This is a genomic window from Stackebrandtia sp., from assembly GCF_035643755.1.
Taxonomy (GTDB): Bacteria; Actinomycetota; Actinomycetes; order Mycobacteriales; family Micromonosporaceae; genus Stackebrandtia.
This window is the reverse complement of record NZ_DASQPW010000283.1, coordinates 1-55,506: the sequence shown is the minus strand read 5'-3', so window position 1 is coordinate 55,506 and position 55,506 is coordinate 1. Positions and strand designations below refer to the sequence as shown.

Below are 55,506 nucleotides of genomic sequence, written 5' to 3'. Positions count from 1 at the left end.
GCGTCGACCAGGCGACGGTAGTAGTCCAGGCCGCGCTGGTTGGCGCGGCCGTCGCCGTCGGGATCGACCCGCGACCACGACACCGAGAAGCGATACGCCTTCAGCCCCAGGCGTTTCATCACCGCGACGTCCTCATCGACGCGGGTGTACGCCTCGGTGGCCGACGCCGCGGTGGTGCCGTCCAGCACCCGCCCGGGCTCGTCGACGAAGGTGTCCCAGATGGACCGACCGCGCCCGTCCACGTCGACCGCGCCCTCCACCTGGTATGCCGAGGACGCCGCGCCCCATACGAAATCGGGGCCGAATTCACCGCTCATGCCTTCACCGCGCCTTCCATCAGTCCACCCACGATCTGCCGTCCAAAGGCGGCGAACACCACCACCAGGGGAACGATGGACAGCAGCGTGCCGGTGAAGATCATCGAATAGTCCTGTCCGTGATTGGACTGCGACAGCCCCCGGATCGCCACCTGGACGGTCGGGTTGTCGGGTTGCAGCACCACCAGGGGCCACAGGAACTCGTTCCAGTTCTGCATGAACGTCAGCAGCGCCAGCACCGCGATCCCGGGCCGCACCGCGGGAAGCACCACGCTGAGGTAGATCCGCCAGGTGGACGCGCCGTCCATCCGCGCGGCCTCGATGAGCTCGTTGGGCACCGCCTGCACTGTGTACTGTCGCATCAGGAATATCCCGAACCCGTTGACCAGGAACGGGAGGATCACCGCTTGCATGGTGTTGACCCAGTTCAACTGGACCATGGCGATGTACAGCGGGATGATCCCGATCTGTTGCAGCGGAACCATCATGGTCAACAACACGACGACCAGGAGGCCGGTGCGCCCGGCGAATCGCAGCCGCGCGAACGCGAAACCCGCCAGCGAGGAGATGACGACCACCGCCAGGGTCACGGTGCCCGACACGACGATCGAGTTGCCCAGGCCCGTCAGCAGGTGCGACGACTCGTCGGCCAGGGCGCGGCGCACGTTGGTGCCGAGGTTGCCGCCGGGCAGGAACGGCGGCGGCACCTGACTGGCGGCGGAGGTGTCGCGGCTGGCGATGACGACCATCCAGTACAGCGGCCACACCGACAGCACCAGCGCCACCAGCAGGGCCAGGCGGGTCAGGGGGCTGGCGCTCCACAGTCGAGTGGGGGCATGACGATTCATTTGGTACCTCGCACCCGGTTGACCAGCAGGTAATTCACCAGCGCCACGATCATGATCAGCAGGAACAGCAGCCAGGCCGCCGCGGCGGCCATGCCGTAGTTGTTGCGTTCGCGAAACGCCTGCACGATGTACAGGCTGATGGTCTGGAAGTCGCCGCGCGAGCCGCCGTCGAGGCGCCCGTCGCCGAACATCATGGGTTCGGCGAACAGCATCAGACCGCCCATGGTGGAGATGAAGACGGTGAACACGATGACCGGCTTGAGCTGCGGCACCGTGATGTGCCAGAACTGGCGCCGCGGGGACGCCCCGTCGAGGGCGGCGGCCTCGTAGAGGTCGGAGGGAATGGTCTGCATCGCCGCCAGGTAGATGATCGCGTTGTACCCGGTCCACCGCCAGTCCACCATGGCCGATATAGCCGTCCAGGATGGAAGCTTGCCCGCCGTCCAGTCGATCCGGTCGACGCCGAGTAGCGACAGCAACCAGTTGATCATGCCGTACTGGTGGCTGAACAGCTGCGAGAACACGATCGCCACGGCCACCACGGAGGTGACCATCGGCAGCAGCACGCCCATGCGCAGCGCGAGGCGGCCGCGCATCCGCCTGTTGAGGGCGTTGGCCAGCAGCAGCGCCAGCACCAGCTGCGGGACCGTCGCCATCACGAACATCCCGAGGGTGTTGGTGACGGCTCCCCAGAACCCGTCATCGCCCAGCAGGAATCGATAGTTGTGCAAACCCACGTAGGTCTTGTCGCCGGCGAGTTTCCAGTTGTACAGCGACACCCACAGCGTGAACCCGAGCGGGAACAGCCCGAACAGGGCGAACAGCAGGAAGTACGGGGAGACGAACAGGTACGGGCTGGCCTTGAGGTCGGCGCGGGCGGCGAGGGTGCCGCGCGGCGGGACCTTGGCGGTGGTGGCCATGGGGGTCCTTTCGGGCGGGGATGGCTCGCCGGGCATGCCCGGCGAGCCATTGGCGGCTACTGGGAGGTGTCGACCACCTTTTGGCCCGCCTTGACGAACTTGGGCCACGCCTCGCTCGGGGAGTAGGTGCCCTGCACCATCCCGAACAGGACGTCCTCGACGGCGGCCCGCACCGCCGAATGCAACTCCCCGAAGTAGACGGGCTTGAAGTTGCGCACCGAGTCGCCGATGATCTTGCCGGTGGGCGCGTCGTTGAAGTACTTGTCGCTCAGCTTGGCGACCTTCGGGTCCTTCTGGCCCTTGACGGAACTGGGGAAGGCGCTGATCTTCTCGAAGGCGGTGACCTGGCTGGAGGTGCTCGTCAGGTAGCTGGCGAGCTTGGCGGCCTCTTCCGGGTGCTTGCTTTGCGCGGGAACGCCGAGCCACGAGCCGCCCCAGTTGCCACTGCCTCCGGGAACGGTTGCCACGTCCCACTTTCCGGCGTTGGACTTGCCCGAGGTGTCCTTGATGACGCCCATCATCCAGGCGGGGCAGGCCATCGTGGCGAAGCCGTCGGCCTGCATCGCCTTCTTCCACTCGTCCGACAGGTTCTGGTACTTGCCGATGATCTTCTTGGAGTTCAGCGTCTTGATGTAGTCGAAGGCGGTGCGCACCGCCTTGTTCTTACCGAGCACGTACTTGTCGTGGCGGTCGAAGTAGCTGATCCCGTCGGCCTTGCCCGCCTCCTGGATCATGCGGGTGTTGTACAGCTGGTTGGGACTGTCCACGAACGCCGACTTGACGCCGGAGGCGACGAACTTCTCGCCCGCCTTGGTGAAGCCGTCCCAGTCCTTCCACATGCGACTCACCTTGTCGCGATCGGTGGGCAGACCGGCCTTCTTGAACAGGTCGGTGCGGTAACACATGGCCATGCCGCCGACGTCGGTTCCCAAACCGGCGAGCTTGCCGTCGCCGGTGTGCCCGAGCTCCCACTTCCAGGACGGGTAGTCCTTCTTGCGGGAGTTGAGGCCGTACTGCGACAGATCGGCCCACGCGTCGGACAGCGACATCATCTGGCCGACGCCCTGTTCCTCGATGCCGACCACGTCGCCGGCGCCGCTGCCCGCCTCCAGCCACTGCAGCATCTGGGGGCGGAACTCGTTGTCGTAGTCGTCGGTGACGATCTGGTACTTGACCTTGATTCCCTTGTGGTCCTTCTCGTACTGTTTGACCAGGTTGTCGTAGCCGAAACCCGCGCCGCCGAAGACCTTGACGGTCAGCACGATGTTGCCGTTGGCGTCCAGTCCGTCGTCGCCGTTGCTGCACGCGGCGGTCGCGGTGGCGACCAGCGCCAACACCGCCGCCAGGGCGACCGCACGGGTGCGGCGCAATACTCTTGTCATTTGTCCATCCCTTTCGGACGAATCGCGATCGGCGCGACTCTTCCCTCGCGACTGGGCAGCCGCGGGCCATTTTTGGGAGCGCTCCCATACAACATATGACCAATATCGAGGCGGCGTCAAGTCGCCGGCGGCAGATCTTTACAATTTCGTGATGTCTTGCAGCCAAAGGCTTCCGATCCGCATCGAGCGAGAGACCTCCCCGGAGGTCGCCGAACCCACCGTCGACGAGTTGAACAATCTGGTGAGAGACATCGGGGGCGCCGACAACCACTTCCTGGTGGTGGATCGGGTCCCGCAGCTACCCCGCCGCTTCATCCAGACATATAGAGACGGCGATGGCGCCTTCGACGTGGAGTACCGCGACGGCGCCGAGATGTACGAGACGTCCGTGGCCGATCCCGCCACGGTCGCGGCGCTGATCCTGGCCTGGGCCGCCGAGGAGGCCGACTGGAAGCGTGGCGCCGACTGGACACAGTCCTTTCAGGACTCTGACCAGCTGGTTCCCCCCGTGGACGACGAGGCCGCCGACTACGCCCGCCAGACCGCCCGCCGCTTCATCGACCACGGCTACAGCTCCTACAACGACATCCTCCAGGCCATCATGGACGGCGCGGAGCCCGACGACCCGATCATCAGGCCGCAGGCCGAGGCGATCCTGGAGCCGCTGTGGCTGGAGCGGGTCGCCGAACAGCGCTCCTGGCCCGAGGTCACCGACGCCGATCGCGTCAACGAGGTCTTCGACCAGCTGTGCCACAACGGGATCACCGCCAAGACCAACTTCACCTGCTGCATGAGCTGCGGCACCGCCGAGATCCGCGGCGAGGCCATCGAGGGCGACCGCGGCTACGTGTTCTTCCACCAGCAGGACGCCGAGCACGCCATCGACGGCAGCCTCTACCTCGCCTACGGTGCCTACGCCGACGGCGAGGCGGCGAGCCTGGCGGTGGGCCGCGAGGTGGTCGAGGCGTTCACCGCCGCGGGCATGACGACGCGGTGGGACGGCACTCTCGCACAGCGCATCCAGGTCGTCGAGCTGGACTGGAAGCACCGCCTGCGTTAACTCCCATGTGGCGGTCTCGGGGTCGACGCCGTGGGCGCGCGCGTTGGCGAAGATCGCCGCGCGCACCCACGGCGCCAGACCCGCGGCCATGGAGTTGAAATGCGCGGCGAAGCCGGGGTCGCCGGCGAACATGCGCCCCATGCACGCGTGCATCGAGTGGGTGCAGTCGAAGTAGCGCGACATCAGGGCGCGGTGCCGCTCGGCCAGCGCGTTGGCCGCCTCCGAGCCGGGTTCGACGCCGTCGCGCAGCGCCGCGGCGAGGTCGGCGTCCAGCTGGTGGGTCTCGGCGGCGACCTCCTTCCAGTCGGCGGGGCTCAGGTCGCTGGCCCGCTCCACGTATTGGACCCACTGTGGAGTGTCTCCCCACTTTTCCCCGGCCTCGTCCACCCAGGCGGGATTCCAGTCGTCGCCGAAGATGTCGACCTGCTCGCGCGGCGACAGCCGCATCCCCGTTCGCGACGCCTCCAGCATCCGATCCACCGCTCCCACCATCTTCTCCAGGTGCGTGACCCGCTCGACCAGCTGGGCGCGCTGCCTGCGCAGGTGCTCGCGGGCGTCGACGGCGGGATCGTCCAGGATCCGGCCGATGTCGGCCAGCGAGAACCCCAGCTCCTTGTACACCAGGACGCGGTGGATCCGAGCGATGTCCTCACTGGAGTAGACCCGGTAGCCCGCCCAGGTGCGCCGGCTGGGGCGCACCAGTCCGATGGCGTCCCAGTGGTGCAGGGCCTTGACGCTGACGCCGACCAGGCTGGAGGTCCCGCCGACGGTGAGGTTGTCGTCGTGGCCGCTCATCGCATCAGTCTGGCTCACGCGAGGCGCCCGGCGATGGCGCGGGCGCACTCCGGCGACGCGGTGTCGGTGGTGTCCACCTCCAGGTCGTAGCGCACGCCGCGATGCACGAGCTCGGCCTGGGACGCCGCCATCCCGGCCACCCGATCCCCGCGCGCGGCCTCGCGGCCCGCCGCCACCCGTGGGTCGCAGCGCACCCCCACCCACAGCACGTCCAGGCCGTCGAGCGCGTCCGTCCAGCGCTCCTGCGACCGCGCGCCGCCGAGGAACACCTCGTCGACGATGACGCGGCCGCCCGCGCGCGCCATCGCGGCCACGCCCGCGATCCAGGCCGCCTCCACGTCCCGAAACTCCTGCCCCACCGTGACCTCGCCGTCGGCGGCGACGTCGATGCCCGACGACGAGGAGGTCATCGACGCGGGCATCGCCTCGACCAGCGTGTCGGTGCCCAGCAGCAGCCAGGGCTCGGGCAGCACCGCCTGGAGGCACCGCCCGATGCCCGTCTTTCCCGAGCTGGATCCGCCGTTGAGAACGATCACCCGCGTGGTCATGGCGCCACATTAGGCCCGCTGCGGTGCGTCGGCAACCCGTTTGGCGGCGGATACGCTGATGGCCGCGAAGCCGTCACGCCAACGGGAGGACCCGCAGTGGAGCACGACCGGATTCCCGCCGTCGAGGCGCTGGGGCGCCAGGGCCTGGACTGGCTGCTCGGTCAGGCGCGCGCCTCGCACGGCGGGCTGGCCTGGCCCGCCAGGCCCGGCGACGACGGCGTCGCCTTCTCGCTGTACCAGGGCACCGCGGGAGTGGTGCTGGCGATGCTGGAGGGCCAGCGACACTTCGGCGACGACCGCTACGGCGACGCGGCCCTGCGCGGGGCCCGCGCGGTCGCGGGCGCCATCGACGACGGGGCGGACTCTTCTCTGTACAGTGGACTATCGGGCTTCGCGTTCGTCCTGAACGCCGTCGCCGATGTCTTGGGAGACAATGACAGCCGCGTGGCGGCGACGCGCGCGCTCGCGGTGGTCCGCGAGGAGTTCGACGGCCGGCGCTGGGGCGAGTTCTTCGAGCTGCTGCTCGGCAACGCGGGCATCGCGACCGCCGCGCTGGCGTGCGGCGACGTGGATCTGGCCGTGCGCGCCGTGGAGCCCTATGTGGATGCCGCGGAGCCGACAACCCGTGGCGTGCAATGGGAACCGCGCCAGGACTCCACGTACCGCATGCACCACTTCTCCCACGGGACCCTCGGCGTCGCGTACGCCCTGGCCGCCGTCGGCGACGCCGCGGGCCGCGCCGACCTCACCGAACTGGCGCTGGCGGGTGTCGCCGATGTCCTGCCCCGCAACGAGGACGCGCCCGACGGCTTCCTGGTCCCCCACTCCGACCCGCCCCACCCCAACGACCTCACCCCCCGCTACAGCTACGGCTGGTGCCACGGCCCCGCCGGCGACGCCCAGACCTTCCGCCTGCTCGCCGCCCTCACCAAGGACCCACAGTGGACCGCTCTGGTGGAGTCCTGCTGGCACACCATCGCCGCATCCGGCCTGCCCCAACGACTCGAGCCGGGCTTTTGGGACAACAACGGCCGCTGCTGCGGCACCGCCAGCGTCCTCTCCCTGGCCTGCGATCGCCGGGCCGACACCGCCGCCGACCTCGACTTCGCCCACGTCCTGGCCGCCGATCTGCTCCAACACGCCACAGTCGACGATCGCGGCGCCCGCTGGTCCAATGTCGAACACCGCGCCACCCCCAGCCGCCTCGAACCCCACACGGGCTGGGGACAGGGAAACGCGGGAATCGTCCGCGAGCTGCTGCGCTACGTCCGCGCCGCCACCGACCGCGACCCCCGCCACGCCGCCCCGCTGCCCGACCATCCGTCGGCCGACCGCGCCGCGTGACGGCCCCGGCGCCGCGGGCGTCGGCCATAATTCCCACATGACCGACGAGGGCCCCTGGCATGTACTGATCTTCGAACACACCCAGCGGGGCCGCCTGCTGTCCCAACAGATCCATGTCGGCGACGATCGGACGGCCGCCCGAGAGAAGGCCATGAGCCTCGCCCTGGGCTACGAGCCGACGCGTCCGGTCTGGATCAAGTCACGCGACGTGTTCATGGCATCCGTGGACTCCTGGGTGATCCAGGTCCACGGCGCCACCGTGAGCTCCGACTTCGAGGTCCAGGTGGCGCGCCTGATCGCGCAGCGTGACCGCTGACCGACCGTCCACATACGTCACATCTCGGGAAGGCTTGAAATCGGCGCCATGATGCGTAACATACGGGCCACCTGCTAGCCCGAGGAGTGTCCATGCCCGACGACAAGACTCAGCCGCCCGAATCCACCTCACCGCTGGCCCCGCCCACCAGCACTCGGCGAGCGATTCTCAACACCCTGCGGGGTTCGTCGGGAAACCTCGTGGAGTGGTACGACGTCTACGTCTACACGACCTTCGTCCCGTTCTTCGAGAAGCAGTTCTTCGGTACCGCGGACACGAAGACCCGGATCTACGCCTACGCGATCTTCGCGGTCACGTTCCTGATGCGCCCCGTCGGGTCGTGGTTCTTCGGGCGCTACGCCGACCGCCACGGGCGCCGCAGCGCCCTGTTGTTCAGCGTGTCGGTGATGGCGGCGTGTTCGTTCATCATCGCGATCATGCCGACCTACGACACGCTCGGCATATTCGCCGCGATCGTCCTCATGCTGTGCCGCCTGGTGCAGGGCTTCGCGACCGGCGGCGAGTACGGGACGTCGGCCACCTACATGTCCGAGGCGGCGACCCGCTCCAAGCGCGGATTCTTCTCCTCGTTCCAGTACGTGACGCTGGTCGGCGGCCAGGTGCTGGCCCAGTTGACCCTGCTGATCCTGTTCGCGTTCCTCACCGACGGCGAGCTGAAGGACTGGGCGTGGCGGGTGCCGTTCGCCATCGGCGGCGTCGCCGCGCTGATCGTGTTGTGGCTGCGGCGTTCCATGGACGAGTCCCTGTCCGAGGAGCACCTGGAGGCGACCCGTTCGGGCGCCGACCGCCAGTCGGGTTCGCTGCGGGAACTGTTCACCAAGTACTGGAGCCCGCTGCTGCTGGTCTTCCTGATCACCATGGGCGGCACGCTGGCGTTCTATGTGTACAGTGTCAACGCCCCCGCCATCGTGAAGAGCACGTACGCCGACGAGGCGGTCACGGCGACCTGGGTGAACCTGATCGGACTGATCTTCCTGATGTGCCTGCAACCGGTGGGCGGCTGGATTTCCGACCGCATCGGACGCAAACCGCTGCTGGTGTTCTTCGGCGTCGGAGGCGTGATCTACACGTACTTCCTGCTCACCTACCTGCCCAAGACCACCAATCCCTTCGCCACCTTCGGGTTGCTGGCCGTCGCGTACATCATCCTGACGGGCTACACGTCGATCAACGCGCTGGTGAAGTCCGAGCAGTTCCCGGCCCGGGTGCGGGCGCTGGGGGTCGGCCTCGGGTACGCCGTGGCCAACTCGGTGTTCGGCGGGACCGCCCCGCTGATCTTCGAGGCGATGAAGGCGGACAACATGGTGCCGCAGTTCATCATCTACGTCACCGTCACCATCGCGATCTCGCTGGGCGTGTACATCTTCTGGCTGCGCAACCGCGGCACCACCTATTTGGACACCGAGTCGGGGCACGCCTTCGAGGAGGCCGCGAAGTCCTGACCGGCCCTACATGACGTAGGGATAATCGACCGTCACCGAGAGTGGCCATGCCCTTCATGCACCATGGAAGGCATGGCCCTCGCGACCAGACCGGCGACCATCGCACTCGTGGGTATCGACGGTGCGGGCAAGACCACCCAGGCCGCCCGCCTGACCGACTGGCTGGCCGACCTCGGCCACCCCGTGCGCTATCGCCTGGCCGCCAACGGACGCCGCGTGATGGGCAACACCGCGCGCCGCCTCGGCCGCGCCGACTCGGTCGCGCTGCTGGGTCCCCGGCTGACGATCCGCGCCGAGACCTGGCTGCGGCACGCCAATCTGGCCGCGGTCGGCAATGGCGACATCCTGGTGGCCGACCGCTACGACGTGTGCCAATACGCCAGGACCCGCATGGTGTGCCCGGACCTGGAACCCTGGGTGCGGCGGCGCCTGGGACGCCTGCAACGCCCCGACATCACCATGTACTTCGCGGTGCCACCGGAGGTGGCGCAGCACCGCGTGCAGACCCGCGGCATCGACGATGAGCCCCTGGATCGCCTGCGCGCCTTGGATCGCGCCTACCGATCGCTGCCCGAGGCCGCGGGGTTCACCTATGTCGACGCCAGCGCCCGGGTCGACGCGGTGTCGGACATCGTGCGCGAGGCGGTCCGCGACGCCGTGCCGCACCTGTTCGTCGCCGCCGAATGACCCGGGTCGACCCCTGGCAGCCACTATGGTCGGGGGGAAGCCGACCGCTCACCACGGCAGGGGGTCGCCATGCCACGCTCGAGCCATCACGTCGACGTCTCCCACCCCGACAAGGTGATGTACCCCGACGGGGGCGTCACCAAGCGCGACGTCGTCGACTATTACCGTCGCATCGCGCCGGTCATGTTGCCGCACATCGTCAACCGGCCGGTGACCCGGATCCGGTATCCGAACGGGACGGGCGAGAAGTCCTTCTACGAGAAGAACGCCCCGAAGTCCACGCCCGATTGGGTCCGCACGGAGAACGTCGCCACGCCGGGCTCCACCAAGGGACGCGACTCGCTCGACTACGTCGTGGCCGAGGACGCCGAATCGCTTGCCTGGATGGGAAACCAGGCCGCCCTGGAGCTCCATGTGCCACAGTGGCACTTTCGGGGGCACCGCTCCAGCGACCGCCCCGACCGGCTGATCGCCGACCTCGACCCCGGACGCGGCGCGGGGCTCGACGAGTGCGTCGCCACGGCGCGGCTGCTGCGCGACCGCTTCGCCGCCGACGGACTCGACCCGTACGTCAAGAGCTCCGGCAAGCACGGCATCCACGTGTGCTGCCCGATCGCCGGAACCCAGACCGACGCCACGGTCTCGGCGTACGCCAAGTCCGTGGCGGTCCAACTGTCCACCGAGCACCCGTCGCTGGTGACCGCGCGCATGCCCAAGGCGGAGCGCGAGGGGAAGGTGTTCATCGACTGGAGCCAGAACAACGCCGCCAAGACCACGGTGGCCCCGTACTCGCTGCGGGGCCTGAATCGGGCGACGGTCTCGGCCCCGTTGACCTGGGACGAACTCGACGACCCCCGAATGCTTCCTTTGGGGCCCAATGATGTGCTGGATCGGGTGGAGAAGAGCGGCGACCTGTGGTCGCCGCTGCTGGAGCCGGGTCCGACGGTGCCGAAGGTCGACGGCTGAGCGGAGGGACGGTGCGGTGCGACCAACTGAATGACGCACCGCACCGTCCTTTATCCCCTTACCCAGAAGGTCGCTCGCCCGTCCCACCCCAGAGGACGAGGGCGGCGACCGATCGCGAGGCTTGTGTGCTCATGCGAGCCCGTCCCGTGGCTTCATGGGGTTCTCCATGAGGATCTTGAACTGCTCAAGGTCGCGCTTGAGGCGCAGGTTGATGACCCCGAGCTTGTCGGCGGCGTTCTCCACGAACCCCTCCGGGTCGATGTCGACCTCGGCGGTGATCTGGGTCGCGTGGTCGCCGAGGGGCTTGAATTCCACGCTCCCCGCGTGACGCGGTCCGTCGACCGAGGCCCAGGCGACGCGCCTGTCCAGCTCGACGGACAGCACCCGCGCGTCGAAGTCGCGGGTCACTCCGCCGATGTCGATGGTCCAATGTGTCATTCCGTCGCCGATCATGTCCACGTTGCGCACGCCGTCCATGAATCTCGGCAGCTCCTCGAATCTCGACCACTGCGCGAACGCGTCCGCGGCCGGGACGTTGACCGTGGTGCTTTCGGTGACGTTTCCCATGTCGTGCCTCCAAACCGGTTCCATGTCGAGTGGTCATCGGTATGGGAGGGTTGTACCCCGACACGGCCGGGCTAAACCCGTTCGCGGCACTAAATGTCAGGCCCGTCTTCGTGCCAGCAGCAGGCCCGCGTCGGACCCGATCGGGTCGGCGCGACCTTCGCGCAGCGCCCGGTCGACCTCGTCCGCCGAGCGCCGCGTCGCCGCCTCACACAGCGCGTCGAAGGGCCTCGCTCGTCCGTCGGCCCCCAGCAGGCCGTCGGTGTACATGAGGATCTGATCGCCGCGCCCCAGCCGCGTCTCATTGGACGGATAGGACGCCGAGCGGGACGCGCCCAGCGGCAGTCCCAGCGATCCCGATGCCGGCGGCGCGGCCCGGCCCTCCTGAACCACGACGGGGGCCGACCGCCCCGCCGTGACCCAGGTGACCGTCGGCGATCCGTCATCCAACCGCGCCATCGTCATCGTGGCCGTCCGTTCGGGGGCCAGGGACGCGAACAGGGTGTTGGCCGCCGCCACGCCGTCGCCGGGATCCCATCCCGCCAGGGCGTAGGCGATGGCGGCGTGGCGCAGCAGCAGCATGGCCGCGGTCGGGTCGTCCCCATTCACCTCACCGAGGACGAGGGCGACACCGCCGGGGGGAAGCGCCATGACGTCGTACCAGCAGCGAGCCGCGGCGTTGGACCCGTGGCGGAGGTGTCCGGTGATGTCGAACCCCGCGGTCGTGCCGTGCGCCGACAGGGGCCGCAGCATCTCGGTGGCGATACCGCGCAGCTTGTCCCGCTCGCCGCGCGACGCGGCGGCCGAGACCCGTTCCCGCCGCAATCGGGTGCGCAGCCGATGGAACCGGGTGACGTCCCGGCAGGCGCCGCGGATGAGGCTCACCTCGCCGTCGGCGGTGCGGTCGGCGCGAATCTCCACAATGAAGTACCGGCCCTCGAGGGCGCCGGTGCCCCTGAGCTCCCGGCGCAGCGTGTTTCCCGAGCGCAGACCGTTGGCGTCGGCGAGGAGCGTCGCCTGGTCCTCGGGGTGAATGAGCGCGGCGATCGCGTCGGGCGGGGGCACGCCCTTGGCGGGGTCGAGCCCCGTGATGCGGTACATGCCCGGCGTCCAGTGGCTTTCGGCGGTCTCCAGGTTCAGCGAGAACGCCCCGGTGCCGAACGCCTCCTCGGCCAGCAGAAGCGCCTCGTGGCGCTGGGTGGCCTCGGGCACGACGGTCCAGGTGACGAGCACCCGGTTCCACACCCGACTCGCACGAACGTCCACATGGTACGTTCGCTCGCGGCCGCGGCGCGTCGTCGTCACGGCGACGTCGCCGAGCTGGCGCGGCTTCCCGTCGCTCAGCGTCTCGGCGAACGCGGGAAACAACAGCCGCGATCCCACGTCGGGAAGGGCCGTCAGGAGCCGGGCCGGTCCGCCGGCGGCGGTGGTCGCGACCGTCGACGCGGCCTTGTTGGCGCGCTCGGCGTCGAAGTCCACCACTCGGCCGTCGTCGCCGAACCGCGGCGCCAGCAGGACCGCCGGGGCGCTCAGCGCCGACATGAAGATCGAGGCCAGGCCGACGTCGACCGAGTCCTCGCTCAGCGAGGTTCCCGTGAACGACTCCGGGCGCGCGGCCAGCTCCTCGCACCGTCGCGCCGCCGGGCCCGCCAGCCACAGCAGCTGCGACCTCTTGCTCTCATCCATCTTCACGGGTTCGGGCCAGGTGACCTCCAGGGCGCCGATCACGGCATCGCCACTGGTCAAGGGCATCGCCACCAGTGCCTCATGTGGACGATCGGCCACGACCGGGTACTGCTGGGACATCGCCTCCATGTCGAACAGGAACACCGGTGCCCTCTTTCGCACCGCCGCCACGATCGGAACGTTCTCGATCGGGGGCAGCCGGTCCCACTGGCTCCTGGAGGTGACGGACAAACCGGCGGCGCCCACCAGACGCAGGGCGCCGTCGCCCTCCAGCAGCATGACGATGACGTTCGCGGGCGCGGGCCAGGCCGCCGTGGCCACCGTGATCGAACCCGCCAGTTCGTCGAAGCTGGTCGCCGCGGAGATCCGGGTGCCGATCAGCCGCAGTTCGGTGCGAAGAGCGGTGGGATCGACGGGGAGGGCCGTGACGGCCAAGGAGTCCGCTGTCGACGGAATGTCGGGCGGTTCGTCCGGCGCGACGCCCCGGGCATCGGGCAGCTCGGGCTGTCGCCGCGCCACGATCGCCGCCGCGAGCTCGACGACCTTGACGTTGCTTCGGGTCGACAGCTCCACCAGATGGCCGAACGCCTCCTCGGGATCGGTCGACAGCCGCTCGGCCATCATTCCCTTGGCCTGTTCGATGACGGCGCGGTTGCGCATCGCCTCGCGCAGCCCGTCCCGCTCGGACCGCAGCCGGTCCACCGTGCGCGCCAACGCGTCCATCGATTCCGCCGTGCCGCCGTCCTCGGACATGGATATAGCGCACCAGACATGCCGCCTCTTGTCCAGCCCGCGGCGCCGCCGTTGTACGGTGAAAGATCACGACCGGTTTCGCCGCAGTGGCGGGTCAAGACACGGCCCCGCGGCGCCGGGATCGTCTTCGCGACGCGCATGTCGCGCTGAAGGTGGTCAAACCACGGGCACCGAAGCGAAACTCCTGACGGTGACCGCGCCTGGCGCGGGGTCACGCGTCGTTCGTTGGAAGTGGTGACCATGTCATCAACAACCATGACCGCATCGCACCCGTCCACCACCACCCCTTCCCGGGGAGAGGCCATCGACCGCGAGGTCGTCCCCGTCCTGGAGGAGCTCGTCGAGCTTCCCCGCCGGGATCCCCACCGCCGACGTCTGCGCAATTCCGTCGTGGAAAGCGCCATGCCGCTGGCCGACCGCCTGGCGCGGCGCTTCGAGCACCGCGGCGAACCGCTGGAGGACCTCACCCAGGTGGCGCGCCTGGGCCTCATCAACGCGGTGGACAACTTCAAGACCGGCCGCGGAGCGGGGTTCACGCGTTTCGCCGTCCCCAGCATTCTCGGCGAGATCAAGCGCTACTTCCGGGACAAGGGCTGGATGGTCCGGGTCCCGCGCCGGCTCCAGGAGACCCGTCTGGCCTTCAACGAGTCGTGCTGGCACCTGCCGCAGCGCCTGGGAAGAACCCCCACCGTGGAGGAACACGCCGCGTACCTGGGGCTTCCGGTCGAACAGGTCCGGGCCGGCATCGACTGCGTCAACGCCTACGAGGCGACCTCGCTGCAGATACCGGCGCACCAGGACTCGTCGACACAGCTGGCCGAGGCGCTGGGCGACGACGACCCGGCGATGGCCTCGGCCGAGGCCAGGATGCTACTGCGTCCCCTCATCGAGGAACTGCCCGAGCGCGAACGCCGCATCCTGGTGCTGCGATTCGTCGACGACCTGCGGCAGACCGAGATCGCGCAGCGCGTCGGCCTGTCCCAGATGCACGTCTCGCGCCTGCTGCGGCAGATCCTGACGCGGCTGCGCGCCGGTCTGGACGCATGAAAAACGCCACAGCGGGTACCCCCCGATACAGACACCACGACGAAGAGGAAGGACCACCATGATCGCGAACATTTCCGGCATCATGACCCGCGATCCGATCTGCGTCGACCCGGGCCTGTCGGTGTCGGCGACCGCCTCGATCATGCGCGACAACGACATCGGGGCGGTGGTCGTCACCAACGACGGGCACGTCACGGGAATCGCCACCGACCGGGACCTCGTGACCAGGGGCCTCGCCGAGGGGATCAACCCGGTGGACACGCCGGTGGGAAACCTGACGACGCCCGCCGCGACCTGTCTGGGCGAAGAGTCCTCCACCGCCGACGCCGTGCGCCAGATGCGCGAGGAGGGCATCCGGCGGTTGCCGGTGTGCGACTCCACCGGAAGGCCGGTGGGAATCGTGTCGCTGGGCGACCTGGCCGAATACATGGATCCCGCGTCCGCGCTGGCGGACATCAGCTCCGCGGCGCCCTCGCCCTGAGGGCCGCGGTTCACGAGGTTCCCACCCTCACGCAACCTCCCGCCTCGAGATCTCGAGGCGGGAGGTTGTCGTTCGCGCGGTGTCAGGAGCGGCCCACGGCCCTGGCCAGTTCGTCCTTGTTCATCTTCGACCGGCCCTTGATGTTCCTGCGGCGCGCCTCCTGATACAGCTGGTCGCGGGTGCGGCCCTGCGGGCCGACGCGCCCGCCCGACCGCTGACCGCCGCGACGCCCCGGCGACATGTCCTCCTTGGACAGACGGCTGCCGGAGCGGGCCTCCCCGGTGCGCGCCCGTTCCTTGTTGACCGTGCGGGCGGCGATCTCCTCGGCGCGGTCCTGGCCGGCGCCGCGCTGGCGCTGGCTGTCCTTGATCTTCTTGTACTGCCGTTCGCGTTTGTCGCTCCAGTGTCGAGTTGGCATGTGCGCCTCCTATTCGCGGTGGTTCGGCACCATTTCTCGCATCTTGGTGAGCACGCCTTCCTTCAACACGTCCCAGGCGTTCTCATCACCCTTGATGAGGGCCGCCGTCATCGATTTCACCTGTTCGAAGCTGGCCGCGGGCGGGATCGGCGACTGTGTGAGCCATGGTCCCCTGCCTTTCGGTCGACGCGTTCCCTGGCCCTGTCGTTGCCGATGGCTACCCGTTGGCGCGGGCGTTCAAACACGGTCGCCCGCGTGGCGGCGCCCGCTAGTCCGCCTTCAGCCAGACGGTGGCGTCGGCGGGAAGGAGGTCGCCGACCGGGTCGGTGCTGGCCAACAGGATGCGTTGGCGCGGCGGCAGGGGGATCGGGTCGCGCGACAGGTTCGCCAGGCAGGTCAGGCCGGGTTTACGGGAGAAGCTCAGGACGCCGGGCGGGGACGGGCGCCAGGCCGGCGCGGTGTCGGCGCGGGCCCAGGTGTCGCGTCGCGTCGCCAGCGCCGCCTGGTACAGCCGCAGCATCGAGCCGGGTTGGCGGCGTTCGGTCTCGGCGGTGTGGGCGCGCCAGGCGTCGGGTTGGGGCAGCCACGGGACGCTGCCGCTCGGGCCGAAGCCGAAGGGCGGGGCGGTCCCGTTCCACGGCAACGGGACGCGGCAGCCGTCGCGCCCGGGGTCGGTGTGGCCGGAGCGGTGCCACATCGGGTCGTCGCGCAGCGATGCGGGAATGTCCTCCACCTCCCACAACCCGAGCTCCTCGCCCTGGTACACATAGGCCGATCCGGGCAGGGCCAGGGCCAGCAGGATCGCGGCGCGGGCGCGGCGGGTGCCGAGTTCCCGGTCGGTGGGGACGCCTTCGCGGCGGTCGGCGAAGGAGAAGGACGTGTCGGCGCGTCCGTAGCGCGTGACGTGCCGCGTGACGTCGTGATTGGACAGTACCCAGGTGGGGGTGGCGCCGACCGGGGCGTGGGCGTCCAGTGTGGCGTCGATGACCTCGCGCAGCCTCGCCGCGTCCCAGGGGCAGCAGAGGAAGTCGAAGTTGAACGCGGTGTGCAGCTCGTCGGGGCGCAGGTAGCGGGCGAAGCGTCGGCTGTCGGGCAGCCACACCTCGCCGATCAGGACGCGGGCCGGGTCGTAGCCGTCGGCGATGGCGCGCCACCGGCGGTAGACGTCGTGCACCTCGTCGCGGTCGGTGTACAGCGGCTCGGGGGCGGCGGAATCCGGCAGGTCGGGGTGCTTGACCAGCAGCGCCGCCGAGTCGATCCGGATGCCGTCGGCGCCGCGGTCGAACCAGAAGCGCAGCACCGCGTCGAACTCCTCGCGCACCGCCGGGTGGTTCCAGTTGAAGTCGGGTTGCTCGGGGGCGAACAGGTGCAGGTACCACTCGCCGGGGGTGCCGTCGGGGTTCTTGGTCCGGCTCCAGGCGGGTCCGCCGAAGATGGACCGCCAGTCGTTGGGTGGTTCGCCCCCGTCGTCCCCCCGGCCGGGGCGGAACCAGAACCGTTGCCGCAGTGGGCTCCTCGGTCCCTCGGCCAAAGCGGCGCGGAACCACGCGTGCTCGCGGGAGGCGTGGTTGGGGACGATGTCCACGATGAGGCGCAGGCCCGCGCGGTGGGCGTCGGCGATGAGCCCCTCCGCGTCGGCGAGGTCGCCGAAGTGGGGCGCGATGGCGCGGTAGTCGGCGACGTCGTACCCGGCGTCGGCCATGGGCGAGGCGTACCAGGGGCTCAGCCAGATCGCGTCGACCCCGAGCTCGGTCAGGTGCGGCAGCCGCCGCCGGACGCCGGCGATGTCGCCGACACCGTCACCGCCGGCGTCGGCGAAGCTGCGCGGGTAGATCTGGTAGATGACCGCGTCGCGCCACCAGTCACGAGAGTCGTTGCCGGACATGGTTGACCTGCTTTCCGGGCGATCAGCCCTTGATGGCGCCAATGGACAGTCCGCTGAGGATGTGCCGCTGCAACGCCAGGTACACCACGAGCATCGGCACGCTGGTGATGACGAGGCCCGCCATCATGGTGTTGGCGGGGACGTAGCCGGTGCCGGCGAGGTGCGACAGCGCGACGCTGAGGGTCTGGGAATCGGGGTCGGGCAGCACGATCAGCGGCCACAGGAAGTCCTTCCACATGCCGATGACCGCGAAGATCGACACCACCGCCAGCACCGGCCGCGACAGCGGAAGCACGATGCTCCACAGGATCCGCAGCCGTCCGGCGCCGTCGATGTCGGCGGCGTCCAACAGTTCCTGTGGGAGTTGGTCGAAGAAGCGTTTGAGTACGTAGATGTTGAAGGCGTTGGCGGCGGCCGGAAGCCACAGCGCCCACGGCGTGTTCAGCAGGTTGAGGCCGAGCAGCGGGACGTCGGAGACGGTGAGGTAGGCGGGAACCAGCAGCGCGACCGGGGGCAGCATCAGCCCGGCCAGCATCATGCCGAGGATGGCCCTGCCGCCCCAGGGGCGCAGCCGGGACAGCGCGTAGGCGGCGCACACGTCGACGACGAGTTGCACGAGCCATCCGCCCGCCGCGTATCCCACGGTGTTGAGAAAGTAGTGTCCGATCTGGAGCGTGTCCCAGGCGTTGGTGAAGCTGTCGGGGTGCAGGCCGTGCGGCACCAGGCTGGGTGTCGGCTGGGCGAGCTCGTGGGACGACTTCAGGGCGCCGGTGACCATCCAGTACAGCGGGAACACGAACGCCGCGGCGAAGACCAGCGCGGTCGCGATGGTGACGACGAGGTACGTCGCGCGCCCGGCCGGCCGCCGCAGCGCCGACGGCGAGATCAGGGTTCGATTGTCCGTTGTGGGCATCATGGCTCCCTCAGGTCCGTTCCCGTGTGATGCGCAGGTACAGCGCCGAGAACGCGCCCAGCACCACGAACAGCACGACGCTGGCGGCCGCCGCCAGGCCGAAGTCGTTGTTGACGGTGAAGGCGTAGCGGTAGATCAGCACCATGATCGTGATGGTGTCCGGATTGGAGGCCCCGGTGAGCTGGTAGGGCTCGATGAACACCTGGCTGGTGGCGATCACCTGTAGCAGCAGCATGACCAGCAACACGAAACGCAGCTGCGGGATCGTGACGTGGCGCAGCCGCTGCCACAGGCTCGCGCCGTCCAGTTCGGCGGCCTCGTACAGTTCGCCGGGTATGCCGCCCAGCGCCGCCAGGTAGATGATGGTGGCCGAGCCCATGTTGGCCCATGTGGACACCAGCACCAGCGACACCATGGCGGTGGACGACGACTGGGTCCACTGTGACGTGGGAAGGCCCACGGACGACAGCACCGCGTTGAACAGGCCGCTGTCGGGGTCGTAGAAGTACTGCCACAGCAGCACCACCACGATCGGCGGCAGCATGACCGGCAGGTACACCGCCAGGCGCAGCAGCCCCTTGAGGTGGCGCAGTTCGTTGAGCACCACGGCCACCGCGAACGGCACCGCGTACCCCAGCACGAGGGCGATCGCGGTGAACTCCAGGGTATTGCGCCACGCCGTCCAAAACAGAGGGTCGGAGAACAGGTGGGCGAAGTTGTCGCCGCCCACCCAGTCCGGGGCGGTGACGAAGTTGACCTGCTGGAAGCTCAGCACGATGCCGCGGATCAACGGATACCAGGAGAACAGCGCGAAGCAGACGATCCCGGCCAGCAGGAAACCGTAGGCGTTCAGGTTGTCGCCGAGGACGCGGCGGCGCCTGCTGAGGCCGCGGGCGGTGGCGGGGGCCATGGTGGGGCTACGCCTCGGCGAGGATCGTGTTGACGTCGGCTTCGGCGGTGTCGAGGAGCTTGCCGATGTCGGCGTGTTCGTCGGTCAGGACGGAGTTCATCGCCTCGTCCAGCACGGCGTACACCTGTTGCGCCTTGGGCGGTTCCACCCTGATCGGCACCTGCGCCATGCCGTCCACGAAGGGCTTGTAGTTGCCGCGCGGGACGTTGGCGTACGTCTTCAACGCCGCCGACCAGGACTTGTCGGCGTCGCCGGTCCAGATCGCCGGCTGCGGCAGCCCCACGGGATTGCCCACCTTGGACTCCCACTTGATGTTGTGGTCGATGCGATCGGGGTTGTCGAAGGCGAAGGTGAGCCACTTCAGTCCGGCGCGGATCTTGTCGGGGGTGTCCTTGGGGTTGAACATGTACCCCTCGCCGCCGGCCAGGGTGCCCGCGCCGTCCGGGATCGGGCCGAGGCCGTAGTCCTTGTAGTGGCCGTCGTACTGCTGCACGATGATCGGGATGTTGTCGCCGGTGGCGACGTACATGCCGAGCTTGCCCGAACCCATCATGCGCAGCAGGTCGTCGTAGTCGAGCTGCTGCCTGGCCCCCATGCTGTGGTCCTTCCACCGCATGTCGGAGAGGTTTTGCAGGACCTTGCGGCCCAGGGAATCGTTGAAGGCGGCCTTGTAGGTCTTGCCGTGCTTGACGGCGATCTTGCCGCCCATGGAGTACAGCTCCGCGGTGAAGTGCCAGCCGCCGGTGTTGTTGGTGGAGTAGTCGCCGTAGCCGGCGGTCTTGCCGCCCAGCTTGGCGATCTTCGCGGCGGCGGAGCGGACGTCGTCCCATGTGGTGGGTGGGCGGTCGGGATCGAGGCCCGCCTTGGTGAACAGCGCGCGGTTGTACAACAGGCCCAGCGAGTAGTTCTTGGCGGGCAGGCCGTAGACGGCGCCGCCCGGCCCGGTGAAGATCCGCATCAGGTCCTTGCGGATCAGCTTCACCGAGTCGAAGTCGTCGACGTATTCGCTGATGTCGGCGGCCTGGTGTTTGGCGATCAGGTTCGCGGGGTCGGTGAAGTAGACGTAGAAGACGTCCTCGAGTTGGCCCCCGGCCAGGCGCGAGGTGAAGGTCTTGGGGTCCATCTTGCCCTCGTGGGGCTGGATGTCGATGTCCGGATTGAGCTTTTCGAACTCGGCGACGTCGTCGAGGAACTTCTTGTGGTTGGCCTTTTCCGTCTTGGGGGGCAGTCCGTTGACGGTGAGGACGATCTTGCCGTTGGAAGAGTCACCGGTGCAGGCGGCGAGGCTTGTCGCGATGAGGCCGCAGGTGAGCGCCAGGCACACCGTGCGGCGAAGCGGGATTCGGTACATCTCGGGGGTGTCCTTCCAGACTCGCGGTTGTGGCGCACGCCATGCCGCGTTTCGTGAAGGACAACTTACCGATGAAAACGGAGCTTTGCAATATCTGAACTAAAGATTGAAACTTTTAGACAGCAGAAGCTTGCCGTCCCGTGGACCCCCGCACGACCAGCTCGGGTTCGAACAACAGCTCCTCGGAACCGGCGTCCCCGCCCTCGATCGAGCCGACCAGCAGGTCCACGGCGGTCTGGCCCATGGACTCGATGGGCTGGCGGATCGTGGTGAGCGGGGGGTCGGTGCAGGTCATCAGCGCCGAGTCGTCGTAGCCGACGATCGAGACGTCCTCGGGCACCCGCCCTCCCATGCGCCGCACCGCCCGGATCGCGCCCAGCGCCTGAATGTCGCTGGCGCACACGATGCCGGTGACGCCGTCGCCGATCAGCTTGGCCGCCGCCGATCGGGCGCCCTCCATGGAGAACCACGAGCGCTCGACCATCGGATCGGCGTCGACGCCGCTGCGTCGCAGCGCCGCGCGCAGCCCGTCCCACTTGCGCCGCGAGGGGTAGTGGTCCTCGGGTCCCAACAGCAGGCCGACGCGTTCGTGCCCCAGCGAGACGAGGTGGTCGAAGGCCTGTTCGGCGCCGACCGCGTCGTCGGTGGCGACGTACGGGAAGCCGAGCCCGGGGGTGCCCGCGTTCACCAGAACCACCGGCAGTCCCCGCTCCGCCAGCAGTCCGTAATGGTCGTGCTTGGCCGCGGCCTGCGCGTACAGCCCTCCGGCGAAGATCACCCCGGACACCTGGTGGTCCAGCAGCATGTCCACGTAGTCGGCCTCCGATACCCCGCCGACGGTGCGCGCACACAGGGCCGGGGTGAAGCCGCGCTGGGCCAGTGCCCCGGCCACCACCTCGGCGAAGGCCGGGAAGATCGGGTTCTGCAGCTCCGGCAGCACCAACCCGACCAGGCGGGCCCGCTCGCCGCGCAGCTTGGTGGGCCGCTCGTAGCCCAGCACGTCCAGCGCGGTCAGCACCCCGGTGCGGGTGGATTCCGACACGCCCTGCCTGCCGTTGAGCACCCGGCTGACCGTGGCCTCGCTGACCCCGGCCTTCTTGGCCACCTCGCTGATCCGTTTCGTCATGCGGCAATTCTAAGGGGATCGTCAATCTAGAAATTTCTGTGTCTTGTCTATGTCTTGCATCAATTGGTAAGAATCTGTATGGTAACCGTCACATGCCAGGCGAAAGGAGCCCCCATGCTTGGCCGACAACCCCACCGATCCCGTTCCCGACTACTGGCGATCGCCGCCGCGCTCGTCCTCGGCGCCTCGCTCGCCGCGGCGGTCCCGGCGTCCGCCGAGACCGGTCATCACGCCAAAAACGCCGGCAAGGGCGCCGACCTCCCCTTCTCAAGCTACGAGGCCGAGGACGCCGCCACCAACGGCACGGCCATCGGCCCCGACTACACGCAGGGCACCGTGGCCTCCGAGGCCTCGGGCCGCCGCGCCGTCGAACTCGACGGCTCCGGCGACTACGTCGAGTTCACCCTGACCGCGGCGGCCAACGCCGTCGACGTGGCCTACAACCTTCACGACGGCCAGTCCGGCACGCTGTCGGTGTACGTCAACGGCACCAAGCTGGACGGCCGGCTGGCCGTGACGTCCAAATACAGCTATATGGACACTCCGTGGATCGCCGGATCCAAGACCCACCACCTGTTCGACGACTCCCGGATGCGGCTGGGCGGCGACCTGTCCAGCGGCGACACGGTGCGCCTCCAGGTCGACGACGGCGATTCCGCGGGTCCGTACGCCATCGACGTGGCCGACTTCGAACAGGTCGGCCCGGCCGCCGACCGACCCGCCGACTCGGTGTCCGTCGTGGACTCCGGCGCCGACCCGAACGGCCAACAGGACTCCACCGACGCCTTCGACCAGGCGATCCAGCAGGCGAAGTCCTCCGGTGCCGAGGTCTGGATACCCGGCGGAGACTTCCTCCTGAACCGGGCGATCTCCGTCGAGGGCGTCACGATTCGCGGCGCGGGCGACTGGTATTCGGTCGTCCACAGCTCGCGGTTCATCGACCAGGGCCAGGCCAACGGCAAGGTCGAGCTGCGCGACTTCGCGGTGTTCGGCGAGGTCACCGAGCGGGTCGATTCCAACCCGGACAACTTCGTCAACGGCAGCCTCGGCACCGACTCGGTGGTGTCGGGCATGTGGTTGCAGCATCTGAAGGTCGGGCTGTGGCTCACCGGCACCAACTCCAACCTCCACATCGACCACAACCGGATCCTGGACATGGCGGCCGACGGCATCAACCTCAACGGCACCGCCACCGGCGCCGTGGTGTCGGACAACTTCGTCCGCAACACCGGCGACGACGGCCTGGCCATGTGGTCGCTGAACTCCCCCGACGTCGGTGACTCCTTTGTCGACAACACGGTGGTGCAGCCGAACCTGGCCAACGGCATCGCCATCTACGGCGGCACCGACAACACCGTCGAGGGCAACCTGGTCGCCGACACCAACGCCCTGGGCAGCGGCATCGCCGTGTCCAACCAGAAGTTCGCCGATCCGTTCCATCCGCTGGCGGGCACCACCACCGTCTCGGACAACACGCTGGTGCGCACCGGGGCGATGAATCCGAACTGGAATCACCCGATGGGCGCGCTGCGCGTCGACTCCTACGATTCGTCCATCACCGACGCCACGGTCACGATCACCAACACCACCGCGACCGACAGCCCCTACAGCGTGTTCGAGTTCGTCTCCGGCGGCGGCAACGGCTACGAGATCTCCAGGCCCACCGTCGACGGCGCGACGATCAACGGGGCCGGAACCGTTGTGGTGCAAGCCGAAACCAAGGGCGCGGCGACGCTCAGCAACGTCACCGCCAGCGATGTCGGTTCCGCGGGGATCTACAACTGCCCCTACCCGAGCGGCAGCGGCCAGTTCACCGTCGACGCGGGTTCCGGCAACTCCGGTTGGGACACCGTCTGGGACGACTGCGATTCCTGGCCCCAACCCACCAAGTAGACGGTTCACGGTGGACGGTGCCCGCGCGGGCGCCGTCCACCGTGGCGTCACGGCCACTCGGGCGGCAGCGGCTCCACGTTCAGCTTGAGTCCCTTGCTGCGCTTCAATACCCGGGCCCACTGGTCCAGGACGTACTGCGCGCTGGGGCGGCAGTCGTCGCACTCGAACAGGGTCCACACGAAGCGCCGCCAGATCACGGTGTCGTCCCGGGCCCCGCGCTTCCAGATCGCGGCGGCCTGGTGCAGCTCGTCGGAGCGCGACACCAGCCGGTCCAGCAGGTCCTGGATTCCCTGGTGCGCGGCGGCATGAGAGTCCACCGGACCCGAGATCGTGGAGCGCAGCAGAGCCTCGGACGGCTCGATCTCGATCTGCGCGTAATGCCAGTGACCCATCTCGACACTGTAACGGCAGAACTCACCGTGACCAGGTCAGAGGCGGTGATATCCGTCGATATCACCGCCGGTGCTCAGCGCTGCGTCACGTGCACGTAATCGACGGTCATCGTGTTGTCGAGCTTCGGATCCGGCGTCCCGGCCGCCGAACCGACCGCGATGTTGAGGATCACCTGGGCGCCCGCGTCGTCCGGCACCTGATATGGCTCCTCGGCGACGAAGACATCGTCGATGTAGAACTTCACGGAACCGTTGTCGCCGTTGGTGTACACGGCCTTGTAGGTGTGCCACCCGGTCCACCCGGCGTCGTCCGGGTCGTCGGCGTAGATCCCGCCCTTGGACTGCACGTCGCCGCGCGTTCCGTAATGCGTGTGGTATTTGGGTTTCCAGGTCTTGTTGAGGCCGATCTCCATCAGATCGATCTCGCCGTTGACCGGCCAGGTCTTCTCGTCGGTGGTCCAGATCGCGGGCCACGCCCCGGCCTGGTAACCGGAGAACTTGGCGCGCACCTCCACGGTTCCCGCGCCGGTCATGGTCTTGGCGCGCAGCCGCGCCGAGGTGAAGTCGTTTCCGTTGTACTTCTCGGCCCGGGCGTTGATCAGGAGGTGGCCGTTGCCGTCCAGCTCGGCGTTGTGTCCGCCGTCGGTGTAGCACTGCTGTTCCTTGCCGCTGCCCCACTCACACCCGGTCTCCTGGGTCCACTTGGTACTGTCGGGCGCGGTACCGGCGGTACCGGCGAACTCGTCGGCGAACGCGTAGTCCTCGGCGAATGCCGACGGAACGCTTAGGGCGACAACGGTTCCCACCGCACCCGCCGCGACCAGCACCCACAACTTGCGCATCGAAACATGCCTCTCTTTCTTTGGGGCACAAGCATCCCAGACCGCCCGGCGAAAGCTTCAGGGTGTTGGCATGTTCGAAATCATATAACTATCGAAATTTCTCCTTAAATCGTCGAGGCGCCCCGAAATATCGAAACGAGCTCCTTTCCTTAATACCCACAAGAGGACCATTAATCTCGGACCGAGACGCCATTTAAAAAGGGACAAAAATAGCGGGCCCGGACCACAGACACCACATCTACCAGGACATTTGGCGCGACAACGCGGCGTGAGGCACTCGATGCGATGAATCGAATTCTGGGTATTCACTTCGGGATAAAAAACTGATAACTTGCGGATAAGGCAATCGATTGACCCCTTCACAACAGCCGCGTTATCCGGCATTCCACCACCCCGGAGGCAATCACACATGTCCATGCCCAAACGTAAGCGTCGCCTTATCATCGCCGCCACCATCACGTCGGCGGCCGCCGTCGCCATCGGGCTCAGCGTCTCCCCCGCCCTGGCCCAGGACAACGACATCAACAGCGACAAGGCCAACGCGGAACTGCTCGACCCCAAGTGCGACGTCCCCCCGGACCGCGACCTCAACGTCACCAACCAGATCTACGACATCGCCACGCAGCGCCAGGTCACCGACAAGGTCATGCTGGCCGCCTTCGAGGCGGGCTGGGTCGAGTCCCACATGAACAACCTGAACTGCGGCGACTCCGACTCCCTCGGCGTCTTCCAGCAGCGTCCCAGCCAGGGCTGGTGTGACCCCGCCGACCTGTGCCTGGACGTCAACCACGCCACCAACGCCTTCCTGGACCAGGCGATCCCCAACGACCAGAACAACCCCGGGTACACCGCCGGCGAGCTGGCCCAAAGCGTCCAGCGCTCCGCCTACCCCGAACGCTATGACCAGAACGAACAAAAGGCCCGCGACCTGCTCGCCGAAGCCAGCCAGTAGAAACAGTTACCGGGCCGCCGACCAGCGCTCACTGGAGGCGCTGGTCGGCGGTTTCGTTCCCCGCCGCCCCGATACGCTGCCACCCATGGCGCACACCGGGGCACGACCGTGAGGCTGTTCATCGGGCTCAGCCCCGGCGCCCCGGCGGTGGCCCACCTCGCCGCCGCCATCGATCGCCTGGGGGACACGGGCTTCCAGCGCACCGCACCGGACAACTGGCACCTCACTCTCGCCTTCCTCGGCGAGGTCGCCGACCGCCGCCTGCCCGACATCGCCGACGCCGCCACCGATGCCGCGCGCGGCATCGCCCCGTTCCCGCTGCGACTGTCGGGCGCCCAGATCCTCGGGCGCCGCTCCCCCGTCCTGTGCACCGATGTGGACGGAGATCTCGCGGCGCTGCGCGACCTCGTCGCCCGCCTCCGCGACTGCCTGACGCGCCACCGCGTCCCCTTCGACCCGCGCCCCTTCCTGCCCCACCTGACCGTCGGCCGCGCGCCGCACGGAGCCCCGGCCGCCTCGCTCGCCGACTCCGCCGACGCCCTGTCCACACTCCACGGACCCCCGTGGACGGTCGCCGCGATTCGGCTCTACCAAACCCAACCCGGCCCACCGGTCACCTACAAGACCGCGGCCGGCTTCCCGCTGGCGCCCTAACCGGCCGCCCCGCGAGTCGCCAGGTCCTCGTCCGTGATCGCCCGCACGGGCCGACACGGCGCACCCACCGCGACCACCATCGGCGGAATGTCCTTGCTGACAACGCTTCCCGCACCGATCACCGACCCGTACCCGATCCGCACCCCGGGCAGCACCACGGCATTGCTCCCGATCCACACCTTGTCCTCGATCACGATCGGCTCCGAAAACCGCGCGAAGTCCACCCGCCGCGCGGGATGCACCGGGTGCCCCGTCGTCGTCAGCGTCACGCTCGGCGCGATCATCACGCCGTGGCCGATGCGGATGTCCACGTCGTCGACGAACGTGAGATTGGTGTTGCCGAAGAAGTCGTCCCCGATGTGGACGTTGCTGCCGTACGCGGCATGAAACGGCGCGACGACGATCGCCCGCTCGCCCACCGACGCGAAGATCGTCTCCAGCAGCGACCTGCGCGCGTCGAGATCGCTTGGCGGCGTGCGATTGTACTCGAACACCAGGTCTGCCCGCCGCCGCGCGCCCAGAAAGGCCGCCTCGGACTCGGTGTAGATGAGCCCGCGCCGAATCCGCTCCAGGACCTCATGCCTGTCGCGGCCCGCGTGGATGCGCACGGGCAGGCCATTGAGGGTCGCCTCCCGCTCGAACGGCAGGCCGATCTTCTCGGCGACGCGCTGCGACGCCGCGTTGTCGGGCCGGATGATCGCGATGAGACGCTTGGCGCCCACAACATCGCGGGCGAAATCCCGACAGGCCCCGGCGGCCTCGGTGGCCAGGCCGCTTCCCTGCATCCGCGTCCGCACGTGGTAACCGACCTCCAGCTCCCTGACCCCGTCGACCTCCTGGACGGTCAGGCCACAGTCGCCCACGAACTCGCCGGTGTCCCGCAGGCTCACCACCCACAACCCGAACCCCTCGTCCCGGTAGAGGCGCTGGTTCCACTCGATCCACGCCCGGGCCTCGTCCCGGGTCTTCGGCGCCGGGTAGTGACGCATCACCTCCGGGTCGCCGAGCAGCGCGGCCATGTTGTCGAGGTCGTCCTCGGTCATCTGTCGAAACGTGAGCCTCGACGTCGGCGACGGGGTGCTGTCGTGATCACGCACGGGTCCTCCTGAATGTTCGCGGGGCTACGCGGCCGCAGCAAAAAGCCCGCAGGCGAACCTACGGGCTTCACGGCATTCCTGGTGGTGCTCCTGGCCTGGAGCCACCAGCGTGGGAACCCAGGTTACCCCTGGTTCTCAGCGCACGCATGCCCGTGCCCCGGGCAGATCCGCGACTGCCGCACCCTGCTGCGCCGAAACGCCAACCCACGGCTCGAAGACCTCCACGACCTCGCCGCTCAAGCGGCACAAACCGACAACCTTCCCCGCCTGCCAGGTATCGAAGGCACCGCTGCTCGTCTGTATTTCTCCGCTTTCTCCTCAATGCTTCGAGGACGTCACACCCTGCCCGGCGAAGCATTTACGTTCGACGGGCGCAACCGCCGTGCCAACGGTGCACTGTCCTTTACGTTCGCCCTGCTGGTCAAAGATCTCCTGGCCGCACATCTCCTCGGCGGCGCCAGTCCTTTCGGGCCAACCGCTGGGCGTCGTCGGACCGTGGATCACCGTCGGGGTCGGCTGGGCCGCAACCCCACTGACGGCGGGGTGTCGCGAGTGGACGAAGGGTCTGGGTTGAGCGACAAGAGGCAACAAGGGCACGGGCCGGGACCCGGCCATCACTCCGATTGCGGCTCGGGCGGACGGTGCGTGGCCGAAATCGGGAACGACGGCGCTCAGCGGATTCCGGAACTCGGAATGAGCGGTGTCTTAAGAAGTCCCAGGAGTCCAATCAGGGAATCCAGCCCGCCGCCGCGACAGTCCAGGAGCCGACGGGTTGCCATCCCGCATCCGTTCGTCTAGGCTTACCGTTCGTGTCCACTTACCAATCGGGCGGCGCCCTTGACGCGCTGGGCGACCCTTCCCGACGTGCGATCGTCGAGCGCCTTGCCGACAAACCCCGCGCGGTCGGCGAGCTCGCCGACGAACTGCCGATCAGCAGACCGGCGGTGTCCCAGCACCTTAAAGTGCTGAAAGACGCGGGGCTGGTCGTCGAACGCGCGGCCGGAACCCGCCGGATCTACCGGCTCAATCCCGCGGGGGTGGCAGCGCTGCGCGATCAGCTCGACACCTTCTGGAATCGGGCCCTTGACGGCTTTCACGACGTCGCCGAACAACCGAACGAGGAGAACCCATGACCCCCGAAGCCACCGCGATGGTCCGCAAGCAGGTCGTCGTCGCCGCCGGAATCGAGCGCGCGTTCACCGTGTTCACCGAGCGCTTCGGCGATTTCAAACCGCCGGAACACAACCTGCTCGGCGCGCCGATCGCCGAGACCGTTTTCGAGCCAAAGGTCGGCGGCCACATCTACGACCGCGGCGTCGACGGTGCCGAATGCCGCTGGGCCCGGATCCTGGCCTACGACCCGCCCGACCGCGTGATCTTCAGCTGGGACATCGGCCCGCAGTGGACGATCGAGACCGACCCGGACAACACCAGCCGTGTGGAGGTCCGCTTCATCGCCGAGTCCCCGGACCGCACCCGCGTCGAGCTGGAGCACCGCGACATCGACCGGCACGGCCCCGGCTGGCAGAGCGTCGTCGACGGCGTCGACGGCTCCAACGGCTGGCCGCTGTACCTGTCCCGCTTCGCCGCGTTGATCACCAAGGACGATCAATGACATCGACACCCGCCCCCGACAAGCACGGCATGCTCGAAGCCCTCACCGCTCGAGTCGTGGACGGCGAAGGTCGCGCGTCACGCACCGCGCGGCGCGCGGCCTTCGACAACACCGAGACCACCGAGCCGTCCCGCACCCTGATCGGCAAGGTCGCTCGCCACCCGACCACCGTCGCCGACCATGACATCACCGCCGCCCGCGACGCGGGCCTCAGCGAGGACCAGATCTTCGAACTCGTGGTGTGCGCGGCGGTCGGCCAGTCCGCCCGGCAATACCAGGCGGCGCTGTCGGCTCTGTCCGCGACCGACGACGAGGGGTGAGCATGCGACCGGAGATCCTCAACAACGGCTACGGTTTCGGCGCGAAGGCGCTGTTCGCGATCGTTCGCATCGTCTCGCGGCGCTCGCTGCCCGACGCCGCCAAGCTGACCTTCTACCGTCCCGACTTCTACGGCTCGCCTGCGAAGGAGTTCACGCACCAGGCCATGCGCGGCCCGTCCGCCTGGTCGGTCGGCGAACGCGAACTCATGGCGGCCTATGTGTCGAAGCAGAATGAGTCCCCGTTCTGCGTGGGAGCGCACACGTCGACCGCGGCCCAGGCGCTTGGCGACGAGCCGATGGTCGCCGGGGTACTGTCCGATCTAGACACGGCGCCGATCGCGGAACCGTTGCGCGCCACCCTGCGTATGCTCGGCAAGCTGACCCGCGAACACACGGTCGACGCCGACGACATGCGCGAGCTGCGGTCCCAGGGCGTCACTCGCGCGCAGATCGAGGACGCGCTGGCGGTGTGCTTCGCGTTCAACGTCACCAACCGGCTGGCGGACGCGTTCGATTTCTCGATGCTCACCCCCGCGGGCTTCGACAGCGGCGCTGCGGTTCTGCTCAAACGCGGCTACCACTGAGAGACATGGCCCGCACTCGACCCCTGGGGCCGCGATCGGCCGCACCTTGCGGCCAGAAACGGTCCCGACGGAAAATGGGCTGGTCACCCGAACCATCCATTCCCCAGTGGATGCGTGGTCAACAGTCAAGACGTCCACGCAAAGCAGAGGTTCGCGGGACGGCACCGAACCCGACGACCTCGTGAGAGGCGTGACGGAGCCTCCCGCCCCACACGCGGTCACACAGCGGTCCTGGACGCGTTCCCCGTGCTGATCCTTAACCTGGCCGACGCGCCCCAACCACCATTGTAGACAGTATCGGTTCGGCGATAGCCCAAAAACAACAAACCGGCCCATGGCTACTGCCATAAGCCGGTCTAACACTGATGCTGATGGTACTCCTGAGCGGATTCGAACCGCCGTTACCGCCTTGAGAGGGCGGCGTCCTAGGCCACTAGACGACAGGAGCGCGTTGAACGTAGGTAAGAGTACCCGAGGCGCGCGGGGGGTCGCATCGGGGTTGTGGGGTGGGATTGGCCACGTGGGATCGGTCGATTGTGGTGGGTGAGGGGTGGCTGAGAGGGGGCTGAGGGGAGGGGGACGGGCGGGGCGGGGCGGCATAGCTTGGGGGGCGGGGGGACTCGCACTCGGCGATAAGGAGCCAGCGATGACCGAACAGTCGACGACCGAAGACCTTCAACTTCCCCTGACGCGCAGCTGCCCGTTCGATCCGCCCGAGCAGTATGCCCGGCTGCGGGCCGAGCGGCCCGTGGCGAAGGTGACGACGCCCGTGGGCGGGACCGCGTACGTGATCACCCGGCACGCGGACGTGCGGCGGTTGTTGGCGGATTCGCGGTTGTCGAACCGGCGGGACGCCCCCGGGTTTCCGCTGTTCGCGCCGTTGCCCGCCTCGCAGGCGCGGCGGTTTTCGCCGTCGTTGGTGGGGATGGACCCGCCCGATCACACCACCGTGCGGCGGTGGGTGGTGAACGAGTTCACCGTGAAGAGGATGCAGGCGTTGCGTCCCCGGATTCAGCAGATCGTGGACGAGTGCGTCGACGGGATGCTGGACGGGCCGCGGCCGGTGGACCTCGTGGAGGCGTTGTCGTTGCCGGTGCCGTCGCTGGTGATCTGCGAGCTGTTGGGGGTGCCCTATGAGGACCATGAGTACTTCCAGGAGCGGACCGCGAAGCTGGTGAACTTCAACACGCCGGTGGAGGAACGGCGGGAGGGGCTTAATGAGGTATGGGACTACCTGGATGGGTTGGTGCGGCGGGCCGAGGACGATCCGAAGGATGACCTGATCGGGCGGCTCATCGTCAAGAACCGGGCCGCGGGTGTGTACGACCACGACAAGATCACCGACCTGGCGCGGATTCTGCTCGTCGCCGGGCACGAGACCACGGCGAACATGATCTCGCTGGGGGTCCTGGCGCTGCTGGAGAACCCCGGGCAGCTGGAGGCGCTGCGGCGGGAGCCGGCGCTGGTGTCGGATGCCGTGGAGGAGCTGCTGCGGTTCTTCTCCATCGCCGACGGGGTGACCGCGCGGGCCGTCCTGGAGGATCTCGAGGTGGACGGGGTGACGATCAGGGCCGGGGAGGGCGTGTACCTGTCGGGAGCGGCGGCCAATCACGACCCCGAGGTGTTCGCCGAGCCCGGCAGCCTGGACGTGCGGCGCGGCGCCAAGCACCACGTGGCGTTCGGGTACGGGATCCACCAGTGCCTCGGCCAGAATCTGGCGCGGATGGAACTGGAGATCGTGTATCGGACGCTGTTCGATCGGATCCCGGGGTTGACGCTGGCCACGGCGTACGCCGACGTCAAGTTCAAGGCGGACGCGGCGATTCACGGGTTGTACGAGTTGCCCGTGACCTGGTGAGGCCGAGCCGTTAGGTTGCTGGGCCGTGGCGGAGTTTCGGCCCGTGGCCGCGGGCGTTCACGTGCGGCGCTGTCGGGTGCTGGACGTCAACAGCGTGCTGGTGGTGGGCCGCGAGCGGTCGCTGCTGGTGGACACGTTGTCCACCGGGGAGCAGGGACGGGAGCTGGCCGCGGCCGTGCGGCGGGTGACCGATACCGCGATCGTCGTGGCCAACACGCATCCCCACTTCGACCACTGCTTCGGGAACCGGGCGATCGCCGAGGACCTGGGGGTCGCCGAGTTCTGGGCGCATCGCGACGTCGCCGCGGCGCTGGCCGACGCCGACGGCGCGCGCTCGGAGGCGCGGGAGGTCTGTCGGCTGCTGGCGCCCGAGATCGCCGACGCGGTCGCCACGACGCCGCTGCTGCCGCCCAACCGTGAGGTCACCGATGCCGTCGACCTCGACCTGGGTGGGCGCGCCGTTCGCCTGTGGCACCCCGGTCCCGCGCACACCCGCGGGGACCTGGTGGTGTTCGCCGACCAGGTGACCATCGCCGGTGACCTCGTGGAGGAGAGCGGCCCGCCCGGCATCGGCCGCGACTCCGACGCCGCGAACTGGCCGCGGGTGCTGGACGCCCTGCTGGACCGCGTCGACGGGCCCGTGGTGCCCGGGCACGGCGCGGTAGTGGACGCGGGATTCGTAGCGCGACAGCGGGACGAGCTGGCCGCCGCGCTGGGTTAGGCGCGTGCCGTGATCACCTGTGTCGACGAGTCGTGGTGGACGCGGGATTCGTTGCACGGCAACGCGACGAGCTGACCGACGCACTAGGTTAGGCGCGTGCCGTGATCACCTGTTGGTAGTAGCCGCTGTCGGCGGGGTCGTGCCAGGTCAGCGCGTCGAGACCCGCCCGGGCGGCCAGTTCGGACAGTTCGGCCCGGGTCAGGGCCCAGGAGGTGGTGCGGCGGCATTCGGTGCGCCATCGGTCGGCGTCGCCGTGGAGCTGGAAGTGCTCGACGTCGTAGTGCGCGCCGTCGTCGTGCCAGTGCCACAGCTGGAAGGTGATCGAGCGGCGGCCGTCGCGGTCGGAGACCTGGGGCGGGCTGAAGCGCGGGTGGTCGGCGCGGTCGGGGTCGTAGTCGCGGCGGGTGAGGACGAGCAGGCCGCCGGGGGCCAGGACGCGGCGCATCTGGCCGAGCGCCGTCACCACGTCGTCGGGCGTCAGCAGGTGGGCCAGGGAGTTGTCGGCGCACAGCACGACGTCGAATGTGGACGCCGCGAAGGGGAGGGCGCGCATGTCGGCGGCTGCGGCGGGCAGGGTGAGCGAGCGGGCGGCGGCCTCGCGGCGGGCGCGGGCGACGGCCAGCGGGCTGATGTCGGTGCCGGTGACGCGGTGGCCCAGGGCGGCCAGGCCGATGGCCTGGGTGCCGATGCCGCACGAGCAGTCCAAAATGGTGGACCCGGGCGCGGCGATCAGGCGGTCCAGCACCGACGCCTGGTACCGCATGGACGCGTCCCAGTCGGGGAAGATGCGGTCGTAGTCGTCGGCCAACCGGTCATAGAACTCGCGCGCGCTCGACATGACACCAGTGTGGATCACGCGGGCGCGGGGCGCCCGGGGTTTAGAGGTCCGCCAATGCCTTCGGGTCGAAGTCGCCGATGGCGGACAGGAAGTCGGCGCCGGGCTCGGCCTCGAGGGCGAGGCGCTCGTCGTCGCGCCAGGCCGCGTCGACGGACAGCCGCCAGGAATGCAGCAGCGTCCTTTGTGTGGAGTGCTTGTCGAACAGCGGGTCGCCGACGACGGCGAAACCGATCCAGGCCAGGTGGACGCGGATCTGGTGGCGGCGGCCGGTCACCGGGCGCACCGCCAGGAGCGCGCGGGCCCCGTCCGTCCACACCGTTTCGAACTCGGTGAGCGAGGGGTAGGTCTTGACGTGGGTGAACACCTGCGACGCGGGGACGCCCCAGCGGTCGCCGGTGGCGGCGATCGCCTCGCGGGGCGCCGCCACCCGCACCCGGTTCTTGCGTCCGGTGCTCAACGGCAGCTCGATGGCGCCGCGCTCGGGGACGTCGCCGGTCACCACCGCGAGGTAGCGCTTGTCGACGGTGCGCTTGTTGAACTGGCGGGTGAGCCCGCCGTGGGCGGCGAGGTCCTTGGCGAACAGGACGAGACCGGAGGTGGCCTTGTCGATGCGGTGCACCGGATACAGCGTCTCCCCGGCCTCGGCGGCCATCCGCACCAGGTCGGTGTCGTGCCGCTCACCGGTGACGGACACCCCGGCGGGCTTGTTCAGCGCCAGGATCGCCGCGTCCTCGGCGAGCACTCGCTCGGCCCGCAGACTCGCCCACTCGATCACCGGGTCATGGTACTGGCGGCGCCTCGAACTGGATCTCCGGCGCGGGTTCGCCGCCCTGCACCGGGGTGGGGATCGGCGGGGCGTCGTACGGGTAGTCGGCGGGCGTGGCGGGCACCGCGTCGGCGCGGGCGGCGGTGATGTGCGGCAGCTGGCGCCAGCGCGCGATGGTGCGCAGCTGGCCGGCGGTGTGCTGCACCACCGGGTCGGCGTTGAAGCGCATCGCCTCGGCGATCGCCATGGTCTCGCGCGGGTCCCGCATCGCCCGGCTGGCCACGTCGCACAGCTCCACCGGAATCGCGAAGTCGTCGGCCTCGCGGTAGAACACCAGCACCGGGTGGAAGGGGACGAAGTAGCTCTGCGGCAGCCGCCTGCCGGCCCCGGCCAGGGGACCGCGCCCGATCTGGGCCTCCCGCCGCTCCACCGCGATCCGCTTGCCCTGGGCGAGCTCGGCGGTCATGCTGTCGGTGCGCCGCCCGCCGATGAGCTCGACCCGCACCCGGGCCCGCGAGAGGTCGAAGACGTTGGGGCGGCTGCGAATCAGGCCCACGACCGTCAACTGTGTACCGTTGAGGACGAGCTGCTCGTTGGCCTGGCGCGACTGGGTGAAGCCCACCATCCACGGCACCCCCGCGAACAGCGGCAGCCCGCAGACGTAGCCCAGGACGACGTACCAGATCACGTCCCACGTCGTGCGGTTGCCGGACTCGTCGTTGGTCAGGGCCATGTACGGCATGATGAACAGGACGAAGACCGCGATGATCGCCCCGGCGATCTTGAACCCGCGCCCCGAACGGTTGAGGCGCCCCACGGTCGTCCCGACGCGAGCGGGCATCACCCATCCCTGGGGTGGCTGTTGCGACATGGGTGGCCTCTCTCACGTTTCGGGAAGTCGGGCCATCTTACTGTCCTAAATAAAGTCGCACCACGCCCGCGACGCCACTACATTCGCCCCATGGAGCTGCTTTCGGTCAATGTCGGTGTTCCGCGACAGAATCCGTGGAAGCGCGACCCCCAGCTCACCGGCATCGACAAGCGTCCGGCGGACGGGCCGATCGCGGTGACCGCGCCCGGCCCCAAGGGCACCGGCGCCGTGGGGCTGGCGGGCGATCGGGTGTACGACGTCAAGCACCACGGCGGTGACGATCAGGCGGTGTACGCGTACGCGCGCGAGGACCTCGACTACTGGGAGACGAGGCTGGGCCGTGCCCTGCCGTGCGGGGTGTTCGGGGAGAACCTCACCACCCGCGGGCTGGACGTCAACGGCGCGCTGATCGGCGAGCGCTGGCGCATCGGGTCCACAGTGGTGTTGGAGGTGTCGTGCCCGCGAATCCCCTGTGGAACGTTTCGGGGCTGGATCGCCGAGAGGGGCTGGCTGAAGACCTTCACCGCCGAGCGCCGCGCGGGCGCGTACCTGCGGGTGGTGGAGCCCGGCGACATCTCCGCCGGGGACCGGGTCGAGGTGATCTCGCGGCCCGACCATGACGTGAGCGTCGCGCTGACGTTTCGGGCGATACACGACCACGCGCTGCTGCCGCGCCTGTCGGCGGCCGATGCCCTGCCCAGCGAGCTACGGGAGCTCGCGCGCGAGCATCGGGCCTGAGCCGCCGAGCTGGGCGATCGCGTCGATCTCCAGGCGGCACTTCGGGTTCACCAGGGCGCTGACCTCCACAAGGGATGCCGCGGGGCGCGGTCGCGGCAGCACCTCGCGCAGGACGGCGCGCACCGCCTCGAGGTCGCCGATGTCGCGCAGGAAGTAGGTCACCTTGACCACGGCGCCGAAGTCGAGGCCGTGGGCGTCCAGGTGGGTGGCGATGTTGGCCAGGACGAGCCGGGTCTGGGCGTCGATGTCGTCGGGGACTCGGCCGTCGGCGTCGATCGGCAGCTGGCCGGAGACGAACAGCAGGTTCGCGGTGGCGGAGCGGGTCGGGCTGAAGACGGGCGAATCGTCGGTCACGCGCGGATTCTCGCACGCGGCGGTGGCGTCGGCCACCAGGGCTTGACTTCAACCGTGGTTGAAGTTGGAGACTCGCGACAGACCTCAGCGATGGGAGTACGCATGCGAGCCATTCGGCTTCACCAGTTCGGACCCGCCGACAATCTGCGCTACGAGACCGTGGACGACCCGCGACCCGGCCCCGGGCAGCTGCGCGTCAAGGTCGCCGCGGCCGGGGTGCACCTGATCGACACCGTGTTGCGGGCCGGGGCGTACGACGGCGCGGTGATGAAGCCGCCCGAGCTGCCGACGATCCCCGGGCGCGAGGTGGCCGGGGTGGTGGAGTCGGTGGGCGCCGGGGTCGCGACCGGCTGGCTGGGCACCCGGGTCGTCACCCACCTGGGAATGGCGCCCGGCGGGTACGCCGAGCTGGCGGTGCGCGACGCCGAGGCGGTGCACGTGGTGCCCGAGGGGGTGGGGTTCGAGCGGGCCGTGGCGATGATCGGCACCGGCCGCACCACCATGGGCGTGCTGGAGATGGCCGCGTTGACCGCCGACGACGTGGTGGCGGTGACCGGGGCGTCCGGCGGTATCGGGACGCTGATCGTCCAGTACGCCAAGGCCCTGGGCTGCACCGTGATCGGCGCGGCGGGCGGGCCCGACAAGGTGGCGGCGGCGCGCGCCAACGGCGCCGACATCGCCGTCGACTACACGAAGGCACTGTGGACGGACGAGCTGTGGCGGGCGCTGGACGGCAGGCGGATCACCGTGGGCCTGTTGGGCGGGCGGGGCGGCGCGGTCGCCCAGGGGGTGTACGACCTGCTGGCCGAGGGCGGGCGGCTGGTGGTGTACGGCGGCGGCTTCGACGCGGGGAGCGAGCCGTCGGCCGCCGAACTGGCCGAGCACCGGGTGTCCATCGACAGCCCCCTGGGGCCGTTCATGCTGAACCGCCCCGGCGGGGTCCGCAGCCTGGAGGAAAAATCGCTCGACGCCCTGGCCCGGGGGCGGCTCCGCCCCGCGACGACCAGCTTCCCCCTGGCCGAGGCCGCCGCTGCGCACCGGGCCCTGGAGGCGCACCGCACCGTCGGCAAGGTGGTGCTGATCCCCTAGTAGCGCACCGTGATGGAGCGCGCGGGACCGTCCACCGTCACCTGTCCGCCGTACGGCACCGTCACCATCGGATCGGTGTGTCCGAAGTCGACATCGAGGACGATCGCGGTGTCGGGGGCGTACTCCCCCATGGCGCGCAGCACGGCCTCGCGTTGCGCGGTGACGTGGGCGGCGCGCTGCCGGTCGTCGTTGGGGTGTTCGAAGTTCCACGCCTTGGGGCGCCCCATCAGCAGGGCGCCGCAGCGTCCCAGGATGCCGCGCTCGCCGACGCAGCGCAGGGTCCGGTACACCTCCTCGGCGGGCGGGAGTTCCTCGCTGGTCTCGAAGAACAGAACCGCGCCGTCGAGTTCGTCCAGAGTGGGGACGCAACGATCGGACGCCAGCAGCCAGGCCACGATCTCCAGGCAGCCGCCCCAGGAGCGGCCCGTCACCACCGACGACGGGTGGTGCCACCGCCAGCCGTGGGCGTCCATCATGGGCGGTTCGGTCTCGAGGTTGGCGGGGTCGTTCCAGTCGCGGTCGATGTCGGTGAAGCCGTCGGGCGCGGCGAGTCGGTAGTCCCCCGAGGTGAACAGCGCCGCGCGGGCGGAGTCGACGGTCAACGGGTGCATGGCGCCGCCGCGCCCGAAGTCCGTCATGATCGCCGGGCCGTGATAGCCGACGATGCCCAATGAGGACAGGAAGGCCAGCACGTTCGTGTTGTCGCTGTACCCCATGAACGGCTTCGGGTTGGCGCGCAGCAGCTCCGCGTCCAGGTGCTTGAGGACGGTGATCTGGTCGTCGCCGCCGATGCTGGCGATCACCGCGGCGATCGAGTCGTCCGAGAAGGCCGCGTGCAGGTCGGCGGCCCGCTCGGCCGGGGTGGAGCCCATCTTGCGGGTGGTGGGGTACTCCACCGGCTCCAGCTCGAACTCCTCGCGCAGCCGCCTCAATCCCCGCTCGTAGGGCAGCGGGAGGATCCCCGGCAGGCCGGAGCCGGGCGAGACCACCGCGACGCGGTCGCCGGGGCGCGGCTTCGGCGGGTAGATCAGCGACATGCGCCGACCATATCGGCGGGTCGTGGAATGCGCGCGCGATTTCCCATCGGGTCGGTCCCAACCGGCATAATGCAGTTACATCGATCGATAGGAGCCCTCGCCATGGACGGCAACTATGACGTGATCGTGGTCGGCGGAGGGCACAACGGCCTGGTGGCCGCCGCCTACCTGGGCAAGGCCGGGTTGAAGGTGTGCGTCTGCGAGGCGCGCGAGGTGGTGGGCGGCGCGGCCGTCAGCGAGCACCCCTTCGGGCCGTCGTACACCGTCACCAGTCTGTCCTATGTGGTGAGCCTGATGTCGCCGCAGCTGGTCGCCGACCTCGACCTCAAGAAGCATGGCTACCACGTCTACCCGCAGGGGCCGTACTTCGCGCCCCGCGCCGACGGCGGCTATCTCGCGCTGGCCGACGACCCGGGCGAGCGGCACGACAACATCGCGAAGTTCTCCGCCCGCGACGCCGACGCCTACGAGGAGTGGGACGGGTGGATGAACCACCTGGGCGGGCTGCTGGCGCCGCTTCTGGAACGCATCCCGCCCAAGCTCGGCTCGAAGCGGCCCGCCGAGCTGGCCCGCGCGGCGGGCCTGGCGCGCCAGCTGCGGGGCGTGGGGGTGCGCGACGCCGTGGACATCACGCGCATGATGACCGACAGCATCGCCGACCTGGTGGAGGACCGCTTCGAGTCCGACGCGATGCGCGGGCTGTTGTCGGTGTCGGGCTGCATCGGCACCTGGGCGGGCCCGCGCTCGGCGGGCACGGCGTACGTGATGCTTCACCACCACGTCGGCGACATCGGCGACGGCGTGACGGGCTCGTGGGGCTTCCCGCGCGGCGGCATGGGCGGGGTGACGCGGGCGCTGTCGCGGGCGGCGCGCGAAAACGGCGCGGCGATCCGCACGGCCGCACCGGTATCGCGCATCAACGTCTCCCATGGACGCGCCACGGGGATCACCCTGGACAACGGCGACGAGCTGCACGCGCCGATCGTCGTGACCACGGCGCACCCGAAGATCTCGTTTCTGAAGCTGATCGATCGCGACGAGCTGCCCGAGGACTTCGTCGCCGACATCCAGCGCTTCAAGACCCGCAGCGGCACGGTGAAGATCAACCTGGCGGTCGACAAGCTGCCGACCTTCGCCTCGCATCCCGAGTTCGACCCGTGGGTCCACGGTGGAACGATCGTGCTGGCGGAGTCGCTGGACCACATCGAGGACGCCTACCAGCAGGCGGTGTCGGGCAAGGCCGCCCAGATGCCGTTCGCCGACGTGTGCATCCCCAGTGTCTTCGACGATTCCCTTGCCCCCGAAGGACATCACGTGGTGTCGATGTTCACCCAGTGGGTGCCGCACACCTGGTCGTCGGACCCGGACCAGGAGGAGCTGGACGACTACGCCAACCGCGCGGTGGCGCGCATGGAGGCGGTGGCTCCCGGCTTCACCGACTCCATCATCGACTTCCAGGTGATCGGTCCACACCAGATGGAGAACGAGTACGGCCTGGTGGGCGGCAACATCTTCCACGGCGAACTGACGCCCGGGCAGCTGTTCCACGCCCGCCCCGCCGCGGGGTACGCCGACCTGCGCACCCCGATCCGCGGGCTCTATCAGGCGGGTTCGTCCACCCACGGCGGCGGCGGGGTCACCGGCGTCCCGGGACGCAACGTGGTGCGCCAGATCCTGTCCGACCGGCGGCGGTTCTGGCGGCGAGCCTGATGTCGATGTCTCGCGCCGCATGAGCGATGTTGGGCGTTCCGCCGTGGTCGATGCGGCTGGCGGATACCGCGGCGCGATGGTTTCATTGGCCGTTCGCCGCCCTGACGGAAGGACCCGCCGTGACCATCAGTCTGCCCCGCCAGCTCGCCCTCACCCATCGTTTCAGCCTGGGTCGTCCGCGCGACTTCACCATCGCTCCGGGCGGGCAGCGCATCGTGTTCCTGCGCTCGCGGGGCGGGCGGGACCCGGTGAACTGCCTGTGGGTTCACGACGGCGGCGAACGGCTGCTGGTGGACCCGGGCGATCTGGAGGGCGCCGACGAGGAGCTGTCGGAGCCCGAGCGGGTGCGGCGGGAGCGCACGCGCGAGACCGCCGCGGGCATCACCGCTTACTCCACCGACGGCGCCGTATCCCGCGCGGTGTTCGCGCTGTCGGGGCGGCTGTGGCTGGCGGACCTCCACAGTGGTCAGGCCGCGGAGCTGCCCGTCGCGGCCCCCGCGGAGCAGCCGCGCATCGACGCCAGCGGCGAGACGGTGGCGTACGTGAGCCGGGGCGCGCTGCGGGTGATCGGCGCCGACGGCAGCGGCGATCGGGCGCTGGCGGAGCCCGAGGGCGCCGAGGTCACCTACGGCCTGCCCGAGCACGTCGCGGGCGAGTCGATGTCGCGGTACGAGGGGTACTGGTGGGCGCCCGACGGCGCGGCGCTGCTGGTGTCGCGTGTGGACAACACCCCGGTGAGGCGTTGGCACATATCCGATCCCGCGAACCCCGAGTCGAAGCCGCGCGAGGTGGCGTACCCGATGGCGGGCACCGCGAACGCGATCGTGACCCTGGAGATCATCGGGGTGGACGGCCGGCGCGTCCCCGTGACGTGGGACCGCGAGGCATTCGAATACCTCACCGGGGCGGTCTGGGGCGGCTCCGGTCTGGTGATCGCGGTGCAGTCCCGCGACCAGCGCACGCTTCGGGTGCTGGACGTCGACGCCGCCACCGGCGCCACCGCGACGCGATGCGAGAACACCGACGAGCACTGGACCGCGATCGTTCCCGGGCTGCCCGCGCTCACCGCCTCGGGCGCTCTCGTGTGGACGGTGGACGCCGACGACACCCGCAGGCTGGTGGTGGACGGGGAGGCCGTGACGCCGCCGGGCCTTCAGCTGCGTCGGGTGTGGGGCGTGGACGGCGAGTCCGTGACGTTCACCGCCTCGACCGAGCCCACCGAGATCGGGCTGTGGTCGTACGCGCCCGGCGAGGGCCCGCGGCGGTTGTCCGGCCAGCCGCTGGTGCTGTCGGCCCAACGCGTCGACGGCACGACCGTCGTCACGTCCATATCGGACGAATCGCACATCCAGCGGGTCGCGATCCACTGCGAGGGGCAACCCGAGATCCCCCTCGCCTCGCACGCCGAGGCCCCCGTGGTCCGGCCCCGCGTCACCCTGCGGCGCGGCGGAGAGCGCGACCTGCGCACCGCCGTGCTGTTCCCCACGGGGCACCGGCCCGGCAGCCGCCGCCTGCCCGTGCTGATGGACCCGTACGGCGGGCCCGCCGGGCAGAAGGTGCTGGCCGCGGGAGCGGGCTACCTTCCCGCGCAGTGGTTCGCCGACCAGGGCTTCGCCGTGGTGATAGTGGACGGTCGCGGCACACCCGGGCGCGGCCCCGCCTGGGAGCGCGCCATCCACGGCATGAACAAGTCCCTGTCCCTGCCCGACCAGGTGGACGGGCTGCACGCGGTCGCCGAGCGCTACCCCGACGACATCGATCTGGGCCGCGTCGGCATTCGCGGCTGGTCCTACGGCGGCACCCTGGCGGCGATGGCGGTGCTGCGCGAGCCCGAGGTGTTCCACGTCGCGGTCGCGGGGGCGCCCGTGACCGACATGGCCATGTACGACACCCATTGGATGGAGCGGTTTCTCGGCCACCCCGACGACCAGCCCGAGGCGTACCGGCGCGCGGGCCTCATCGACGACGCGCCGCGGCTGCGGCGCCCGCTGCTGCTGGTGCACGGCCTGGCCGACGACAACGTGGTCGTCGCGCACACCCTGCGGCTGTCGGCGGCGCTGACGGCGGCGGGTCGCGCGCACTCGGTGCTGCCGCTGTCGGGAATCACCCATATGGCGGGATCGCGGGCCGACGTGGCGGAGAATCTCATGCTGTTGGAGCTGGGGTTCGTGAAGAACGCGCTGCACATGACCGATTGATCTTGCGGTCCAGGGCGGCCATAATTCCCTATCGCCCGAATTCACGGAGGAGTCGATGGATTTCAACCGCCACTGCATCGAGATCGTCCATCAGACCGAGCTGCTCACCCACGACGTGTCGGGGGCCGACCTGCGCGCGCCCGTCCCCTCCTGTCCCGACTGGACACTGGGGATGCTGTTGCGGCACATCGGGTTCGGGCACCGTTGGGCCGAGGAGACGGTGCGCACCCGCTCCGTCGAGATGCTGCCCGACGACAAGCTGCGCAAGCTGGACGGCGACGACTCGACCCCGCCGCCGCTGGACTGGCTCATGCGGGGCGCGCGCCGCTACGCCGACACCCTGCTGGAGGCGGGCCCCGGCTCCCCCGCGTGGGGTCCCTTCGACGACAAGACCGCCGCCTTCCTGGCCCGCCGCTTCGCCAACGAGACGCTGATGCATCGGGCCGACGCGACCCTGGCGGCGGGCACGCCGTTCGTCGCGTCCGCCGAGGCCGCGGTCGAGGGCATCGACGAATGGATGGACCTGGACGTCGTGCCGCTGCACTTCGCGATCAACCCGGCCAGGCGCGAGCTGCTGGGCCCGGGGCGCACCATCGCCTTCGACGCCACCGACACCGACGCGTCCTGGTTCCTCGATCTCACGGGCGATCTCATCACGTGGCGGCGCGGCCCCGGCGACGCGGCGGTGCGCCTGCGGGGACCCGTGACCGACCTGCTGCTGCGCATCTACCAGCGCAGGTCGATCGAGGAGTCGGCCATCGAGGTCACGGGCGACACCGCGCTGCTGGAGCTGTGGACCCGCCACGTCACCTTCGGCTGAGCGTATGCGCGCGATGTGCGGGGCGTGTGCGCGCGGCCGGATACCTTGCGGTGACTCATTTCCGGTCGTGAAAGCAGACACATGCGCATTCCTCGCACCGCCCTCGTCGTCACCCTGACCCTCGCGCTCGGCACCGCCTCGGCGGTGGCCTGGGCCGCCTCGGGCGACAACACCGCCGACCAGACCGCCACCACACCGATCACCAAGGAGCTTCCGTCCAGCGCCTCGGCGAAGCCGTTGCTGCGGCTGGACGACGTGGCGATGAAGGCCGGCCGGCCGCGGCTGATCGCCGGGAAGTTCACCGCGACGATGCGGTTCATCGACCCCGCACACGACGGCGACCGACGCGACATGTTGATGTCCACCTGGATCACCTGCTCCACCAGGACCCCGTCGCCGGACGCGGCCTACCCGGGGCGCTCGGCGCTGAGTTCCCGCAACCACGAGGGATCGGGAAGGCGCGCCGTCAGCTCGGTGTGGCTGTTCACGCCGCCGGCGGACGGCACCTACACGTGTATACAGTGGGCGATCGGCAAGTACACCGTGGGTCCGAAGCGGAGCCTGTTGCCGGTGACGGGATCGTCCGACACGTATCTGAGGGTGGCGGGTAAAACCGAGACCGGCGGCGCCGAGTGGTACCAGGGCTCCGACGCCGTCGTGCGCAAGGACGACCCGAAGACCGCCAAGCGCGAGGACACGGCCACCATCCTGTCGCACACCTGGACGGCGTCGAAGTCCGCCACCCGGATCAACGTGTTCCACGGCAGCCAGGCCACCGCGGGCGTCGAGGGCATCGCGGGCATGGACCCGTTGGTGCTCAAGACAACGCTGAGGATCACCCAGTTGAACGCCAGGCACCAGGCGTGCGCGTCGGCGGTCACCGCCGTCGACAAGGTGTCGATCTATCAGGGCAGCACGCATCATCTGAAGGTCAGCCGCTGGCTTCAGGCACCCGTGCGCACCGGCAACGGCTGCACCCGCGAGTTCGCGATCGGCGTCGTGGCCGCGTACACGCTGACGCATTCGGGCGCCACCCCGAACAAGGCGGGGACGCTGCACGGCGCCATCAGGGATCCGTTGCGGCCCTACAGCACCGCGATCGCGTTGAACGTCTGAGGCCGCGTCTCAGAGGCGCGCCGGGCGGGGGGCCGGCTCGGCGAGATCCACCAGGGTGTCGGCGAGCCGGCGAACGGCGCCGGGCACCAGCGAATAGCAGATGGTGTTGCCGTCCCGGCGGCTGGAGACCAGCCCGGCCTCGCGCAGCGTGCGCAGGTGGGCCGACACGGTGGGTTGCGAGACCGCGAAGTAGTCGGTGAAGTCGCAGGCGCAGATGTCCGGCTCGGCGGCCAGCCGCCGCAGGATGTCCAGCCTGACCGGGTGCGCGAGCGCCTTGAGGACCTTGATCTCGTCAGTCACGAGATTCATAGTATCTCCTCTATATAGCACTTGCACTATATAGAATAAAGACTATATTGAGGTCCATGAACGAAATTCTGGACGAGGCGTACGAACGACTGCACCGATTCGGGCCCGAGCGCCCGGACGGGTGGCTCACCAACCACGGCCCGATGGCGGTGGAATCCCTTGCGCGGCATGGCCGCTCCGACGCGATCCACCACTGGCTCGACGTGTACGAGCCGCTGCTGGACGACCAGCCGCGCGGGCTCAACCCGATCGATCGCGACAACTGGCGCGAGGCGCTCGGCGACCACCGCCGGGTGGGCGACTGGCCACAGTGGTTCCGCCGGGAGCTCGCCGAGGCGGACTGGACCGAGGTGCTGGCCGCCTGGTGGCCGCGCCTGATGCCCGGCATCGCCGCAGGGGCCACCCACGGCGTGATCCGGGTGGGCCATGCCGTGCGCGCCCTGCGCGAGGAGGGCGCCGCCCCCGGGCGCCTCGAGGAGCTGGCGCAGGCACTGTCCTATTGGGCCGCCCGCTGGCAGACCGTTCCGCACCTCGCCGCGCCGAGCGGCGCGGGCGGGGCCGCGGCCGTTCTCGAAGACGCGCCGGTGATCCCGCGGCAGGAGGGCGGCATCGGCGATCGGCTCGGGCAGCTGGCCGACCTGCCGGGCTGGACCACCACGCTGTCGGCGCTGCGCCCGGCGGCCGATGCGGAGCAGGCCCGCCTGCGGCTCACCGAGATCGTCACCGCCGCCACCCGCCGCTACCTCACCCACGGACACGGCAACGGGATCATGCTGGTGCACTCGGCCACGGCCCCCAACGCGGTGCTGCGGGTGCTGCCGTCCCTGCCGCGCGAGCAGTGGATCGACAGCCTCACGGCGGCCTGGGCCGCCACCGCCGCCGTCACCGCGGCGTACGCCCCCACCGAACCCACGCCATCCCCGGCGCCCGAGGAGACCACGGCTGCCGACGTGTTCGCGGCGGCCGCGGAGCACGCGGACGCGCACGTCATCAAGTTCGCCGACACCGCGCTGGACGTCTACGAGTGGACCGGCGACGGCACCGCCCTGTCGGCGGCCGCGCGCGCCCGCGGCCTCATCGCACCGGGCGTCTTAGCGGCGCCAGGCGGGCATCACGTCGAACATCCGCGCGGTCTTGTCCGCGTCGCGCTCCACCAGGTCGCCGTGCCCGGGGTCGACAAGCGCCTCGTCGATCCGCTTGCACACCTCGTCGTCCAGCGACAGTTCGAGGGCGGCGACGTTGTCGCGGATCTGGTCGGGGCGGGACGCGCCCATCACCGCCGAGGCCACATTGGGCCGACCCAGCACCCAGGCCAGCGCGAGGCGGGCGAGGTTGGTGCCGAGCTCCTCGGCGATGGGACGCAACCGCTGCACGGCGGACAGCACCGCCTCCGACATGTAGCGCCCGACGAAGTCGGCGCCGCGTTCCGAGCCCGCGCGGGTGTCGGTCGGGGCGGGCCGTCCGGGCGGGTACTTGCCCGTCAGGACGCCCTGCGCCAGCGGGGAGAACACGATCTGGCTCAGCCCGAGCTCCTCGCACGCGGGCACCACCTGGGGTTCGATGATGCGCCACAGCATCGAGTACTGGGGTTGGTTGGACACCAGGGGAATCCGCAGCTCGGTGGCCAGCGCGGCGGCGACGCGAATCCGCGGCGCCGTCCACTCGGAGACGCCGATGTAGCCGACGTGTCCCTGGTGGACCAGGTCGGCGAACGCGACCATGGTCTCCTCCAACGGGGTGTCGGCGTCGAAGCGGTGCGCCTGGTACAGGTCGATGTGGTCGGTGCCGAGGCGGCGCAGCGAGGCGTGGCAGCTTTCGGTGATGTGCTTGCGCGACAGGCCGCGGTCGTTGGGGCCGTCGCCGACGGGCAGGCACACCTTGGTGCCGATCACCACGGACTCGCGGCGCACCCCCGCCAGCGCCTCGCCGAGAACCCTTTCGCCGGCGCCGAAGTCGGGCCTGCCGTAGATGTCGGCGGTGTCGAAGCTGTTGACGCCGGCGTCCAGGGCCGCGGCCACGCATTCCTTGGCCGCCTTCGGGTCGCCGCCGGGAAGCCAGTTGCCGTAGGTGATCGCGCTGATCTTGAGGCCGCTGCGGCCGAGGTTGCGGTATTCCATTGCTGCCGCCTTCGTCGGGGTGCCGAGCCAGCCGTCGGCATCGTAATGAGTGAAAGACAGCCAATACCTTACACACGGCGCGGCGGTGCCATCCACCGTCGTCGCCGACCCGCCCACGGCACGGTCCGCCACCCCGCCGCCGGGGACAACCGCCGCACGACGTCATCAACCCGCCAGGCGGCGACGGGAGGGAGTCGGGCTCGCCCGCGCCTTCGGCTAGGCGACGCGGGAACGCGCCGCGCGCAAGCGTTCCAGCGTGATGTCGCGGCCCAGCAGCTCCATCGATTCGTACAGCGGCGGCGACACCGTCTTGCCCGTGGCGGCGACCCGCAGCGGAGCGAAGGCCTTGCGCGGCTTGATCTCCAGCTCGTCCACCAGCTTGGCCTTCAGGGCCGCCTCGATGGCGTCGGTCGACCAGTCGTCCAGCTTCGACAGCGCCTCCACCGAGGCGTCCAGCACCGCGCCCGCGTCGCCCTTCAGCGTCTTGGCGGCGCTGGCCTCGTCCAGCTCGAAGTCCTCCCCCGCGTACAGGAACCGCAGCATCTCCGCGCCCTGCACCAGGGTGCCCGTGCGCTCCTGCACCAACGGGGCGGCGGTGTTGAGGACCCGCAGCTGGTCGTCGGTGGGCTTTTCGGGAAGCAGCCCGCGGTCCTGAAGGAACGGCAGCAGGCGGGCGACCAGGTCCTGTGTGGACAGCTGGCGAATGTGCGTGGCGTTGATCGCGTCGAGCTTCTTCTCGTCGAAGTGCGCGGGATTGGAGTTGACGTCGGCCAGGTCGAAGGCCGCCACCATCTCCTGTGGACTGAACACGTCGCGGTCGGCGGCGATCGACCAGCCCAGCGTGCCGACGTAGTTCACGATCGCCTCGGGCAGGTATCCCTTGTCCCGGTACGCCAACAGGTCCGAGCGCGGGTCGCGCTTGGACATCTTCTTCTTGCGCTCGTCCACCACCAGCGGGGCGTGAGCGAACTCGGGAATCCATTCGGCCACACCGATGTCCATCAGCGCGCGGTACATCGCGACCTGCCGCGGCGTGGACGACAACAGGTCCTCGCCGCGCACCACGTGGGTCACGCGCATCATCGCGTCGTCGACGGGATTGGTCAGCGTGTACAGCGGCGAGCCGTCGGCGCGGGCGATCACGAAGTCGGGGACCGTGCCGGGCTGGTAGGTGACCTCGCCGCGCACCGCGTCGTGGAAGGTGATCGGCTCGGCGGGCATCCGCAGCCGCAGCACGGGTTCGCGCCCCTCGGCGCGGTGGGCCGCCTTCCGCTCGTCGGTGAGGTCGCGGTCGAAGTTGTCGTAACCGAGCTTCGGGTCGCGCCCCGCCGTGCGGTGCCGCTGCTCCACCTCGGCGGGCGTGGAGAACGCCTCGTAGACGTGGCCGCCCTCAACGAGCCTGCGCATCACGTCGGCGTAGATGTCCAGGCGCTGGCTCTGGCGGTACGGCCCGTACGGCCCCCCGATGTCGGGCCCCTCGTCCCAGTCGAAACCCAACCAGCCCAACGCATCCACCAGCTGGACGTACGACTCCTCGGAGTCGCGGGCGGCGTCGGTGTCCTCGATGCGGAAGACGAACGTGCCGCCGGTGTGCCGCGCGTACGCCCAGCTGAACAGGCAGGTCCGGGCGAGGCCGACGTGCGGAACCCCGGTCGGGGACGGGCAGAAGCGCGTGCGTACCTCAGTCAAGGTTGACCACCGTGTTCGTCAGGGTGCCGATGTGTTCAATGGAGACCGACACCGTGTCCCCCGCCACCATAGGTTCGATGCCCTCGGGGGTTCCAGTCAATATCACGTCGCCGGGCAGCAACGTCATGATGTGGGACACATAGGACACCACGGCCAGCGGCGAGAAGATCATGTCCTTGGTGCGCCCCAGCTGCCGCACCGATGCGTTGACCTCGCAACGCACCTCGATGTCGGCGACGTCCACCTCGGTCTCGATCCAGGGCCCCAGGGGACAGAACGAGTCGAAGCCCTTGGCCCGGGTCCACTGGTTGTCGGACTTCTGGAGATCGCGCGCGGTGACGTCGTTGGCGCAGGTGTAGCCGAAGATCGCCGCGGCGGCCTCGTCCGGGTCGGTGACCCGGCGGGCGCCCGGCGTACCGATCACGATGGCCAGCTCGGCCTCGTGGTCCACGCGCTGCGACTGCGGGGGAATCCGGATCGCGTCGCCCGGACCGATCACGGAGGTGGACGGCTTGAGGAACAGCAGCGGCTCGGTGGGCACCGCCGCGTCCTGTTCGGCGGCGTGCGCGGCGTAGTTGCGTCCGACGCACACCACCTTGCTGGGCAGCATCGGCGCCATCAGGCGAACGTCCTCAAGCGACCAGCTCTGGCCGGTCGTGGCGATCTCGCCGAAGGGGTGTCCGTCGATCTCGGACACGGTCGCGCCGGGTCCGTCGCCTTCCACCACACCAAAGGACATGCCGCGGGGATGGGCTATTCGTGCGATGCGCATACTCGGCCTCCCGTCGAGGATCGGATACGCACGAAAGACTAACTTGCGGCTCACACGATGAAGAACAGGACCGCGATGAAGACGGTGGACGCGAGCCCGCCGATCACCACGCCGAGCCCGAACGAGCGGGCGTCGTCCTTCAACATGCACCCGAAACCCAACGACAGCGCCGCCGGCGTGGCGATGACGCAGCCGATCAGGGTGGCGGTGACCCGCAGCGCCAGGCTGAATCCGAATACCAGCACGAATCCGAGGATGAAGGCCAGCACGAACTGGCCGATCAGGCCCACCACCAGGCCCGCCACCAGTCTCTGGCGCGCGAAGACCTGCTTGGACGGCATTGCCGAGGCGCGCACCCGCGCTGAACCGTAACCACTCATCCGGTCAACGATATCCGGCCGCGATCCCGATCACGAAGTCGAACCGCCCAGACGGTAGGCCAGGGCCTCCGACAGGGCGTGCCAGCTGGCCTCGACCACGTTGTCGTGCACGCCGACGGTGGTCCATTCCCGGGCGCCGTCGGTGGTGTCGACCAGGACGCGGGTGACGGCGTCGGTGCCGCGGTTGCCCGCCAGGATCCGGACCTTGTAGTCGGCAAGGGACACGGCCTTCAGCTGCGGGTAGTGGGTGATGAGGGCCTCGCGCAGGGCGCTGTCGAGGGCGTTGACGGGGCCGTTGCCCTCGGCGGTGGCGATGACGCGTTCGCCGCCGACGCGCACCTTGACGGTGGCCTCGCTGGCGACCGTGGCGTCGGCGCGGTGTTCGACGATCACGCGGTAGCTGTCCAGGCGGAAGTGGCGCTTGACGCCCGCGGCCAGCTCATCGCGGACCAGCAGCTCGAAGGAGGCGTCGGCGGCCTCGAAGCTCCAGCCGCGGGCCTCGAGATCCTTGACGCGCTTGGTGACCCGGCCCAGGGCCTCCGGGCGGGAGCCCAGGTCGAGGCCGAGCTCGCGGGCCTTGAGCTCGATGCTGGCGCGCCCGGCCATCTCGGTGACCAGGATGCGCATGTCATTGCCCACAAGGGAGGGATCGATGTGGTTGTAGAGGGCGGGGTCGACCTTGATGGCGCTGGCGTGCAGCCCGGCCTTGTGGGCGAAGGCGGCGTTGCCGACGTACGCCTGGTGGGTGTCGGGCGCCAGGTTGGCGATCTCGGCGATGGCGTGGGCGACGCGGGTGATGTGGGCGAGGCCGTCGCCGGGCAGCACGTCCATGCCGAGCTTGCAGGCGAGGTTGGCGACGACGGCGAACAGGTCGGCGTTGCCCGGGCGTTCGCCGTAGCCGTTGGCGGTGCCCTGGACGTGCATCACGCCCGCCTGCACGGCGGTGATGGTGTTGGCCACGGCGCAGGCGGTGTCGTCCTGGCAGTGGATGCCCAGCCGGGGCTCGCCGCCGAGGCGGCGGCGCAGGTCGGTGACGGTCTCGGTGATGTCGGACGGGAGCATGCCGCCGTTGGTGTCGCACAGCACCACGACGTCGGCCCCGGCGTCGAAGCCTTGGCGCACCACGGAGGTGGCGTAGTCGGGGTCGGCGCGGAAGCCGTCGAAGAAGTGCTCGCAGTCGAGGAAGACCCGCCGTCCACAGTTGACTCCGTAGGCGACGGTGTCGGCCACCATGGCGAGGTTCTCCTCGGGTGTGGTGCGCAGCGCCCGCCTCACGTGCCGCACGTCGGACTTGGCGACGAGGCACCAGGCGGGCGCGCGCGAGTCGAGCAGGGCCGCGACCTGGGGGTCGGCGGCCACGTCCACCCCGGCCTTGCGGGTGGCGCCGAAGGCCACCAGGGTGGCGTTCTTCAGCCGCAGTTCGTCGGCGGCGCGGGCGAAGAACTCGGTGTCGGAGGGCAGCGCGCCGGGCCAGCCGCCCTCGATGAAGTCCACCCCCAGCTCGTCCAGGAGCGCGGCCACGGCGAGCTTGTCGGCCACCGAGTAGCTGATCCCCTCGCGCTGCGCGCCGTCGCGCAGGGTGGTGTCGAAAACGTGGAATTCGTCGAATTGTGGAGTGGTCACGTGGGCTCCTCGCGAAATGGTTCGGCAACGAAAAAGACCCCCCGTGCTGGGCACGGAAGGTCTGGCGCGTCGGTGGTGGCGGCTATGTCGCCGCTCGTACCGCGCGCCCGCGGCTAATAATCAGCCGGAACGTCATGGCGCGAAGTATGCCAGCCGCGTCCGCTTAGTGACCATTAACTCCCGGATTGTGGAACTTTCCGTACGCCTTCTGGGTGTCGGCTAGGCGAATGTCGCGTGAAAAACCGCATGAGAGGATCAAGCCGCTGTGCGAGGCGCGCGTGCGCTTCGACCGAGCGCGAACCCGCCGCCTGCGAATGCATAGGAACGATCATGCGCGACGACGATCTAGTGGTCCTGGGAGGCTCGGCCTCCCCCATCTTGACCAAAGCCATCTGCGAGATTCTCGACATCCCCGTCGGCGAGGGCGAGGTGTTGCAGTTTTCGGACGGGAACCTGTTCGTCAAGGTCGGCCAGAACGTCCGGGGACGGCACGTCTACCTGGTGCAGTCGACGGTGTTCCCCGCCAACGACCACTTCATGGAGCTGTTGTTTTGGATCGACGCCCTGAAGCGGGCGTCGGCGGCGTCGGTGACGGTGCTGATTCCGTACTTCAGCTATGCCAAGGGAGACAAGAAGGACGAGCCCCGGGTGTCGATCCGCGCGCGGGTCTGCGCGCAGTCCATCGAGGCCGCCGGTGCCGACCGGGTGGTGACGCTCGATCTGCACGCGCCCCAGATCCAGGGCTTCTTCGGGTTGCCCGTGGACGACCTGTACGGGATGCCGGTGCTCACCGACGCCATCGCCGCCGAGAAGCTCGACGACCTGGTGATCGTGTCGCCCGACGCGGGCTTCGCCAAGAAGGCCAAGATGTACGCCAAGCGGCTGGGCGCGCCGCTGGCCATCGCCGACAAGGAGCGCGTCGACCACACCGAAAACGCCCGCGTCGCCGATCTGATCGGCGAGGTGGACGGGCGCAACGCGGTCATCGTGGACGACTTCACCATCACGGCGGGGACCCTGGCCGAGGTGGCCGACACGCTGATCGACAAGGGCGCCCGCTCGGTGCGGGCGGCGGTGACGCACGGCGTGTTCACCGACAAGGCGATGCAGCGCCTGGAGGCCTCGGCGATCGAGACGCTGTGGTGCACCGACACCGTGGAGAACCGCCCGGTGGAGCTGTCGCCGCGGGTGTCGGTGGTGTCGGTGGCGCCGTTGTTCTCCGAGGCGATTCGGCGCATTCACGAACGCGAGAGCCTCAGCGTCCTGTTCACCTAGCCGACGAACGGCGCGACCAGGGCGAGGACCTCGGCCAGTCGCGTCTTCACCGCGTCACGGTGTCCGATGTGGACCGCGTCGCCCCGATAGTCGGGGCGCACTCCCCGATCGACCGCGATGTACAGCAAACGCAGGGTGCGCATCGTGTTGGTGGCGTACGGCGGCACGGGGCCGGGGACGCCTGCGGCGAAGTCCTCGGCGATCGCGTCCAGCCATGCCGTGGCGTCGGCCGCCGACAGCTCGGTGCGGGTCAGGGTATGCGCGAGGGCGAACGCGAGCCGATCGTCCTCCTGGTCCCGCCACACGTGCGGGGTGGGCGCCAGCATGCGGCGGGCGGCCAGCTCCAGCAGCGGGGCGGGATCGACGGCCGGGTGGGCGCCGAACTCGTCCAGCAGGTCGGCGCCGTGGGCCACGGCGTGCAGCCAGCCCAGGTCGCCGTCGTGGCCGCGCAGGTCGGTCTCGGTGACGTACCAGGTCGTGAACGCCTCCAGCCACTGTGGATCGAACTCGCCGGTCGACACGATGACCGCCAGGATCAGCGGCGCGAAGGTGCGGGTCTGGATCTCGGGGTCGTCGAAGCGCGTCGCCATCTCGTCCCCCAGGCGCCGCATGGCGGCGGCGTCGAGCACGCCCCGCGAGATCCACCGCGACAGCACCGAATAGGCGTGCTGGTCGCGGCGCACGGGATCGGGCGAACGCAGGTCGCGCGACAGCTCGGCGACCAGCTCGGTCAGCGGGGTGCCGTCGGGGACGGCGGCGTCGGCGTCGATGACGCCCTGCCAGTCGGTCATCGTTGGAGCGTAGCCCGCGGTGCGCGGGCGGGCCCAGCGATTATCCGGCGATCACACCCGCGCGGGCTCGGCGCGGCGGACGCGGATGGCGACGGTGAGCGCGACCGACCAGGCGGCGAGCAGGACGGCGAAGGTCGCGACGTAGATCGCGATCGGCGCGCCGAGGGCGTCCAGGACGGTACGGGCGTTGATGAGGATGATGAGTCCGCCGACCGCGACGCCGAGCACCCACGTGGGGAGACGGCGGACCAGCCAGGCGGCGAAGGGGGCGGCGATCAGGCCGCCGAGCAGCAGGGCGAGGACGACGGGCCACACGACGCCCGAATCGGTCATGCCGAAAAGGAAGCCGGCGCTGGCGCCCGTGGAGACCATGAACTTGGCGACGCTGGCCGAGCCGACCACCTTGCGGGGCTCGAGGCGGCCCGACACCAGCATCGCGGAGGTGGCGATGGGTCCCCAGCCGCCGCCGCCCGTGGCGTCCACGGTGCCGGCGATCAGGCCGAGCGGGGCGAGGAAGCGGGTGCGCAGCGGGGGGCGGGGCGGCGGGTTGTCGTGGCGGTGGTTGACGAAGCGGACCACCAGCCAGGTGCCGATGACGATGAGGATGGCGCTGATCCAGGGCGCGGCCTGCTGGGCGGGCAGGGAGGACAGGACGGTGGCTCCGGCGAAGGCGCCGACGGCACCGGGGATCGCGACCCGCAGCACGACCCTCCAGTCCACATTGCCGTATCGCCAGTGGGCGACGCTCGAGGTGAGCATGGTGCCCATCTCGGCCAGGTGGACCGAGGCGGAGGCCGCGGCGGGGGCGACGCCGACGGTCAGCAGCAGGGACGTGGAGATGACGCCGTGGCCCATGCCGAGGGCGCCGCCGATCAGCTGGGCGACCAGGCCGACGATGCCGAAGAGGACGAAGGTGACCACGGGCCGCTCCCCTCATACCCTAGTTTGTTGAGTACTTTGGTCGGATTAATTAGGTTGGACGATACGCGCGCCGCGGGCGCCGTGGCAAGTGGGACGCGTCTCAGCGGCGCGGCTGGCCGATGCTGCTGGGGCGCATCGCTTCCCGCCGCCGACGCCGCGATCGTGGACGCACGCGCCGTCGCGGCGCCGCATGGCGTGCTGCCGCTGGCCCTCTCCTTCGCCACCGCGACCCTGTTCGAGGTGTTCCCGCACGAGCGGCGCCACGGCCTGGCGGCCCTGGCCGCGGCGGGCGCGGGATCGCTGATGTTCCCCCACGGCGACACCGGCAGGCTGGTACCCGCCGGTGCTGCGGCCGGAACTGCCCCTGTAGCCGCTGTTCAGGCGCGGCAGAGGATCTCGCCGTGCAGGATGGCGAACCAGCCGTCGGGCTCGGCGGCCCAGTCGCGCCAGGCCCGGGACAGGCGCCGCAGCGTCTCGACGTCGGCCAGGCCCGAGCGCACCGCGTCGGTGGCGATCGCGGAGTCGACGATGCGGTCGCTCCACATCGTCCCCCAGTGTTCGCGCTCGGCGACGGTGGCGTGGCACCAGGTGGAGGTGCCGGGGGTCACGTCGGTGAGGCCCGCGGCGTGGGCCCAGGCGAGGAGGCGGCGACCGGCGTCGGGTTCGCCGCCGTTGGCGCGCGCCACCGCGCGGTACAGCTCCAGCCATTCGTCCAATGCGGACACCTCGGGATACCAGGTCATGGCGGCGTAGTCGGCGTCGCGGGCGGCGACGATCCCGCCGGGGCGGCACACCCTGCGCATCTCGCGCAGCGCCGCCACGGGGTCGGACACGTGCTGCAGCACCTGATGCGCGTGCACGACGTCCACACTGTCGTCGGGGAGGTCGAGAGCGTGCACGTCGCCGGTGGTGAAGGTGATGGTGGTGGCGCCGACCTCGGCGGCGTGTCGGCGGGCCTTGGCCAGCACGGTCTCGGAGGCGTCCAGGGCGATCACCCGGCCGGGAGCGACGCGGGCGGCCAGGTCGGCGGTGATGGTGCCGGGTCCGCAGCCGACGTCCAGAATGGTCATTCCGGGTTCGAGGTGGGACAGCAGGTACGCCGCGGAGTTCTCGGCGGTGCGCCAGGTGTGGGAGCGCAGCACCGAGGGGTGGTAGCCGTGGGTGTAGGTCGCGGACATGATGCCTCCTGCCGGTTCGGTCACGGCGAAGGCTAACCGATCGTCCCGACATACAAGACAGTCGTCTCACTAAATGAACACTTGGCGGCGCGATCATGAGTCGTCATACTGCTGGTATGGACGAGCCGCGCGGGATCGACGACGTGGATTGCCTGCGCCTCGGTCAGGACGTCGGCGGCCCGATCACCGACTGCGTCGGGTTCAGG

54 protein-coding genes, 1 tRNA gene and 4 pseudogenes (1 of these 59 only partly in view) are annotated in these 55,506 nt (G+C 69.5%); 26 read left to right on the top strand and 33 right to left on the bottom strand.

The window, feature by feature from the left end; translation table 11 throughout:
* The 4 genes in view from VE172_RS22195 to VE172_RS22180 are tightly spaced (at most 56 nt apart) and all read right to left on the bottom strand, a layout consistent with a single transcriptional unit that may run on beyond the window.
* On the bottom strand, positions 1 to 317 hold the 5' end (the start) of the coding sequence (locus VE172_RS22195; RefSeq protein ID WP_324804187.1) for a GH1 family beta-glucosidase. Its footprint begins 1,075 nt before the window's first position; 317 of the gene's 1,392 nt are visible here — the first part of the coding sequence; its start codon is at positions 315 to 317; its stop codon lies beyond the left edge, outside the window.
* Positions 314 to 1,165: a carbohydrate ABC transporter permease gene (locus VE172_RS22190; RefSeq protein WP_324804186.1), complete on the bottom strand. Its 852-nt coding sequence runs from the start codon at positions 1,163 to 1,165 to the stop codon at positions 314 to 316. The genes VE172_RS22195 and VE172_RS22190 overlap by 4 nt, the downstream gene beginning before the upstream one ends.
* Positions 1,162 to 2,085 carry a carbohydrate ABC transporter permease gene (locus VE172_RS22185; protein WP_324804185.1) on the bottom strand — a complete coding sequence of 308 codons (924 nt, stop codon included), beginning with the start codon at positions 2,083 to 2,085 and terminating at the stop codon, positions 1,162 to 1,164. Before VE172_RS22185 ends, VE172_RS22190 begins: the two co-directional genes overlap by 4 nt.
* 56 nt (positions 2,086 to 2,141) lie before the next feature.
* Entirely contained in the window at positions 2,142 to 3,467 is a 1,326-nt protein-coding gene (locus tag VE172_RS22180; RefSeq protein WP_324804184.1) for an ABC transporter substrate-binding protein, read from the bottom strand.
* A 151-nt stretch (positions 3,468 to 3,618) separates the two neighbouring features.
* Between VE172_RS22180 and VE172_RS22175 the strand changes: the two genes are divergently transcribed.
* Entirely contained in the window at positions 3,619 to 4,527 is a 909-nt protein-coding gene (locus VE172_RS22175) for a DUF6891 domain-containing protein (RefSeq protein WP_324804189.1), read from the top strand.
* Here the strand turns inward: VE172_RS22175 and VE172_RS22170 are convergent.
* Both VE172_RS22170 and cpt read right to left on the bottom strand, forming a co-directional pair.
* Positions 4,528 to 5,322, bottom strand: a pseudogene (locus VE172_RS22170) (MerR family transcriptional regulator); the annotation flags it as partial.
* A gap of 14 nt (positions 5,323 to 5,336) precedes the next feature.
* A complete protein-coding gene (cpt, locus tag VE172_RS22165) occupies positions 5,337 to 5,870 on the bottom strand; it encodes a chloramphenicol phosphotransferase CPT (protein ID WP_324804183.1) in 534 nt (177 codons plus the stop codon).
* A gap of 96 nt (positions 5,871 to 5,966) precedes the next feature.
* On the opposite strand from cpt, the gene VE172_RS22160 reads away from it, so the two are divergent.
* From VE172_RS22160 to ligD, 5 genes are all read left to right on the top strand, one after another.
* Positions 5,967 to 7,214 (top strand): lanthionine synthetase LanC family protein, encoded by a 1,248-nt coding sequence (locus VE172_RS22160; protein ID WP_324804182.1) that lies wholly within the window; start codon positions 5,967 to 5,969, stop codon positions 7,212 to 7,214.
* Positions 7,215 to 7,251: 37 nt separating this feature from the next.
* Entirely contained in the window at positions 7,252 to 7,530 is a 279-nt protein-coding gene (locus VE172_RS22155; protein ID WP_324804181.1) for a hypothetical protein, read from the top strand.
* Positions 7,531 to 7,622: 92 nt separating this feature from the next.
* On the top strand, positions 7,623 to 8,993 hold the full coding sequence (locus VE172_RS22150; protein WP_324804180.1) for an MFS transporter: 1,371 nt from the start codon (positions 7,623 to 7,625) through the stop codon (positions 8,991 to 8,993).
* Positions 8,994 to 9,101: 108 nt separating this feature from the next.
* Positions 9,102 to 9,680 (top strand): dTMP kinase, encoded by a 579-nt coding sequence (locus tag VE172_RS22145; protein ID WP_324804179.1) that lies wholly within the window; start codon positions 9,102 to 9,104, stop codon positions 9,678 to 9,680.
* A 69-nt stretch (positions 9,681 to 9,749) separates the two neighbouring features.
* Complete coding sequence (ligD, locus tag VE172_RS22140) at positions 9,750 to 10,646, top strand: non-homologous end-joining DNA ligase (RefSeq protein WP_324804178.1); 897 nt, start codon at positions 9,750 to 9,752, stop codon at positions 10,644 to 10,646.
* 129 nt (positions 10,647 to 10,775) lie between these two features.
* On the opposite strand, the gene VE172_RS22135 is transcribed toward ligD, so the two are convergent.
* Positions 10,776 to 11,213 carry an SRPBCC family protein gene (locus VE172_RS22135; protein WP_324804177.1) on the bottom strand — a complete coding sequence of 146 codons (438 nt, stop codon included), beginning with the start codon at positions 11,211 to 11,213 and terminating at the stop codon, positions 10,776 to 10,778.
* Between the two features lie 96 nt (positions 11,214 to 11,309).
* The gene (locus tag VE172_RS22130) at positions 11,310 to 13,649 is read right to left on the bottom strand and encodes a SpoIIE family protein phosphatase (RefSeq protein ID WP_324804176.1); all 2,340 of its coding nucleotides are present in this window, start codon (positions 13,647 to 13,649) and stop codon (positions 11,310 to 11,312) included.
* Between the two features lie 255 nt (positions 13,650 to 13,904).
* Here VE172_RS22130 and VE172_RS22125 point away from each other — a divergent pair, with 255 nt between their 5' ends.
* Together VE172_RS22125 and VE172_RS22120 are read left to right on the top strand one after the other, a co-directional pair.
* A complete protein-coding gene (locus tag VE172_RS22125; RefSeq protein WP_324804175.1) occupies positions 13,905 to 14,696 on the top strand; it encodes a SigB/SigF/SigG family RNA polymerase sigma factor in 792 nt (263 codons plus the stop codon).
* 58 nt (positions 14,697 to 14,754) lie between these two features.
* Positions 14,755 to 15,177 carry a CBS domain-containing protein gene (locus tag VE172_RS22120; protein WP_324804174.1) on the top strand — a complete coding sequence of 141 codons (423 nt, stop codon included), beginning with the start codon at positions 14,755 to 14,757 and terminating at the stop codon, positions 15,175 to 15,177.
* Between the two features lie 82 nt (positions 15,178 to 15,259).
* Here VE172_RS22120 and VE172_RS22115 read toward each other — a convergent pair whose 3' ends face one another.
* From VE172_RS22115 to VE172_RS22090, 6 genes are all read right to left on the bottom strand, one after another.
* Positions 15,260 to 15,595 (bottom strand): plasmid stabilization protein, encoded by a 336-nt coding sequence (locus VE172_RS22115; RefSeq protein WP_324804173.1) that lies wholly within the window; start codon positions 15,593 to 15,595, stop codon positions 15,260 to 15,262.
* Between the two features lie 268 nt (positions 15,596 to 15,863).
* Positions 15,864 to 17,480, bottom strand: a complete 1,617-nt coding sequence (locus VE172_RS22110; protein WP_324804172.1) for a glycoside hydrolase family 13 protein — start codon at positions 17,478 to 17,480, stop codon at positions 15,864 to 15,866.
* A 22-nt stretch (positions 17,481 to 17,502) separates the two neighbouring features.
* A complete protein-coding gene (locus VE172_RS22105; protein WP_324804171.1) occupies positions 17,503 to 18,393 on the bottom strand; it encodes a carbohydrate ABC transporter permease in 891 nt (296 codons plus the stop codon).
* 10 nt (positions 18,394 to 18,403) lie between these two features.
* Positions 18,404 to 19,303, bottom strand: a complete 900-nt coding sequence (locus VE172_RS22100; RefSeq protein ID WP_324804170.1) for a carbohydrate ABC transporter permease — start codon at positions 19,301 to 19,303, stop codon at positions 18,404 to 18,406.
* A gap of 7 nt (positions 19,304 to 19,310) precedes the next feature.
* Positions 19,311 to 20,654, bottom strand: coding sequence for an ABC transporter substrate-binding protein (locus VE172_RS22095; protein ID WP_324804168.1), 1,344 nt, complete (start codon positions 20,652 to 20,654; stop codon positions 19,311 to 19,313).
* 115 nt (positions 20,655 to 20,769) lie between these two features.
* Positions 20,770 to 21,780: a LacI family DNA-binding transcriptional regulator gene (locus VE172_RS22090; protein ID WP_324804167.1), complete on the bottom strand. Its 1,011-nt coding sequence runs from the start codon at positions 21,778 to 21,780 to the stop codon at positions 20,770 to 20,772.
* A gap of 114 nt (positions 21,781 to 21,894) precedes the next feature.
* Here VE172_RS22090 and VE172_RS22085 point away from each other — a divergent pair.
* Positions 21,895 to 23,664, top strand: a pseudogene (locus VE172_RS22085) (glycosyl hydrolase family 28-related protein); the annotation flags it as partial.
* Between the two features lie 56 nt (positions 23,665 to 23,720).
* Here VE172_RS22085 and VE172_RS22080 read toward each other — a convergent pair.
* Together VE172_RS22080 and VE172_RS22075 are read right to left on the bottom strand one after the other, a co-directional pair.
* Positions 23,721 to 24,065, bottom strand: a complete 345-nt coding sequence (locus VE172_RS22080; protein ID WP_324804165.1) for a hypothetical protein — start codon at positions 24,063 to 24,065, stop codon at positions 23,721 to 23,723.
* Positions 24,066 to 24,139: 74 nt separating this feature from the next.
* Positions 24,140 to 24,907, bottom strand: a complete 768-nt coding sequence (locus VE172_RS22075; protein ID WP_324804164.1) for a glycoside hydrolase family 16 protein — start codon at positions 24,905 to 24,907, stop codon at positions 24,140 to 24,142.
* Positions 24,908 to 25,322: 415 nt separating this feature from the next.
* Here VE172_RS22075 and VE172_RS22070 point away from each other — a divergent pair, with 415 nt between their 5' ends.
* On the top strand, positions 25,323 to 25,859 hold the full coding sequence (locus tag VE172_RS22070) for a hypothetical protein (RefSeq protein WP_324804163.1): 537 nt from the start codon (positions 25,323 to 25,325) through the stop codon (positions 25,857 to 25,859).
* A 108-nt stretch (positions 25,860 to 25,967) separates the two neighbouring features.
* A complete protein-coding gene (gene thpR / locus VE172_RS22065) occupies positions 25,968 to 26,513 on the top strand; it encodes an RNA 2',3'-cyclic phosphodiesterase (RefSeq protein ID WP_324804162.1) in 546 nt (181 codons plus the stop codon).
* Here the strand turns inward: thpR and VE172_RS25580 are convergent.
* Positions 26,510 to 27,115, bottom strand: coding sequence for a sugar O-acetyltransferase (locus VE172_RS25580; protein WP_349258496.1), 606 nt, complete (start codon positions 27,113 to 27,115; stop codon positions 26,510 to 26,512). The genes thpR and VE172_RS25580 overlap by 4 nt on opposite strands.
* A pseudogene (locus tag VE172_RS25575) lies at positions 27,104 to 27,610 on the bottom strand (GNAT family N-acetyltransferase); the annotation flags it as partial. The pseudogene VE172_RS25575 and the gene VE172_RS25580, both read right to left, overlap by 12 nt.
* Positions 27,611 to 27,622: 12 nt before the next feature.
* Here VE172_RS25575 and VE172_RS25775 point away from each other — a divergent pair.
* Genes VE172_RS25775 through VE172_RS22040 form a run of 5 tightly spaced genes read left to right on the top strand, consistent with a single transcriptional unit; the run spans position 27,623 to position 30,129 of the window.
* A complete protein-coding gene (locus VE172_RS25775) occupies positions 27,623 to 28,408 on the top strand; it encodes a CRISPR-associated endonuclease Cas1 (protein WP_414715140.1) in 786 nt (261 codons plus the stop codon).
* Between the two features lie 11 nt (positions 28,409 to 28,419).
* Positions 28,420 to 28,743 carry an ArsR/SmtB family transcription factor gene (locus VE172_RS22055; protein ID WP_324804160.1) on the top strand — a complete coding sequence of 108 codons (324 nt, stop codon included), beginning with the start codon at positions 28,420 to 28,422 and terminating at the stop codon, positions 28,741 to 28,743.
* On the top strand, positions 28,740 to 29,225 hold the full coding sequence (locus tag VE172_RS22050) for an SRPBCC family protein (protein ID WP_324804159.1): 486 nt from the start codon (positions 28,740 to 28,742) through the stop codon (positions 29,223 to 29,225). Before VE172_RS22055 ends, VE172_RS22050 begins: the two co-directional genes overlap by 4 nt.
* Positions 29,222 to 29,545, top strand: coding sequence for a carboxymuconolactone decarboxylase family protein (locus VE172_RS22045; RefSeq protein ID WP_324804158.1), 324 nt, complete (start codon positions 29,222 to 29,224; stop codon positions 29,543 to 29,545). The genes VE172_RS22050 and VE172_RS22045 overlap by 4 nt, the downstream gene beginning before the upstream one ends.
* A 2-nt stretch (positions 29,546 to 29,547) precedes the next feature.
* On the top strand, positions 29,548 to 30,129 hold the full coding sequence (locus VE172_RS22040) for a carboxymuconolactone decarboxylase family protein (protein ID WP_324804157.1): 582 nt from the start codon (positions 29,548 to 29,550) through the stop codon (positions 30,127 to 30,129).
* A gap of 372 nt (positions 30,130 to 30,501) precedes the next feature.
* Here the strand turns inward: VE172_RS22040 and VE172_RS22035 are convergent.
* A tRNA-Glu gene (locus VE172_RS22035) sits at positions 30,502 to 30,577 on the bottom strand.
* A gap of 198 nt (positions 30,578 to 30,775) precedes the next feature.
* Between VE172_RS22035 and VE172_RS22030 the strand changes: the two genes are divergently transcribed.
* Positions 30,776 to 31,987 carry a cytochrome P450 gene (locus tag VE172_RS22030; RefSeq protein WP_324804156.1) on the top strand — a complete coding sequence of 404 codons (1,212 nt, stop codon included), beginning with the start codon at positions 30,776 to 30,778 and terminating at the stop codon, positions 31,985 to 31,987.
* Between the two features lie 25 nt (positions 31,988 to 32,012).
* Positions 32,013 to 32,708, top strand: coding sequence for an MBL fold metallo-hydrolase (locus VE172_RS22025; protein ID WP_324804155.1), 696 nt, complete (start codon positions 32,013 to 32,015; stop codon positions 32,706 to 32,708).
* Between the two features lie 88 nt (positions 32,709 to 32,796).
* On the opposite strand, the gene VE172_RS22020 is transcribed toward VE172_RS22025, so the two are convergent.
* From VE172_RS22020 to VE172_RS22010, 3 genes are read right to left on the bottom strand one after another with little or no spacing between them, the layout of a single operon-like run.
* Positions 32,797 to 33,546 carry a class I SAM-dependent methyltransferase gene (locus VE172_RS22020; protein WP_324804154.1) on the bottom strand — a complete coding sequence of 250 codons (750 nt, stop codon included), beginning with the start codon at positions 33,544 to 33,546 and terminating at the stop codon, positions 32,797 to 32,799.
* 40 nt (positions 33,547 to 33,586) lie between these two features.
* Positions 33,587 to 34,321 carry an RluA family pseudouridine synthase gene (locus tag VE172_RS22015; protein WP_324804153.1) on the bottom strand — a complete coding sequence of 245 codons (735 nt, stop codon included), beginning with the start codon at positions 34,319 to 34,321 and terminating at the stop codon, positions 33,587 to 33,589.
* Between the two features lie 4 nt (positions 34,322 to 34,325).
* Positions 34,326 to 35,153 carry a hypothetical protein gene (locus VE172_RS22010; protein WP_324804152.1) on the bottom strand — a complete coding sequence of 276 codons (828 nt, stop codon included), beginning with the start codon at positions 35,151 to 35,153 and terminating at the stop codon, positions 34,326 to 34,328.
* Positions 35,154 to 35,273: 120 nt separating this feature from the next.
* On the opposite strand from VE172_RS22010, the gene VE172_RS22005 reads away from it, so the two are divergent.
* Positions 35,274 to 35,921: an MOSC domain-containing protein gene (locus VE172_RS22005; protein WP_324804151.1), complete on the top strand. Its 648-nt coding sequence runs from the start codon at positions 35,274 to 35,276 to the stop codon at positions 35,919 to 35,921.
* On the opposite strand, the gene VE172_RS22000 is transcribed toward VE172_RS22005, so the two are convergent.
* Complete coding sequence (locus VE172_RS22000; RefSeq protein ID WP_324804150.1) at positions 35,889 to 36,275, bottom strand: RidA family protein; 387 nt, start codon at positions 36,273 to 36,275, stop codon at positions 35,889 to 35,891. The genes VE172_RS22005 and VE172_RS22000 overlap by 33 nt on opposite strands.
* Positions 36,276 to 36,377: 102 nt before the next feature.
* Here VE172_RS22000 and VE172_RS21995 point away from each other — a divergent pair, with 102 nt between their 5' ends.
* A complete protein-coding gene (locus tag VE172_RS21995) occupies positions 36,378 to 37,364 on the top strand; it encodes a zinc-binding dehydrogenase (protein ID WP_324804149.1) in 987 nt (328 codons plus the stop codon).
* On the opposite strand, the gene VE172_RS21990 is transcribed toward VE172_RS21995, so the two are convergent.
* A complete protein-coding gene (locus VE172_RS21990) occupies positions 37,361 to 38,401 on the bottom strand; it encodes a S66 family peptidase (protein WP_324804148.1) in 1,041 nt (346 codons plus the stop codon). The two genes, VE172_RS21995 and VE172_RS21990, sit on opposite strands and share 4 nt — an antisense overlap.
* A gap of 102 nt (positions 38,402 to 38,503) precedes the next feature.
* On the opposite strand from VE172_RS21990, the gene VE172_RS21985 reads away from it, so the two are divergent.
* From VE172_RS21985 to VE172_RS21970, 4 genes are all read left to right on the top strand, one after another.
* The gene (locus tag VE172_RS21985) at positions 38,504 to 40,111 is read left to right on the top strand and encodes a phytoene desaturase family protein (RefSeq protein WP_324804147.1); all 1,608 of its coding nucleotides are present in this window, start codon (positions 38,504 to 38,506) and stop codon (positions 40,109 to 40,111) included.
* Positions 40,112 to 40,230: 119 nt separating this feature from the next.
* On the top strand, positions 40,231 to 42,309 hold the full coding sequence (locus tag VE172_RS21980) for a S9 family peptidase (protein WP_324804146.1): 2,079 nt from the start codon (positions 40,231 to 40,233) through the stop codon (positions 42,307 to 42,309).
* Positions 42,310 to 42,364: 55 nt separating this feature from the next.
* The gene (locus VE172_RS21975; RefSeq protein WP_324804145.1) at positions 42,365 to 43,129 is read left to right on the top strand and encodes a maleylpyruvate isomerase family mycothiol-dependent enzyme; all 765 of its coding nucleotides are present in this window, start codon (positions 42,365 to 42,367) and stop codon (positions 43,127 to 43,129) included.
* An 81-nt stretch (positions 43,130 to 43,210) separates the two neighbouring features.
* Positions 43,211 to 44,245 carry a hypothetical protein gene (locus VE172_RS21970; protein WP_324804144.1) on the top strand — a complete coding sequence of 345 codons (1,035 nt, stop codon included), beginning with the start codon at positions 43,211 to 43,213 and terminating at the stop codon, positions 44,243 to 44,245.
* 9 nt (positions 44,246 to 44,254) lie between these two features.
* On the opposite strand, the gene VE172_RS21965 is transcribed toward VE172_RS21970, so the two are convergent.
* Complete coding sequence (locus tag VE172_RS21965; RefSeq protein ID WP_324804143.1) at positions 44,255 to 44,554, bottom strand: ArsR/SmtB family transcription factor; 300 nt, start codon at positions 44,552 to 44,554, stop codon at positions 44,255 to 44,257.
* 56 nt (positions 44,555 to 44,610) lie between these two features.
* On the opposite strand from VE172_RS21965, the pseudogene VE172_RS25570 reads away from it, so the two are divergent.
* A pseudogene (locus VE172_RS25570) lies at positions 44,611 to 45,642 on the top strand (questin oxidase family protein); the annotation flags it as partial.
* A 3-nt stretch (positions 45,643 to 45,645) separates the two neighbouring features.
* Here VE172_RS25570 and VE172_RS21950 read toward each other — a convergent pair.
* The 5 genes from VE172_RS21950 to cimA form a co-directional block, all read right to left on the bottom strand.
* Positions 45,646 to 46,671 (bottom strand): aldo/keto reductase family protein, encoded by a 1,026-nt coding sequence (locus VE172_RS21950; RefSeq protein ID WP_324804141.1) that lies wholly within the window; start codon positions 46,669 to 46,671, stop codon positions 45,646 to 45,648.
* A gap of 216 nt (positions 46,672 to 46,887) precedes the next feature.
* Entirely contained in the window at positions 46,888 to 48,360 is a 1,473-nt protein-coding gene (gene gltX, locus VE172_RS21945) for a glutamate--tRNA ligase (protein WP_324804140.1), read from the bottom strand.
* Entirely contained in the window at positions 48,353 to 49,132 is a 780-nt protein-coding gene (locus tag VE172_RS21940; protein ID WP_324804139.1) for a fumarylacetoacetate hydrolase family protein, read from the bottom strand. The genes gltX and VE172_RS21940 overlap by 8 nt, the downstream gene beginning before the upstream one ends.
* Positions 49,133 to 49,182: 50 nt before the next feature.
* Positions 49,183 to 49,512 carry a hypothetical protein gene (locus tag VE172_RS21935; protein WP_324804138.1) on the bottom strand — a complete coding sequence of 110 codons (330 nt, stop codon included), beginning with the start codon at positions 49,510 to 49,512 and terminating at the stop codon, positions 49,183 to 49,185.
* A 30-nt stretch (positions 49,513 to 49,542) separates the two neighbouring features.
* Positions 49,543 to 51,135 carry a citramalate synthase gene (gene cimA / locus VE172_RS21930; protein WP_324804137.1) on the bottom strand — a complete coding sequence of 531 codons (1,593 nt, stop codon included), beginning with the start codon at positions 51,133 to 51,135 and terminating at the stop codon, positions 49,543 to 49,545.
* Between the two features lie 330 nt (positions 51,136 to 51,465).
* Here cimA and VE172_RS21925 point away from each other — a divergent pair, with 330 nt between their 5' ends.
* A complete protein-coding gene (locus tag VE172_RS21925; RefSeq protein WP_324804136.1) occupies positions 51,466 to 52,410 on the top strand; it encodes a ribose-phosphate diphosphokinase in 945 nt (314 codons plus the stop codon).
* Here VE172_RS21925 and VE172_RS21920 read toward each other — a convergent pair.
* From VE172_RS21920 to VE172_RS21910, 3 genes are all read right to left on the bottom strand, one after another.
* The gene (locus VE172_RS21920) at positions 52,407 to 53,201 is read right to left on the bottom strand and encodes a DUF2785 domain-containing protein (protein WP_324804135.1); all 795 of its coding nucleotides are present in this window, start codon (positions 53,199 to 53,201) and stop codon (positions 52,407 to 52,409) included. The two genes, VE172_RS21925 and VE172_RS21920, sit on opposite strands and share 4 nt — an antisense overlap.
* A gap of 51 nt (positions 53,202 to 53,252) precedes the next feature.
* On the bottom strand, positions 53,253 to 54,122 hold the full coding sequence (locus VE172_RS21915; RefSeq protein ID WP_324804134.1) for a sulfite exporter TauE/SafE family protein: 870 nt from the start codon (positions 54,120 to 54,122) through the stop codon (positions 53,253 to 53,255).
* Positions 54,123 to 54,499: 377 nt separating this feature from the next.
* Positions 54,500 to 55,300, bottom strand: a complete 801-nt coding sequence (locus VE172_RS21910; protein WP_324804133.1) for a methyltransferase domain-containing protein — start codon at positions 55,298 to 55,300, stop codon at positions 54,500 to 54,502.
* Positions 55,301 to 55,506: the final 206 nt, after the last annotated feature.

Excerpts from the sequence above, each read along its gene's own strand:
- VE172_RS22190 (WP_324804186.1), bottom strand. The coding sequence starts at position 1,165 with ATGAATCGTCATGCCCCCACTCGACTGTGGAGCGCCAGCCCCCTGACC.
- VE172_RS22185 (WP_324804185.1), bottom strand. The coding sequence starts at position 2,085 with ATGGCCACCACCGCCAAGGTCCCGCCGCGCGGCACCCTCGCCGCCCGC.
- VE172_RS22180 (WP_324804184.1), bottom strand. The coding sequence starts at position 3,467 with ATGACAAGAGTATTGCGCCGCACCCGTGCGGTCGCCCTGGCGGCGGTG.
- VE172_RS22175 (WP_324804189.1), top strand. The coding sequence starts at position 3,619 with ATGTCTTGCAGCCAAAGGCTTCCGATCCGCATCGAGCGAGAGACCTCC.
- cpt (WP_324804183.1), bottom strand. The coding sequence starts at position 5,870 with ATGACCACGCGGGTGATCGTTCTCAACGGCGGATCCAGCTCGGGAAAG.
- VE172_RS22155 (WP_324804181.1), top strand. The coding sequence starts at position 7,252 with ATGACCGACGAGGGCCCCTGGCATGTACTGATCTTCGAACACACCCAG.
- VE172_RS22150 (WP_324804180.1), top strand. The coding sequence starts at position 7,623 with ATGCCCGACGACAAGACTCAGCCGCCCGAATCCACCTCACCGCTGGCC.
- ligD (WP_324804178.1), top strand. The coding sequence starts at position 9,750 with ATGCCACGCTCGAGCCATCACGTCGACGTCTCCCACCCCGACAAGGTG.
- VE172_RS22135 (WP_324804177.1), bottom strand. The coding sequence starts at position 11,213 with ATGGGAAACGTCACCGAAAGCACCACGGTCAACGTCCCGGCCGCGGAC.
- VE172_RS22130 (WP_324804176.1), bottom strand. The coding sequence starts at position 13,649 with ATGTCCGAGGACGGCGGCACGGCGGAATCGATGGACGCGTTGGCGCGC.
- VE172_RS22125 (WP_324804175.1), top strand. The coding sequence starts at position 13,905 with ATGACCGCATCGCACCCGTCCACCACCACCCCTTCCCGGGGAGAGGCC.
- VE172_RS22120 (WP_324804174.1), top strand. The coding sequence starts at position 14,755 with ATGATCGCGAACATTTCCGGCATCATGACCCGCGATCCGATCTGCGTC.
- VE172_RS22115 (WP_324804173.1), bottom strand. The coding sequence starts at position 15,595 with ATGCCAACTCGACACTGGAGCGACAAACGCGAACGGCAGTACAAGAAG.
- VE172_RS22110 (WP_324804172.1), bottom strand. The coding sequence starts at position 17,480 with ATGTCCGGCAACGACTCTCGTGACTGGTGGCGCGACGCGGTCATCTAC.
- VE172_RS22105 (WP_324804171.1), bottom strand. The coding sequence starts at position 18,393 with ATGCCCACAACGGACAATCGAACCCTGATCTCGCCGTCGGCGCTGCGG.
- VE172_RS22100 (WP_324804170.1), bottom strand. The coding sequence starts at position 19,303 with ATGGCCCCCGCCACCGCCCGCGGCCTCAGCAGGCGCCGCCGCGTCCTC.
- VE172_RS22095 (WP_324804168.1), bottom strand. The coding sequence starts at position 20,654 with ATGTACCGAATCCCGCTTCGCCGCACGGTGTGCCTGGCGCTCACCTGC.
- VE172_RS22090 (WP_324804167.1), bottom strand. The coding sequence starts at position 21,780 with ATGACGAAACGGATCAGCGAGGTGGCCAAGAAGGCCGGGGTCAGCGAG.
- VE172_RS22080 (WP_324804165.1), bottom strand. The coding sequence starts at position 24,065 with ATGGGTCACTGGCATTACGCGCAGATCGAGATCGAGCCGTCCGAGGCT.
- VE172_RS22075 (WP_324804164.1), bottom strand. The coding sequence starts at position 24,907 with ATGCGCAAGTTGTGGGTGCTGGTCGCGGCGGGTGCGGTGGGAACCGTT.
- VE172_RS22070 (WP_324804163.1), top strand. The coding sequence starts at position 25,323 with ATGCCCAAACGTAAGCGTCGCCTTATCATCGCCGCCACCATCACGTCG.
- VE172_RS25775 (WP_414715140.1), top strand. The coding sequence starts at position 27,623 with ATGTTCGCGGGGCTACGCGGCCGCAGCAAAAAGCCCGCAGGCGAACCT.
- VE172_RS22050 (WP_324804159.1), top strand. The coding sequence starts at position 28,740 with ATGACCCCCGAAGCCACCGCGATGGTCCGCAAGCAGGTCGTCGTCGCC.
- VE172_RS22045 (WP_324804158.1), top strand. The coding sequence starts at position 29,222 with ATGACATCGACACCCGCCCCCGACAAGCACGGCATGCTCGAAGCCCTC.
- VE172_RS22040 (WP_324804157.1), top strand. The coding sequence starts at position 29,548 with ATGCGACCGGAGATCCTCAACAACGGCTACGGTTTCGGCGCGAAGGCG.
- VE172_RS22030 (WP_324804156.1), top strand. The coding sequence starts at position 30,776 with ATGACCGAACAGTCGACGACCGAAGACCTTCAACTTCCCCTGACGCGC.
- VE172_RS22020 (WP_324804154.1), bottom strand. The coding sequence starts at position 33,546 with ATGTCGAGCGCGCGCGAGTTCTATGACCGGTTGGCCGACGACTACGAC.
- VE172_RS22010 (WP_324804152.1), bottom strand. The coding sequence starts at position 35,153 with ATGCCCGCTCGCGTCGGGACGACCGTGGGGCGCCTCAACCGTTCGGGG.
- VE172_RS22005 (WP_324804151.1), top strand. The coding sequence starts at position 35,274 with ATGGAGCTGCTTTCGGTCAATGTCGGTGTTCCGCGACAGAATCCGTGG.
- VE172_RS21995 (WP_324804149.1), top strand. The coding sequence starts at position 36,378 with ATGCGAGCCATTCGGCTTCACCAGTTCGGACCCGCCGACAATCTGCGC.
- VE172_RS21990 (WP_324804148.1), bottom strand. The coding sequence starts at position 38,401 with ATGTCGCTGATCTACCCGCCGAAGCCGCGCCCCGGCGACCGCGTCGCG.
- VE172_RS21985 (WP_324804147.1), top strand. The coding sequence starts at position 38,504 with ATGGACGGCAACTATGACGTGATCGTGGTCGGCGGAGGGCACAACGGC.
- VE172_RS21975 (WP_324804145.1), top strand. The coding sequence starts at position 42,365 with ATGGATTTCAACCGCCACTGCATCGAGATCGTCCATCAGACCGAGCTG.
- VE172_RS21970 (WP_324804144.1), top strand. The coding sequence starts at position 43,211 with ATGCGCATTCCTCGCACCGCCCTCGTCGTCACCCTGACCCTCGCGCTC.
- VE172_RS21965 (WP_324804143.1), bottom strand. The coding sequence starts at position 44,554 with ATGAATCTCGTGACTGACGAGATCAAGGTCCTCAAGGCGCTCGCGCAC.
- VE172_RS21950 (WP_324804141.1), bottom strand. The coding sequence starts at position 46,671 with ATGGAATACCGCAACCTCGGCCGCAGCGGCCTCAAGATCAGCGCGATC.
- VE172_RS21940 (WP_324804139.1), bottom strand. The coding sequence starts at position 49,132 with ATGCGCATCGCACGAATAGCCCATCCCCGCGGCATGTCCTTTGGTGTG.
- VE172_RS21935 (WP_324804138.1), bottom strand. The coding sequence starts at position 49,512 with ATGAGTGGTTACGGTTCAGCGCGGGTGCGCGCCTCGGCAATGCCGTCC.
- VE172_RS21925 (WP_324804136.1), top strand. The coding sequence starts at position 51,466 with ATGCGCGACGACGATCTAGTGGTCCTGGGAGGCTCGGCCTCCCCCATC.
- VE172_RS21920 (WP_324804135.1), bottom strand. The coding sequence starts at position 53,201 with ATGACCGACTGGCAGGGCGTCATCGACGCCGACGCCGCCGTCCCCGAC.
- VE172_RS21910 (WP_324804133.1), bottom strand. The coding sequence starts at position 55,300 with ATGTCCGCGACCTACACCCACGGCTACCACCCCTCGGTGCTGCGCTCC.